Source organism: Nocardioides sp. NBC_00850 (genome assembly GCF_045207335.1).
Taxonomy (GTDB): Bacteria; Actinomycetota; Actinomycetes; order Propionibacteriales; family Nocardioidaceae; genus Nocardioides.
In genome coordinates, this window is the sequence record NZ_CP108845.1 from 2,988,856 (window position 1) to 3,045,928 (window position 57,073).

The following is a 57,073-nucleotide window of genomic DNA, read 5'->3' on the forward strand; positions in this document are numbered from 1 at the left end:
TGCTCTCGAGCAGGTCGGCGACCCCGGTGGGGTCCTCGACGGTGGTGAGGTTCCAGGAGAAGGCGACCAGGTCGCGCCAGAAGCTCTTCGTGGCGAAGAGGCCGGCGGCCCGGGGGATGTCGCGTTCCTTCAGGGCGGCCTCGAGGTCGGCGAGCCAGGTCTGCGCCGGGCCGCTCTGGACGGCCGGGGGAGTGGGTTCGAGTGTCTGGGTCATGCCCCCAGCACACCGCCGCGCGGGCGTAGGAGAAAGGGTTGCAGCCGATTGCATGTGGCGCCGGTCACAGCGAGGACCTACCCTCGGAGTCGGAGGTGGACGCCAGATGACAGTGACCGGAGCAGTCCCGGCGGGAGCAGACCTGCCGCGCCTCGCCCGTGATCTCGTACGCGTCCACGACGCCGTCCTGTCCGGCACCCGCCCACCGAGCACACCCCGGATCCTGGTCGAGCGCTCCTGGCGCCGCGTGATGAGCATGGGTCTGGAGCCCGGAAGCAGCAACGGCAGGCGTACGCCGTCGGCAGCCGAGTGCGCGACAAGAAGAGCACGCTCGCCGCTGGCGATGGTGATCGACGACCTGCGGGCGGTGCTGACCTCGGCCGCGGATGCGGCGACGTACCTGATGGTGGTCACCGACGACGAGGGCGTGGTGCTGTGGCGGGCGGGCTCGGCGCGGGTCCTCAAGATCGCCGACCAGCTCGGTTTCGTCGAGGGCGCGCTGTGGACCGAGCGCGCCGTCGGCACCAACGCGATCGGCACCGCGCTGGCCGAGGCGGCACCGGTCGAGCTCTTCTCCGCGGAGCACTTCGAGCAGGCCCAGCATCCCTGGTACTGCACGGCGGCGCCGATCCACGACCCCCGCACCGGAGCTCTGCTCGGTGTCGTCGACGTCAGCGGTCCCGCGCTGACCCTGCACCCGGCGATCGGCGCCCTGGTCGAGAGCGCGGTGCGCCTGGCCGAGATGTCGCTGTGGCGCCGCCACCAGGAGTGGCTCGAGCGGCTGCGCCGCGAGACCGACCACGTCGTCTCCGGCGTCGAGGGTCCGCTCCTGGTCGTCGACGACGACGGCTGGGTCGCCCACCACGCCGGGATGGCAGCTCGCGACCGGATCGCGGCGCCCCGACACGACAAGATGCTGACCGTCCCGGGCCTGGGGCTGTGCCTGCCCGAGCGGGTCGGCGAGCGCGGCTGGCTGGTCCGCCCGACCTCCTCCGGCGCCTCAGGAACCCTGACCGCGCGGCTCGATCCCGACGGCACTCTCGAGGTCGTCTCGGAGTCGGGTCGATGGCGCACCACCCTGACCCGGCGCCATGTCGAGATCCTCACCCTCGTCGACCGAGCCGGCCCCGCCGGGCTCACCGCCCGCGGGCTCAGCGAGGCCGTCTTCGGCGACGCCGAGCACATCGTCACCGTGCGCGCCGAGGTCTCCCGGCTGCGCCGCTCGATCGGCGCCCTGGTCGCGACCAACCCCTACCGGCTGGCCGACGGAGTCACGCTCACCCGGGGATGACCCTGAGCCGACCCTTGCCGATCCACCCCAGGTCGTACGCCGGGATCAGCCTCCAGCCCGATGCGGGCTGACGCCTCGCGACGAGAGGGTCGGTGGCATGACACAGACCTCTGTTCCCACGATGACGGCCGCCGCCCGAGCGGTGGGCCTGACCAAGACCTACGGCAAGGGTGCGACCGAGGTGCACGCCCTGCGCGGGGTCGACCTGGAGATCCGCAGCGGCGCGTTCACCGCGATCATGGGCCCGAGCGGCTCGGGCAAGTCGACGCTGATGCACTGCCTGGCCGGCCTCGACCGTCCGACCAGCGGTGAGGTGACGGTGGCGGGCCAGCCGCTGCAGAACCTCAACGACGACCAGCTGACCATCTTCCGCCGGGAGAACATCGGCTTCGTCTTCCAGGCCTTCAACCTGCTGCCGATGCTCACCGCCGGGCAGAACATCCAGCTGCCGCTGGAGCTGGCCGGCAAGCGGGTGACCGACGAGACCCGCGCCCGCGCGCAGATGATCGCCGACACCCTCGGCATCGGCCAGCGCCTGGGCCACAAGCCCTCCGAGCTCTCCGGCGGCCAGCAGCAGCGCGTGGCCATCGCCCGTGCGCTGGTCACCCAGCCGGCGATCCTCTTCGCCGACGAGCCCACCGGAAACCTCGACTCCGAGACCTCGGCCGAGGTGCTCGACCACCTCCGTCGCAGCGTCCGCGAGCTCGGTCAGACCGTGGTCATGGTGACCCACGAGGCCTCCGCCGCGGCGTACGCCGACGAGATCGTCACCGTGATGGATGGTCACATCGAAGGGGTGACGCGCTGATGCGGACGGTGCTGTTCGCATCCCTGCGGACATACGCCCGCCGGTACGCCGCGGCAGTCGTGGCGGTCGTCGCCGCGGTCGCGCTGATCGTGGTGACCAACGCCCTCACCTCGGCGACGAAGTCGGGCCTGTTCGCGGGCATCGACGCGCCGTTCCAGAACGCGGTGGGCGCGGTCGACCTCCCGTCAGACGAGGTCACCGACAAGTACGTCGAGAAGGGCGGCTGGGCGCTGGCCGTCTCGACGCAGCCGGTCCGCACCGACGAGACCATGCTCGGCCAGGACATCATGGTCGGCGCGGTCTCCACCGAGAAGCGCTGGCAGTGGCAGGACCTCGAGGAGGGCCGGTTCCCGACCCGTGCCGGGGAGGCCGTGGTCGACGCCAACGCCGCCAAGACCAACAAGGTCGCCATCGGCGACACGCTGAAGGTCGGCAGCGGCAAGACCGCGGTCGAGACCACCGTCGTCGGCCTGGTCGACGCCCCGTCGATGTGGTCCTCGCCGATCTACGTCACCGGGCCCGAGCTACAGGGCTGGGGGGACCAGTACGTCCAGGCCGTCATGACCGCCGGGACCGGCGACACGGACGACGGCTGGCTGAACACCGACGACTACCTCACCGAGCTGCAGACCCAGCTCAACAAAGAGGTCAACATCGTCGCGTACATGGTCCTGATCTTCGCCTTCATCGCGCTCTTCGTCTCCGTGCTGGTCATCACCAACACCTTCTCGATCCTGTTCGCCCAGCGGATGCGCGACTTCGCGCTGCTGCGTGCGATGGGCGCGACGAAGCGTCAGGTCCTGCGATCGGTACGCCGCGAGGCGCTCGTGCTCGGGCTCCTGGCCTCGTTGCTCGGCCTGGTGGTCGGCGTCCTGCTCGGCTGGGGGATCGTCGCGCTGGTGCGCCAGCTCGCCGAGACCGCGCCGCTGGGTGACGTCGCCTTCGAGTGGCCCTGGCTCGTGGGCGCGTTCGTCCTCGGCGTGCTCACCACGCTGGTCGCCTCGTGGCTGCCGACGCGCCGGCTGATGCGGCTGAGCCCGCTGGCCGCGCTGCGCCCGCAGGAGGGCTTCGACGTACGCGGCGCCGGGCTGTTCCGGATCGGCCTCGGCCTGGTCGTGGCACTGGCCGGCATCGCGACGATCTTCGTGGCCGTCGGTTGGGACGACGCGCAGACCGGGATGCTGATCGTGCTGCTCGGCTGCGGGGTCACCTTCACCGGCGTGATGCTCCTCGGCCCCGCGCTCGTGCCCGGCCTGGTGCGGCTGGCCGGGTCGGCGCTGGCAGTGGTCGCCGGCTCCCCGGCGAAGCTCGCCGCGGCCAACGCCGGCCGCAACCCGAAGCGCACCGCCGCCACCGCGGCCTCCCTGCTCGTCGGCGTCACCCTCACCACCGGTGTGCTGACCGGGATGGCGACCATCCGCGGCGCCACTCTGGACGAGATGGCGAAGCAGCACCCGATCGACATCGCGCTCCAGGCCGAGTCGAAGCCGCTGGAGGACTCGGTGGCCGGGGACGCGAAGGCGGTCCCGGGCGTCGCGGACGCGGTCGCCGTACCGGGGGCGATGGCATCGGTGCGCACCGACGGCAAGCCCGTCCCGCTGCCGGTCATCGCACCGCCGGGCGGAGACATCGCCCTGCAGGACATGACCGTGAAGCCCGGCACGATGGTCATCTCCCCGGTGGCCGCCTCGGCCTTCGTGGAGGACGAGTTCGAGGCTTCGGGCGAGAAGGTCACGCTGGTCGTCGGCGACCGGACCGCGACGGTGACCCTGGACGTACGCGAGATCGACGGGGCCCCGCAGATCTCCGCGGCCACGCTGCGGACGCTGACCGAGGACCCGAAGACGTACGCCGCCTGGGTCCGTGCCGACGCAGGCGCCGATCCGGAGGACCTGGCGGGCGCGATCGGGGTGATCGCACCCGACGCGGAGCTCACCAACGGCAAGGGTCAGCGTGCCTGGGTCGAGCTGCAGCTCGACGTGTTCACCTGGGCGGTGATCGGGCTGCTGGCGATCTCGGTGCTGATCGCGCTGGCCGGCATCGCCAACACCCTGGGCCTCTCGGTGCTCGAGCGCGGTCGTGAGCACGCGCTGCTGCGGGCGCTGGGCCTGACCCGGCGTCAGCTGCGGCGGACGCTGGCCGCCGAAGCAGTGCTGCTCTCGGCCGTGGCGGCTCTCGTCGGCACCGCGCTGGGCGTCTTCTTCGCCTGGGGCGGCAGCGAGATCCTGGTCGGCGACATCATGCCCGACGCCACCTTCCAGCTGCCGGTGCTGCAGCTGGTGGCGGTGGTCGCGGCCGCAGGTCTGGCCGGCCTGGTCTCCTGCGTGGCGCCGTCCAAGCGGGCCACCAAGGTCAGCCCCGCCGAGGGACTCGCGCTGGACTGACCGCGGGTAGGAACGTGTTGGTCTCGACACGGACTCGTTCGTTCCTCACGAGTCCGGCTCGACCGACGGGGTGGCCCGTCGGTCGAGCCGCCGGAGCCGCTAGGCGGAGGCGTGTCGAGACCAACACAGTCGCCTAGGCGTTCGTCTCCTCCAGGGCCTCGTTCTCCTCACGAGCCTGCGTGCGCGCGGAGGCGATCAGGCTGGTGGTGACGGTGACGGCGAGGATGCCGACGATGATCACCAGGGAGAGCCAGGTCGGGACGACGGGGACGCTGTCCCAGTGGCCGTGGGCCCAGTGCAGGCCGAGCTTGACGCCGATGAAGGCGAGGATCGCGGCCAGACCGTAGGAGAGGTGGACCAGCTTGGACAGGGCACCCTCGAGCACGAAGTAGAGGGCCCGCAGGCCGAGCAGGGCGAACGCGTTGGTGGCGAAGACGAGGTAGGGGTCGCCGGTGATGCCGTAGACCGCCGGCACCGAGTCGACCGCGAAGACGATGTCGGTGGCGAAGATGGCGAGCACCACGATGGCCATCGGCTTCAGGCCGATCTTGCGGCCGATGCGTACGGCGAGCATCTCCTCGGGGTCGACCTTCTGGTCGTGGCCCTGGAGCGCCTCGGTGAAGATCTTCGCGGCGGTGATCAGCAGGATCGCACCGAAGATCAGGAAGACGATGTCCCACTGGGAGAGCGCCGCTGCGCCCAGCGCGATGAAGATGCCGCGCAGCACGAGCGCGCCGACGATGCCGAAGAGCAGGACCTTCTGCTGCAGGTGCCGTGGCACCGCGAAGGCCGCGAGCAGCAGCATGAACACGAACAGGTTGTCGACGCTGAGCGACTTCTCGACGATGTAGCCGGTGTAGTACTCGAAGCCGGTCTGGCTTCCGTGGGCGTTCCAGACCCAGACGCCGAAGGCGAGCGGAAGCGCGATGTAGAAGGCCGACCAGCCGATGGCCTCCTTCATGGAGACTTCGTGGGGCTTGCGGGTCAGGACGAAGTCGAGGGCGATCAGCACCACGACGGCGGCGATGGTCACGGCCCACAGAGTGGGCGTGGCGATGGTATCGAGCATGCGGGTTCCTCAGGCGTGTCGATGAACGTCTGAGGTCTCCCTCACCCCGAGATCGAGGTGTCATTCCGGGACGGTGTCGGCACCGACGTACTGACCGGAATGAGCTTGGTGAGGTACTCCCCTCGAGGTGAAGCGTATCGGTTGGGCGGAAGGGGTTTGCAATCGACCGTCTCAAGACACAATGGGGGGATGACGACGGCGGCACAGATCTCCCTGGTCAACGACCTCGCCTCCCAGGTCTCCGAGGTGGTGACCGATGAGATCTCGCTGCTGGCGGCCTCGACCGACCGGTCCGGATCGGTCGCCGCCGGCCTGCCGCTGGCGGTGGTGAGGGCTCACAGCATCGCGGACGTCCAGGCGGCGATGCGGGTCGCCTCGGCGCACCGGGTGCCGGTGGTCCCGCGCGGTGCGGGCACCGGGCTGGCCGGGGGAGCGGTGGCCGGCACCGGCCACCTCGTCGTCGATCTCTCCGCGATGGACCGGATCCTCGAGCTCGACCCGGTCGACGAGATCGCGGTCGTCGAGCCGGGCGTGCTGAACGCACGCCTGGACGCGGCGGCGGCCGAGGTGGGGCTGAGGTACGCACCCGACCCGGCCTCGGCGGCGATCTGCTCGATCGGCGGCAACGTCGCGACCAACGCCGGCGGGCTGCGGTGCGTGAAGTACGGCGTCACCCGGGAGGCGGTCCTCGGCCTCGACGTCGTCCTCGCCGACGGCACCCTGATCCACACCGGCCGCCGCACCATGAAGGGCGTCGCGGGCCTCGACCTCACCGCGCTCTTCGTCGGCTCCGAGGGCACCCTCGGCATCGTCGTCGGCGCGACCCTGCGGCTCAAGCCACGGCCGGTCTCCACGTTGACTGCGTCGGCTGCGTACGCCTCGGTCGCCGCGGCCGCTCGCGCCTGCGCCGAGATCGCCGCCGCCCGGCGGCTGCCCTCCATGCTGGAGTTCATCGACCGGCGCTGTCTCGAGGCGGTCGACCGGTTCGCAGGCACCAGGTACGCCGAACGGGGCGATGCGTTGGTCATCGCCCAGGCCGACGGGCCCGCGGCGGCGACGGAGATCGAGGCCATCGCGGCGATCCTCGGCAAGGAGGCGACCTGGATCGAGCAGGGCGTCGACGAGGAGTCCTCCGACCGGCTGGTCGAGACGCGTCGCCAGGTCCTGCCCGCGATCGAGGCGGAGGGATCCTGGTTCATCGAGGACATCTGCGTGCCCCGGTCCCGGCTCGCCGAGGCGGTCGACCGGATCTCGGAGATCTCCGAGCGGCACGGCGTACGCACCTACACGCTCGCGCACGCCGGCGACGGCAACCTCCACCCGGTCATCGGCTGGGACCCGTCGCCGGACGACGTCCCGGGCGTGATGCCGCCGGCCGAGACCCTCGCCGGTGACGAGATCTTCGCCCTCGCCATCGAGCTCGGTGGCACCACCACCGGCGAGCACGGTGTCGGCCGGCTCAAGCGCAAGTGGCTCGAGCCCGAGATCGGCGCCGACTCCATCGACCTGCAGCATCGGATCAAGGCGGCCCTGGACCCGCTGGGGATTCTCAATCCGGGTGTCGGGTTCTGAACAGGGTCGTGACACCCTTGGCCCCGTGCGTGTCGGAATTGCTGCTGTCGTCCTGACCCTCGGCCTCGCGATCACCCTGATCGCCTGCGGCGGCGAACCGGAGGCCGCCGACCCCACCTCGCCCAGCGGGTCGGCCAACGTGGCGACGGTTGTCACCGCCATCAAGGGTGCCGACGGCACCTCCGCGACCGCGGGCGGCTACACGCTCGGCGACGTCAGCCTGCCCACCGAGGCGGGCACCCCGGGCAAGGTGAGCTTCACGATCACCAAGGATGCCGGCGATCAAGGGCACAGTCCGGTCACCGACTACATCGAGGAGCAGACCAAGGACCTCCACCTCTACGTCGTACGCGACGACCTGGAGGTCTTCCGCCACCTGCACCCGACCCAGGGCGAGCCCGGGGAATGGTCGGGCGACCTGACGCTGCCCGCGGGCGGCACCTACCGGGTGGTCGTCGAGTTCGCGGCCCGGACTCCCGACGGCAAGGGGGAGCAGGCGATGCTCGGCACGACGGCGAAGGTCGCGGGGGCATCCGAGGTGGACGTACCCGGCTCCGACGACGGCACCGTGATCGCTGCCCTGGAGGAGACCCCGAAGCCCGGGATCGACCAGGAGATCGGCGTCCTGATCTCCGACCCGGCCGGCAAGCCGGTCAACCTCGGCACCTATCTCGGGGTCTACGCGCACGTGACCGCGTTCAGCCGCGAGACGGGCGAGGTGATCCACCTGCACCCGCTCGGCGGCCCCGAGAACGGCGAGGACGGCACCCGCCTCGGCATCCACGTGAAGCCGCCGAAGGCGGGTGACTACGTCTTCTTCGTGCAGGTACGCGTCGACGGCATGATCCACACGCTCCGGCTCCCGGTCACCGTCTGACAGTCACTGCCTGACGGTCACTGTCCGACGGTGAACTTCACCAGCCCCAGCGGGCTCTCGAACTCACCCAGTCGCAGTCCGACGGTCGCCTCCCAGACGCCGCCCTTGGGCAGTACGACGTCTGCCTCCCAGGTGCCGGCAGCGACCGTCTTCAGAGCCAGACTGCCCAGGTCGACATCGCCGGACCTCAGCTTGGCGGTCGGGACCGCTGCCGCCTCGACGGGCTCGCCGGCCGCGTCCTGGATCTGCAGCCGGAGCACGTTCGGACCCGGACCCGACGGGGTCAGCGTCGCGTAGACCCGGTGGTCGTCGCCGAGCTCCGCTGCCTGGGTGTTGGTCTGCGCGACCGTGGCCGATCCGGTCCCGGTCGAGCCGGCCCCGGCCTGCGGCGGCTGGTCGACCAGGAAGCCCGTGACGCCGAGGACGACGACGAGCACGCCCGCCTCCATCAGCACGGCCCGTCGCAGCATCGAGCCGGCCTCGACGGTGTCGTCGTGGCCGGCCGCCTGACGGACGCGGGGGAGGACCAGCAGCCGGTTGCCGGCCGCCATCACCGCCACCGCGACGACCAGGGCGATCTTGGTCATCAGCAGGGTGCCGTACGTGCTGTTGAGCAGGTTGTCCCAGGAGCCGAGGATCCGCCAGCCCATCAGCACGCCCGAGACCGCGAGGGCGGCCAGGGACGCGGCGGCTAGGGCGGAGAACCGGGTGACGATCTCGGCCGCGACCGTGCCGCGCCGGGTGATCAGCGGCAGGGTCAGCGCGAGACCGACGAGGCCGCCGAGCCAGAGCGCGCCGGCGACGAGGTGGATGACGTCGGTGGCGGTGACCAGCCAGGCGGGTACGACCGCCCGGGAGTGGCCCACCAGCGCCGGGGAGCAGATCGCGACCAGTCCCGCGGCCGCGGCCAGGCGGGGCCGTTCGCGCAGCGCGAGCGCGGCCGCGATGCCCACGATCCCCACTAGCGCGCTGAGCCACTCCTTGCCGACCGAGGCAGGCGACCAGGCGTCGAAGGTGAGGATCGCCCCGGGTCCGCTCTCGCTCTGCAGCGCGCCGCTGGCCGGGGCCAGTGCAACCAGCGCGATCACCGCGACCATGCCGGCGAGGACCTCGACACGCTGCACCCGGGCGATCGCCCGGTCCGGGATGCGGCGCTCACCCACACTGTTCCCACCCAAGATGGCTGCGCGGAACCAGACCAGACCCACGACCAGCAGCAGTGCGGCGTACTGGAGGAACTGGAGCGCCCCGTGGATCACCGCCGTCGCCCTGGACGGCTCCGTCGACGGAGGCGGGGCGACGCTGAGGCTCGGGGCGCCGACCGCGAAGGTCAGCGAGCCCGAGATCGGGTGACCGTCGGCCGACACCGCGCGCCAGGCGACGACGTAGGTGCCGTCGCCGAGGCTGCTCGCCTCCGCGAGCGCGACCTGCATCTCGGTGCCGCTCGCGGTCGCCTCGGAGGTGACCTCCTCGCCCTTCGCGTCGTAGACAGTCACGCCCGCCGGAGGCAGCGTCACCGCCTCGTCGAAGGTGAAGGTGATCGTCTCCGGCGCTTGTTCCAGAACCGCCCCCTCCTCGGGGTCGGTGCCGATGAGCGTCGCATGCGCCTGGGCGGGAGAGGTGCTGAGCAGGACGGCGTACGCAGCGGCAGCAAGCACCACCAGCAGCCGCCCCACGGCGCGCCGGCCCGGGCCCCGGTAGTCGAGGCCGGGCCGGCGCGTCAGGGGAGCACTCACGCCTTACGACGCCCCAGCGCGAGGGCGGTCGTGCCCGCGATCAGGCCGAGGATGCCGGCGCCGGCACCGACAGCACCCCACAGGTTGCCGTCGTCGCCGTCCTCGATCTCCGCCGCGGCCGGCTCGGCCTTCTCGGCGGACTCCTCGGCACCGTGGCCGTGACCGTCCTCGGACTCGGCCGCGGTGACCTCGAAGGACGGAGCCGGGTTCTCCGGCTCCTCGGTGGCGCCCTCGGGTGCCTCCTCGACCCAGGCGGTCTCGCCCTTCACGCAGGTCTGGATGACCGGGAAGGCGAGCGTGCCCTCCTCCTCGGGCAGCTGCAGGGAGACCTCGAAGGCGTCGCGCTGACCGTCGGGCAGCGGCGTCTTGGCGGTGTAGACGACGGTGGCGTCGCGCTCGGTGAGCTTGTTGCCGTGGGCGTCCTCGATCGGCTCGGCGAGCTTCTCGGAGACGACCTTGACGTCGTAGAACGGCTGCCGCGTGGGAGTCACGTCGTTGATCCCCTCCGGGACCTGGATCGTGACCTGCTTGGTCGGCGATCCTTCGCAGCCGTGGCCGTTGCTGAAGGTCAGCACGGTGTAGGCGCCGGCCGCCGTCTCGGTCGGGGTGACCGTGACGTGCGCGGAGGCCGGAGCGGCGACGAGGAAGATGACGGCCGCGGCAGCGGCGGCGGGCGCGCCGAGGCGCGTGAGGGTACGTCGAGACATGGGTTGTTGCTTTCTGTGGAGTGTCTGCTGATGGGCGATGCCCAGTTGTCGGGGTCGGGTCCTCAGGCGAGGACCGGCGGACCCCGGCCGGCAGCGACGTACGTCCACAGCCCGGTGCGCGGCACGACCGGCTGCGCCTGGACCGGCAGGCGGAACGGGATCGGGTTCCGGGTCGTCGTGAGCGCCCGGGAGATGACCCGCCAGGCCCGGCGGTGCAGCAGCCACACGGCGACGGTGAGCACCGCGGCCGCGGTGTGCGCGACCAGCATCGAGGTGTCGCCCGAGCCGGCGTTGTGCATGTGGGCAGCCGGCGCCGCGTACGCCTCGAAGGCCTCGTGCATCCCCAGCTGCGCCGCTCCGGCGAGCAGCGCGCCCAAGACGATCCCGATCCGTCGTTGCAGCACGACGACCCCGGCGCCGAAGGCGGCGAACCCGGTTGCCACCAGCCACAACGCGTCCGGCAGCTCCCCGCCGCCGGCCAGGTGGGCCAAGCTGGACCCGGTGGTGATCTCCACCGCCGTGAGCAGCGCCAGCCACACGCTCCCACGCGTCGGCCGCACCACCCTCAAATCCACGCCGCACATTGTCGCAGATGCCGAGAAGGCCCGCGCGTCGACCGACGCGCGGGCCTTCTCGGGCGGTCAGCGGAGGATCGGAGGCTCGGTCTTCTCCTCGACCTCGCCGAACGTGACGCCGGGGGCGAGCTCGACGAGGCGCAGGCCCTCCGGGGTGATGTCGAGGACGCAGAGGTCGGTGATGATGCGCTGTACGACGCCGAGGCCGGTGTAGGGCAGCGAGCACTCGTTGACGATCTTGTAGGAGCCGTCGCGGGCGACGTGCTCCATCAGCACGACGACCTTCTTGGCGCCGTGGACGAGGTCCATCGCGCCGCCCATGCCCTTGACCATCTTGCCGGGGATCATCCAGTTCGCCAGGTCGCCGGCCGCGGAGACCTGCATGGCACCGAGGATCGCGGCGTCGATCTTGCCGGAGCGGATCATCCCGAAGCTGGTGGCGGAGTCGAAGAAGCTCGCCCCCTTGCGTACGGTGACCGTCTCCTTGCCGGCATTGATCAGGTCCGGGTCGACGGCGTCCTCGGTGGGGTACGCGCCGGTGCCGAGGATGCCGTTCTCGCTCTGCAGCACCAGCTCGACGTCGTCGGGGACGTAGTTGGGCACCAGCGTCGGCAGCCCGATGCCGAGGTTGACGTAGTCGCCGTCGGACAGCTCCGCGGCGGCGCGGGCGGCCATCTCTTCACGTGTCCATGCCATGTCAGCGGACCGTCCTCTTCTCGATGCGCTTGTCGGCGGCCTGTTCGGGGGTCAGGGGGACCACGCGGTGGACGTAGACCCCGGGGAGGTGGACGTCGTTCGGCGGGATCTCGCCGGGCTCGACGAGCTCCTCGACCTCCGCGATCGTGATCTGCCCGGCCATCGCGGCCAGCGGGTTGAAGTTGCGGGCGGAGTCCTTGAAGAGCAGGTTGCCGTGGCGGTCGCCCTTCCACGCGCGGACGATGCCGAAGTCGGCGACGATGGCCTCCTCCAGGACGAACTCCTTCTCGCCGTCAGGCGTCTCGAAGGTCATCACCGGCTTCTCGGGCGAGGTCTTGATGACGTTGCCGGCGTCGTCGTACTTCCACGGCAGCCCACCCTGCGCAACCTGTGTGCCGACACCGGTACGTGTGTAGAACGCGGCGATGCCGGAGCCGCCGGCGCGCATCCGCTCGGCCAGCGTGCCCTGCGGGGTCAGCTCGACCTCGAGGTCGCCGGAGAGGTACTGCCGCGCGAACTCCTTGTTCTCACCGACGTACGAGGCGACGACCCGCCGCAGGCGTCCGGCGCCGAGCAGCAGGCCGAGTCCCCAGTCGTCGACGCCGGCGTTGTTGGAGACGACCTCGAGGTCGGTCACACCGGCTTCGAGCAGAGCATTGATGAGCACCGAGGGGATGCCGCACAGCCCGAAACCGCCGACCGTGAGGGTCGCTCCGTTCGGGATGTCCGCGACCGCCTCGGCAGCGGAGGAGATGACCTTGTCCATGATGATCAGTCAAGGGTGGGCAGGCCGTTCGGTCAATAGATGAGCGCGAGTTCACGCTCGATCTTTCGTTGACCGACCCCGCTGCCGCAGATGCGTTCACTGAGTGGACGTCGCCTATCGTACGTCCCATGGAACCCGGTCCCGGCGCGACCCAGCCCAGCGTGATCCGCCGCAGCGCGCACCTGCTGCGGCTGCTCGCCGCCCGCGAGCCGGAGGGCGCGACGACCACCCATCTCGCGACGACCGCCGCGATCCCGCGCCCGACCGCCCACCGGCTGCTGAGCGCCCTCCAGGAGGAGGGGCTGGTCGAGCGCGACAACGACACCGGCACCTGGCACCTCGGCCCGGAGTGTTTCCTGCTCGGTGCCGCCGCGACCACCCGCCACGACATCACCCCGGCGGCCCGGGCGGCGGTGCTGCGCATCGCCCGGGAGACGGGGGAGAGCGCCTTCTTCTCGATCCGGCGCGGTGACGAGACGGTCTGCGTACTGCGTGAGGACGGCAGCTTCCCGATCCGCTCCCACGTGCTCCACGAAGGCATCCGGTTCCCGCTCGGCGTCGCCTCGGCCGGCCTGGTGATCCTCGCCTTCCTCCCGGAGTCGCGGCGCGAGGCCTACCTGGCCCGCACCGACCTCGTCGGCGCCTACGGCGAGCATCACTCCGCCGACGCCCTGCGCGAACGCGTCGCCGCGACCCGCGAGCGCGGCTTCGCGGTCAACCCGGGCCTCATCGTGGTCGGCAGCTGGGGCCTCGGCGCCGCCGTCTTCGACGCCCACGGCCAGCCCTACGGAGCGCTCAGCATCACCGGCATCGAGGCCCGCCTCGCACCCCCGCGCCAGGCCGAGCTCGGCCGCCTCCTCCTCGACGCCGCGCATGCGCTGACGGCCAAGGAGTGAACGGTCGAACAACGATCCGAATCGTGTGCAACCTTCCGGGACCGCCAGGCATCCACCGTGCGCCCGGCCGCTCATCGGGGGTTGCCGGAACGAAAGGATCCTAGAGATGAAGTCACCCCTGCTGTCCCTCGCCTGCGCCGTGCTCATCGTCACCTCGGCGACCGCGTGCGGCTCGACCGCGGCGACACCGTCCGCCGAGGAGACCGAGTCCGCGGCGGCGGCCTCGCCCTCGGCGTCGGCCTCGCCCTCGGTCGCTCCGGCGACCCCGTCGCCGTCGGCCGCTGCGACCGACACGGCGAAACCCGCGGACGAGGGCCAGAACGTGACCAGCCCGTGCCGTACGGACGACCTGAGCTTCAAGGTCACCGAGCAGTCCCAGGCGGGCGGCTACTACCTGATCACCGCGACCGCGAAGCCAGGTGTCTCGTGCACATTGAGGGGCGAGACCGCCGCGGTCGCCTTCGGCTCGGCGGAGGACGCCCACGCCGGCCCGGCCGAGCAGGCTGTGGGGCCGTCGGTCGAGGTCTCGGGGGACAAGAAGGCGTACGCCGGGGTGAGCCCGAAGTCCGGCAACGTCGAGGGCGGGGTGCTCTACCCGCAGATCATCGTCTCGGCGACCAACGACGACCCGAACCCCGTCTCGATCAAGCTCCCGACCGACGCAGAGGTCGCCGGTCCGGTCGCCACCAACTGGGTCGCGAAAGCCGGCGACGCCGTGCCGTTCTGAGGGAACCCCCGAAGGCCGGAAGGCTAGACCCGAACCTGGGCCCGAACCTGGGCCCGTCCGGTCATGATCCCGGCGAGCGCGGCGTCGGAGGCGAGCTGGGCGTCGCGGTCGTAGGTGGAGGTGAAGGCGAGGAGCTCGTCGGCTCCGGTGGCCTCGGCGAGCTGGTCGAGACGACGCCGGACGGTCTCGGCAGATCCCGCGGTCGTACGCGCCAGATGCGCCTCGACCCGTTCGCGAACCTGGTTCGACCAGGCCTGGTCACGGATCGTCGCGACCGGCTCGAGCGGACCGAACTCGCCGGTCTGCCGCGACCTGGCCATCGCCCACGCCTCCGGCAGAGCGAGCTCGGCGGCCTCGGCGTCGGTGTCGGCGACGAGCACGTCGACCGAGATCGTCACCGAAGGCTCGGAAGCCCGCGACGAAGGTCGGAATCCGGTGCGGTACGCCCCCAGCAGCTCGTCCAGCCGCGGGCTGTCCAGCACCGGACCGCCCACGACGACCGGCAGACCGAGGCGAGCAGCGAGGGCGACGCCCTTCCCGGTCGCCAGCACGAACATCGGGATCTGATGGGCGGCGGCCGGCCGGGCGGTGACGGCCGCGGTGCGGTCGAGATAGCCCCGGAGCTCCTCGATGTCCTCGGCGAACGTGTCCGGGTCGTCGAGATCCTGCCGCAGGGCGCGGCGTACGGGTGCGGTGAAGCCCAACGTGCGTCCCAGACCGAGATCGATGCGGCCGGGATAGAGCGCGTCGAGCATGAGGAACTGCTCGGCGACGACCAGCGGCTGGTGGTGCGGCAGCATCACCCCGCCCGACCCGAGCCGGATCGTGGACGTGTGCGCGCCGAGCGCACCGAGCAGCACCGGCGGCGACCCCGACGCGATCCCCGGCACCGCATGGTGCTCGGCGACCCAGAACCGGTGGTAGCCGAGCCGCTCGGCAGCCACCGCCCGCTCGATCGTGTGGGTCAGCGCAGCGCCCTCGGCGTACCCCACCCGCGTGCGGGACCGGTCCAGCATGGAGAGCTTCACAACAGCCTCAACCACGCCGGACCTCCGACACTTCCCGGCCCGTATCAAGCAATCAGGTCGGTGTCTCGCCGCTGAGGAACCACACGGTCGTGTTCGGCGGCAGCAGGTGAGCGTCGATCGGTGCGCTGGCGAAGAGGATCGTTCCTTCGGGCAGCGGCACCGGCTGTGAACCGAAGTTGGTGATGCAGTCCCAGCCTTCGGGTCGGACGAAGTGGAGCACCTGAGGTCGGGTCTCGTCGTGCCACGCGAAGCCACGACCTCGCAGCTTCGACCGGAGCGCCAACGCGCGTCGGTATATCTCGAGGGTGGAGTGCGGGTCGGCCTCCTCGGCGGCGACGGAGTAGTCGGCGAACCACTCGGGCTGTGGCAGATGTGGAGTCCCGCGCGAGAACCCGAACGACGGCCCGTTGCTGGTCCAAGGGATCGGCACTCGGCAGCCGTCCCGACCCTTCCGTGTGCCACCTGACCTGCGGAACTCGGGATCGTGGATGAGCTCCGTCGGGAGGTCCCCGACCTCGTGGAGGCCGAGCTCTTCGCCCTGGTAGAGGTAGACGGAGCCGGGCAGAGCCAAGGTGAGCAGGGTGGCAGCCCTGGCGCGCCGGAGCCCGAGATCACGGTCGAGCGGAGGCTCGGTGCCGTCGCTGAGCAACCAAGCGGCGGCCGTCTCCCGCGGGTTGTCCTCGGCCCCGGGCAGCCCGTATCGAGTCGCGTGCCGTACGACGTCATGGTTGGACAGGACCCAGGTGGCGGAGGCGCCGGCGCTCTCCGTGTCGGCGACCTGCCGGTCGATGCGGGCGCGGAACTCCTCGGCGTCCCAGGCGGCCTCGAGGAGATCGAAGTTGAAGGCCTGGTGGAGCCCGTCGACGCCTACGTACCGGTGCCTACGCGACGGCGCCACGCAGGCCTCGGCCACAGCCATCCGCGGCGGGTCGTACTCGTCGAAGACGCGGCGCCACTCGGCGTAGATGTCGTGGACCTCGTCGCGGTCCCACAGCGGGTGGGTGCCGTCAGCATCGGCCAGGTCGGGGAGCTCCGCCGTGGGCGTGAACGGCTCGGTCAGGTCTTTCGTGAGGCCATGAGCGACGTCGATACGGAACCCGTCGACACCACGGTCGGCCCAGAACCGCAGCGTGGTGAGGAAGTCGGCACGGACCTCGGGGTTGTCCCAGTTCAGGTCGGGCTGTTCGGGCGCGAACATGTGCAGGTACCACTGCCCGTCCGGGGCCTGAGCCCAGGCGGACCCGCCGAAGATGGACTGCCAGTCCGACGGCGGGCCGGCCCCGTCCGGGCCCGTGCCGTCGCGGAAGACGTACCGGTCACGAGCCGGCGAGTCCTTGGGCGCGGCCAGGGCCTCGGTGAACCAGGCATGCCTGTCGGAGGTGTGGTTGGGGACGAGGTCGACGATCACCCTGATGCCCGCGCTGTGGAGCGCGGCCACCATCTCGTCGAAGTCGTCCAGGGTGCCCAGTCGCGGATCCACGTCCCGGTAGTCGTCCACGTCGTAGCCGCCGTCGGCAAGAGCCGAGGGGTAGAACGGGCTCAGCCAGACCGCGTCGATGCCGAGCGAGCTCAGGTAGGGGACGCGGGACGTGACGCCACGGAGGTCGCCGAGGCCGTCGTCGCCGGAGTCGGCGAAGCTGCGGGGATAGATCTGGTACACGGCGGCATCAGCCCACCAGTCGGAGGTCATGGCAGTGGTCCTTGCGTGGTTGAGGTGGTGGAACGTCATCCCTTGGTGGCTCCCTGGAGGAGGGCCTTGGTGAACTGGCCCTGGAGCAGCAGGAAGACGATGATCGTGGGCGCCATCAGGAGCAGGGCGCCCGCGTTGAGCAGCACGATGTCGGTGCTGTACTTCGACTGGAACGCCTGCAGGGCGCCGGCCATCGTGCGCTTGTCGGGGTCGTTGACCAGGACCAGGGCGAGCAGGAAGGTGTTCCAGGTCGACAGGAACATCAGCAGCACCAGTGAGGTCACGGCCGGCGTGGCCAGCGGCAGGTGGACATGCGTCAGTGCTCGCCACGGTCCGGCGCCGTCGAGCGAGGCGGCCTCGGTCAGCTCCGCCGGGGCGTTCAGGAAGTGTGCTCGCATCCAGAACACGGCGAACGGCATGTTGAGACCTACCAGAGGCAGGATGAGGCCGAGCTGACTGTCGAGCAGGCCCAGCTGGTTGACCTGTTGGTAGAGCGGCACGATCACGATCTCGTAGGGGAGGGTGAGCGTGAGCAGCAGGAGGAGGTAGAACGCCCGGCCCAACGGGATCCTGAGCACGGTGATGGCGTACGCCGCCATGGTGGCGATGAGCACGGAGAGAGGCACCACGCCGAGCACGATGAGAACACTGGACTTCAGCAGCGTGGTGACGTTGGCGACGGTCCAGGCGTCGATGAAGTTGTGCCACTGCGGATCGGTCGGCCAGGACAGACCGTCGGGGATCGTTCCCTGCGGCGCCAGGGCCGCCGAGAGCATGCTGACCAGCGGGACGATGGAGTAGACGCCTGCGATGAGGATCAGTGCGATTCCGGGTCCCCGGCGGCGCAGGGCAGGTGCGCGGACTACGGACGGCGATACGACGGCCACGGGTCAGTCCTCTCGGAAGAGGCGTTGGAGCGGCAGGATGATGGCGATGATGAGCAGCGCCAGGACCACGGCGAGGGCGGAGGCGTCACCGAGCCGGCTCTCGCTGAAGGCGAGGTCGTAGACCTTGACCCCCGGGACCATGGTGGTGCCGCCGGGGCCGCCATGGGTCGCCAGGTAGACCACGTCGAAGCTGGCGAGCGCGCTGATGATCGTCACCGTCGTGCACACCCCGATCTCCTGCTTGAGACCGGGCACGGTGATGTAGCGGAAGCGTGCGACCGCACCGGCTCCGTCCAGACGTGCTGCTTCGTACAGGTGGGATCCGATCTTGCCCACGCCCGACATCAGCAGCAGCGTGCAGAAACCGGTCGACAGCCAGGTGCCGATGAACCCGACCGCCACCAGCGCCCAGTCGAAGTCGCCCAGCCAGGCACGGGTGAATCCGCCGAGGCCGATCAGGCGCAGGACCTGGTTGACGACGCCGTTGTCGGCGTACATCCAGGTCCAGGCCACGCCCGCCGCGGCACCGGGGATGATCTGGGGGAGGAACAACACGGTGCGCGCCAACGCCCCGGTGAACCGGCCCTGGATCGACTGCATCGTCGCGGCCGCCACCAGGCCGAAGCACACCGGGAGGACCGTGAAGAACAGGATCAGCACGAGCGCGTGGAGCAACGGTTCGAGCAGCTCGGGGTCGGTGAGGATGGCGACGTAGTTGTCCAGGCCGACCCAGGTGGACGGACCGATGCCGTTCCAGTCGTAGAGCGAGTACCAGACCGACTGGGCGACCGCGCGGAGATTGAAGAAGCCGTAGAAGGCCAGGGCGGGCAGCGCGAAGAGCCAGCCGCTCCAGCGCCGGGCCGCTGAACGGATCCGCCGGCGGGGGAGGGGCCGTCGTCCTGGCTCGGAGATCCTCGGCGACGGCGTTGTCGGGATGGATGTGCTGACGTCGGTCATCATCATTCCTACAAGCCGCTCTGGTAGGACTTCTGAAGGTGCTCGACCACGTCCTCGGGCTCGGCCTTGCCGCTGATCAGCAGCTGTAGCTGCGCCGGCAGGTCGGTGTTCACCGCAGGGACGGAGTTCTGGATCCAGGTGAAGAACCCGTCGGACGCCGTGACGGCGGCGTACCCAGCCTGGATCTGGCTCTTGGCGTCGGCGTCCAGCGTCAGCGGGTCCTGGTCGGTCGCGTTCGCCGCCGGGTAACCGTTGTCGGTTGCGACCGCGGCGGCCTCGGGCGAGGTGAGGAAGTCCAGGAACAGGGCGGCCGAGTCCTTGTGGTCCGAGCGAGCCGCGATGGAGAACGCCAGCGTGTTGGCGGTCATGCTGATGGGCGGACCGCCGGCCTCGACGGGCGGGATCGGGAAGACGCCGTACTCGCCATCGAAGGATTTCGGCAGGGACTGCGTCATCCAGGTGCCCTGGACCATGAACAGTCCCTCACCAGCGGCGAACCGGCCGTAGGAGGCGTCCTGGTTGATCGCGTTGGCGTCGGTGTTGAAGTAGCCGGCGTCCGCCCACTTCTGCAGGCGGGTGGTGGCCTCGGTCGCCTCCGTGGTGTCGAGAGCGGCACCGGGCTTGCGCCACGCTACGTCGAGAACCGACTGCGCCCCCATGTAGTCGCCCAGCAGCAGGTTGTACAGGTGCCCGATGAGACCGTCGGCGTTGGACGCGACGATCGGCGTGATTCCCATCGACTTGGCCGTCGCCATCACGGCCTCCCACTCGTCGAGGGTCTGCGGGATCTTCGTCATCCCCACCTTCTCGGCAAGGTCCCGGTTGTAGAACACCCCGGCCAGCGGACCGGCAGCACCGCCACCGACATAGAGGGAGCCGGAGCCGATCTCGCCACCCTTGACGCGTCCGGCGTCCAGGACGCTGGCCGGCACCTTCTCGCTCCACCCGTAGGCGGCGTCGTAGGCATCCAGGTTGGTGACGAGCCCGTCACGGACCGCGCCGCTGAGGTCGCCGACGAGAGCGAGGTCCGGCGGGCTGTCCGACGCGAGCAGTCTGGGCAGCACGGTGTTGTAGTTGTTGTCGGCTTCGACCTGGAGCTTGACCGTGATGGCCGGATGCTTCTTCATGAAGGCGTCGGCCAGCGCCTGCTGGTAGTCCTCGAGCCCGGCCGCGGTGAAGAGCGTGACTGTCGCTTCCTGCTCGCCGACGTCGGTTCGTACGTTCGTCGGACTCGCATCCGTCGCAGGCGCCTCGCCACCTGGCCCAGCGCACGCCGACACCGACGCCATCGCGACGATCGCAGCTGTCACCCCCAGGGCTCTAAGTCTGCGCATCAGCCTCATGTCTACTCCTGTCTGGATGGCCTGGAATCGTTTCCAGTCACAACTGTGATCCCGGTCACCAGGACTTGTCAAGGCCCGAGGGCGGAGCGTGAACACAGCCGCCCAGTTGGGTGGAAACGTTGCCAGCGGATCACGTACCATGCTCGACATGGACTCTGAGTTGCCGCGCGAGCTGACGTTGGCCGACATCGCCCGGATAGCGGGGGTGGGCCTCGGGACCGCCTCACGAGCACTCAGCGGCATGCCCAATGTCTCTCCTGCGACGCGGCAGAAGGTGCTGGACGTCGCGAAGAAGCATGCCTACGTCGTTTCACCCGACGCCTCGAGGCTCAAGAAGGGCTCCACGGGTCGGGTCGCGGTCGTGGCGCCGCATCTCTCGCGCTGGTTCTTCGGTGCGATCCTCGAAGGCATCGAGTCAGTGCTGCGCGAGTCCCAGTTCGATGTGCTGCTCTATCACGTCGGCAACCTGGAGGACCGCACGTCCTTCTTCGAGCGCCTGCCCGCCCGGCGGAAGGTCGACGCCGTCATCGTCGTGGGCTTCCCCGTCGAGGAGGCTGAGCGCCGAAGCCTCGAGCTGATGCTCGGCGTCCAGGTCGTCGCCGCAGGCGGCCAGCACGAGGTCTATCCGCACGTCTGCATCGACGACCTCAGAGCCGGCGGGCAGGCGATGGGACATCTCCTCGGGCTCGGCCACAAGCGGGTCGCGATGATCGAGGCGATAGACCCCGACCAGCCGCGCCAACCCTCCGGGCGAAGCCGCGCCTACCATCTCGCTCTGGCCGACGCGGGGATCAAGCCCGACCCATCGCTCGTGGTCACCACCGATTGGGGTGGCGAGGAGGGCGCTTCGGCAATGGCCCAGCTGCTCTCGGCGTCCGAGCTCCCGACCGCCGTCTATGCTCACTCCGACGAAGTCGCCTTCGGTGCCATGCGCACCATCCGGGACGCCGGTCTGCGGATTCCCGAAGACATATCCATCATCGGCATCGACGACCATCCACACGCCGCCCTCCTGCACCTGACCACGATCAGGCAGGACGCACGTCTGCAGGGCGTGCTGACCGCCCAGATGCTCCTCGGCCTGCTTCGCCACGAGGAAGACACCGCACTGTCTGTCACGGTGGACACCCAGCTGGTGGTGCGTCGAACCACCGCCGCTCCGCGGCCCGCCTGATCGCATGCTCATGTGTGGGGGAGCCGAGTGTGGCGAAGAACGCACTCCAAGCGCCTGCGATGCGGGACACACATCCGCTGTCGAAGGCCCGGATCTGGCTAGGCTGATGTCTTCGGTAAAAGGATGACAGGAGCGGCTGGGTAATGGATCAAGACGTGCTTCGGCACGCACCGCTTTTCAGCGAGCTGGACGACGAGTCGATGACGGCGATGCTCGCGATGATGGGTCAGACACGCCTCCGGCGCGGCGAGGTGTTGTTCCACGAGGGCGACGCCGCCGACCGGCTCTACGCGGTCGTGGACGGCAAGGTGAAGCTGAGCCGTGCTGCGGCCAACGGACAGGACAGCCTGCTGGCGATCCTGGGGCCGGGCCAGGTGTTCGGCGAGCTGTCGCTCTTCGACCCCGGTCGGCGCTCGTCCACCGTCACGGCCGTCACCGACCAGGTCGAGCTCGCCTCGCTGTCGCACGACGACCTGCTGCGCCTGCTCGACGGGCGCCCGAGCGTGACCCGTGGGCTGCTCGCCCTGCTGTCGGGTCGCCTGCGCCGGGCCAACGACGTGATCGGTGACCTGGTCTTCGCTGACGCACCCCGCCGGGTGGCGAAGGCTCTGCTCGACCTCGCCGAGAGGTTCGGGGAGCAGACCGAGGAGGGCCTCCACGTACGCCACGACCTGACCCAGGAGGAGCTCGCGCAGCTCGTGGGGGCGGCCCGGGAGACGGTCAACAAGGCGCTCGCCGACTTCGCGGCCAAGGGCTGGGTCCGGCTGGAGTCGCGCTCGGTGATCATCACCGACATGGAACGGATCGTGCGCAGGGCGGGTTGATCCCGCTGGTCAGAGGCTGACCCGCACCAGCTGGCGGAGCCGGCGTAGGCCCTCGGTGCTCGGCCGTTCGGCCGGGGCGAGGGCCTCCGCAAGGCGCTGCCGGACCGGGTCGGTCTCGAGCTCCAGGCCGATGGCCACGAGCTCGCTCGCCGGCTCGGGCATCCGCGTCGCCGCGGCGACATGGGCGCTGCGTCCGACCAGGTTCACCTGGTAGCTGCGCGGTCCCTGGCCGGTCGCGACGGCGACGGTCCCCTTGACCCGGTACGCCGTCGCCGGAGGCTCCTCGAGCAGGTCGACCAGTCGAGCCGGCTCGATGGTGCCCGGCGTGGTCACGGTGACCGCCCGGGCGTGCTGATGAGCGTCGTGCGAGGCGGCCGCCTCGCGCAACAGCGCGGCGATCGGCAGCTCGTCGGGCGGGTCCTCGGGCACGGCGGCGTCGTAGACGAGCCGCGGGTCGATCCGGCCACCCACGGCGTACGCCACATGGACCTCGGGATTGTGCTCCCGCACGCGCTGCTCGATGCGGGCCAGGACCTCGTCCCGGTCATCAGCCGGCACCAGGTCGGTCTTGTTGATCACGACCAGGGAGGCGGCCGCGAACCGGACCGGCGCCGGGCCTCGGCCGTCGTCGAGGGTGTCGAAGTACGCCGAGGCGTCGACGACCTCGATGAGCCCACCGCGGCGTACCCGCTCGACGCCGCTGAACCGGACCAGCCGGCCCAGCGTCCCGGGCTCGGCGATCCCGCTGGCCTCGACGATGACGACGTCGAGCGCGAGCCGCGGGTGGGTCAGCTTCTCGAGGGCATCGTCGAGACCGCCGGCGTCGGGCAGGCAGCACAGGCAGCCGCCGGCGATCGAGGCCGGCTCGTCGACCTGCCCCGTGACCAGGCCGGCGTCGACGTTGATGTCGCCGAAGTCGTTGACGACCACGCCCACGCGCGCGCCGGGCTGGCGCAGCAGATGGTTGAGCAGCGTGGTCTTGCCCGACCCGAGGTGGCCGGTGAGGATGACCACGGGAACCCGGTTGCTGGCGCTGGTCGGTGGCATCGGGCCATCGTAGGGCCCGATGAGAACAGTTCCTGTTAATAGGGTCACGTCTTGACGACCGAGGTGGCCAGACCTAGGTTGTGCCGCACAACTTCACATCCGCCACTTGAACCGCAGCGGGAGAGTCCTTGCCCATCCCGGGTGAGGCGCCGAAGGAGCAAACCTCCCCAGAATCTCTCAGGCCCAATGACCGCTGTGGTGAGGCGACCTCTGGAAAGACAGGATCCGCTGGATCCTGCACCCACGGTGCAAATCGCCCCTCCCGGGCGGTGAAGCTCTCAGGTAGCGATGACAGAGCGGGGAGGTCACCCGTCCACGGGTGCCGCGGCTGGCGGCACCCAACAGCAGGGAGCCTCCCGCACAATGACCTCACCCGTCCCTACCCCTCTGCATGAGATCCACCAGGCGCTCGGTGCCTCGTTCACCGACTTCGCCGGCTGGAGCATGCCGGTCCGCTACGGCTCGGAGACCGCCGAGCACAATGCCGTACGCACCACCGCGGGCCTCTTCGACCTGTCCCACATGGGCGAGGTCGAGGTGACCGGCCCCGAGGCGGGACGCGCCCTCGACCGTGCCCTGGTCGGTCGGCCGTCGAAGATCGGCCTCGGCCGCGCCCGCTATTCGATGATCTGCGCCGAGGACGGCGGCATCATCGACGACCTGGTCGTCTACCGGCTCGAGCAGGAGCGCTACCTGGTTGTCGCCAACGCGAGCAACGTCGGCGTGGTCGCTCCGGCTCTGGTCGAGCGGGCCGAGGGGTACGACGCCGTGGTCCATGACGCCTCGGCGGAGTGGGCGCTGATCGCGGTCCAAGGCCCTGCCTCGGCGGCGATCCTGGCCCCTGTGACCGACCTGGACGTCTCCTCCCTGACGTACTACGCCATCGACGCCGGCACGGTCGCCGGGGTCGAGGTCCTGCTCGCGCGCACCGGCTACACCGGCGAGGACGGCTTCGAGATCTACTGCGCGCCCTCGTCGGCCGCTGCGGTCTGGGAGGCGATCACCGAGGCCGGTACGCCGCACGGGCTGGTGCCCGCCGGGCTCGCCTGCCGCGACACGCTCCGGCTCGAGGCCGGCATGCCGCTCTACGGTCACGAGCTGAGCCGCGAGACGACTCCCTTCGAGGCCGGTCTCGGCCGGGTCGTCTCCTTCGACAAGCCCGACGGCTTCGTCGGCGATGCCGCCCTGGCCGTACGCCGCGAAGAGGGCCCGCGCAGCGTGCTCGTCGGCCTGGTGGCCGCCGGGCGCCGCTCCCCGCGCGCCGGCTACGCCATCGTGGATCCGGACACCGGCGACGAGATCGGCACCGTCACCAGCGGTTCCCCGTCGCCGACTCTCGGACGTCCCATCGCGATGGCGTACGTCAGGCCTGACCTCGCTGCCGCCGGCACCAAGGTCCACGTCGACGTGCGCGGCAGCCGCGAGGACGCCGAGATCGTCGTTCTTCCCTTCTACTCCAAGAAATGAGCACCGCCATGAGCAACCCGTCCCACCTGTCGTACACCGCCGAGCACGAGTGGATCGAGACCCGCGGCGATGTCGCGCGCGTCGGTGTCACGGCCTTCGCCACCGAGGCCCTGGGCGACATCGTCTTCGTCGAGCTGCCCGAGGTGGGCACCAAGATCACCGGGGGAGAGAGCTGCGGTGAGCTGGAGTCGACGAAGTCCGTCAGCGACCTCTTCGCGCCCGCCGACGGCGAGATCCTCGAGATCAACTCGGCCGTCGTCGAGGATCCTGCGCTGATCAACAGCGACCCGTTCGGCGCCGGCTGGCTCTTCGAGATGCGTGTCTCGGGTGCTCCCGACCTGCTCGACGCCGCGGCCTACGACGCTCTGATCGAGGAGTGAACCGTCGTGACCGCTGACCTCAGCGGCGTCGCGACTCCCGTCGTGGCGATGACCTTGAGCACCTTCGACCTGTACTCGATCGGCATCGGACCGTCCTCCTCCCACACCGTCGGACCGATGCGGGCGGCGAAGATCTTCGTCGACGGTCTCGTCGAGGACGGTCAGCTGGACGCGGTCACGCGAGTGAAGGCCGAGCTCTTCGGGTCGCTCGGCGCGACCGGGCACGGGCACGGCTCGGAGGGCGCGGTGCTGCTCGGCCTCGAGGGGGAGGAGCCGGCGACCGTCGACACCCGAGCCTCGTCCGGGCGGGTGGCGGCCATCCGCGAGCGCGGGGAACTGTCGCTGGGCGGTCACCGGCTGATCCGCTTCGATAGCCAGACCGACCTGGTGATGCATCGACGCAAGAGCCTGCCGGGCCACCCCAACGGCATGGTGTTCACCGCCTACGACGCCTCCGGGCAGGTGAGCCGAGAGCGGACCTACTACTCCGTCGGCGGCGGCTTCGTGGTCGACGAGCACGCGTCCGGCGCCGCCCGGATCGTGCCCGATCACTCGAGCGTCCGGTTTCCCTTCACCACCGGCGCCGAGCTGCTCGGCACCTGCGAGCGCGAGGGGTTCCGGGTCTCCGACCTCATGCGCGCCAACGAGCTGACCTGGCGTACGCACGACGAGATCCGCGCCGGTCTGCTGGAGATCTGGCGGGTGATGGCCGACTGCGTGCAGGCCGGCTGCGACCGTGATCCGGTCAGCGACGGCGTACTTCCTGGGGGTCTGCGGGTCCCGCGCCGGGCACCGCTGCTCTACCGCGATCTGGCGTCGGGAGCCGGCGCCCAGGACCCCTTCCGGGTCATGGACTGGGTCAACCTGTTCGCCCTGGCGGTGAACGAGGAGAACGCCTCGGGCGGGCGGGTCGTCACCGCTCCCACCAACGGCGCGGCCGGCATCGTGCCCGCTGTCCTGCACTACTGGGTACGTTTCGTGGCGCCGGCCGCCGGGCTGGACGAAGCCGAGATCGAGGACGGCATAGTCCGCTTCCTGCTCACCGCGGCCGCCATCGGGATCCTGTGCAAGACGAACGCCTCGATCTCCGGTGCCGAGGTCGGCTGCCAGGGCGAAGTCGGCTCGGCCTGCGCGATGGCCGCCGGCGCGCTCTGCGAGGTGCTGGGCGGCTCCCCGGAGCAGGTGGAGAACGCCGCCGAGGTCGGCATCGAGCACAACCTCGGCCTCACCTGCGACCCGGTCGGCGGGCTGGTGCAGATCCCGTGCATCGAACGCAACGCCATCGCCAGCGTGAAGGCCATCAACGCCGCCCGCCTCGCCCTCAACGGCAACGGCTCCCACAAGGTCAGCCTGGACAAGGCGCTGAAGACGATGCGCGAGACCGGGGCTGACATGAAGGTCAAGTACAAGGAGACCTCCCGCGGCGGTCTCGCGGTCAACGTCATCGAGTGCTGACGGGGACCGGTCTCGCCTGGCGATCTGTCAGGCAGGCCGGAGCACCCGCGCGACGAACGAGTCGAGGTTGCCGACCAGCCGGTCGACCTTCTGCTCGGAGCTGAGGGTCTCGTGGATGACCGGGGAGTCGAGCTTGCGCTTGTTGCGTGCCTTGAGTGAGCAGTCGAGGTCGGCGCAGATGTAGGTGCCGACGGAGTTGCCGTCCTGTCCGGAGCGACCGGCGCGGGAGGCGACCAGCAGCGCGACGTCACTGACCGACGCACACAGCGCGCACATCGTCTTGCGGGGCCCTCGCGACTCGCGCGAGGCGCGGAGGGCGACCCCGCAGAGCCGGCCGTCGTGCTCGGTGACGAGGTAGTGGTTCTGCGGTGCCTTCGGGTCCTGCCAGCCGAGGTAGTCGAGGTCGTCCCACGGCCGTTCGGCCAGGTCAGCAGGGAGGTTGAGGCGCTTGGTCGCGCCCTTGGTGAGGTTGACGAACGATGCGCGTACGTCGGTCTCGGTCAGCGGCTTCATGCCAACCATGCTAGGTTTCCTACAACTGTTAGGCAACTCGTTATTCGGAGGGTGTTGATGGGTCGCCCGGGGCTGAACCGGAGCGCCGTGATCGCGGCCGCCGCCGATCTGGCCGACGAGCTGGGCTTCGACGCCGTCACGATCTCGGTCCTCGCGCGGCATCTCGGAGTCAGGTCGCCGACCCTCTACTCCCACATCTCGGGAGCCACCGACCTCCGCACCGCCGTCACCGCGTACGTCCTCGACGAGCTCGCGGACGCCACGAGCACCGCGATGGCCGCGGGGGAGGGCCGCGACCTCCTCGTCGCGTACGCCGACGCCATCCGCGACTTCGCCCGCCGCTCACCCGGCCGCTACGACGCCACCACCCGCCAGCGCGTCCCACCCGCCTCCGATCCGACTGCGGAGATCACGGACTCGGTCGCGGCCGCCGTCACCGCCGGCCGCCGCAACGCCGACCTGGCCCTCACCGTCATCCGCAGCTACGGCATCGCCGAGACCAACGAGACGTACGCCGTCCGGCTGATGTCCAGCCTCATCCACGGCTACATCACCCTCGAGATCGCCGGCACCTTCGCCCACAGCGACCCACCGAGCGAGACCACCTGGCCCGAGGTCCTCGAGGACCTGGACCGCAGCCTGACGCAGACAGCGTCCGACCGGCCACGACCCACTCAGGTTCGATGAATCCCGTGGGGCAGGTCGGCACGTATACCTGGTATGAGACCTCCGACTTCGTACCTGGCAAGGGTCGTGATCGTGGCTGCTGCCACAGCGCTCGTCGCCGCGGGTTGCGGCAGCGACGACGGCGCGGACGGATCGGACGCCGGTGGGGGCGGATCGGGGCTCGTCTCGTCGGCCGAGGTCGACGGGACCAAGGTGCTTGCCGATGCCGAGGGGCACACGCTCTACACCGCTGAGGTCGAGAAGGATGGGCAGATCCACTGCGTCGACGCCTGCACGAAATTCTGGGCGCCGATCGTCGCCTCCGACGCGGACGTCGAAGCGGCGAACTCCACGCTGGGTGACGACTTCGGGACGGTGGACCGTCCGGACGGAAAGTCGCAGCTGACGCACGACGGCCTGCCACTGTACACCTTCGCCGAGGAGGGCGCCGGGGAGCTCAAGGGTGACGGCTTCACGGATGACTTCCAGGGCACCCAGTTCGTGTGGGCGGCAGCGCGGACCGATGGGTCCTCGACCCCCTCGGAATCGTCCAAGCCAGACGACAACGGAGGTGGCTTTGGCTACTGACGGCACGGTCTCGCTCCCGGCCGGCGGCGTACGGTCTTGTCGTATGACTCCCCGTCGCCCGACCGGATCCTAGGACCGCGCGGTGGCCGTGTCGGACGAGTCGCTGCTGGCCTCGATGGCCAGTGGCGACCAGGACGCGGCGGCGGCCTTCGTCCGCCGCCATCAGGCTCGCGTCTACGGCCTTGCCGTCACCATCGTCCAGCAGCCCGCCCTCGCCGAAGACGTCGCCCAGGACACCTTCGTCAAGGCGTGGCGACACGCTTCCACGTACGACCCGCGACGCGGGTGTGCCTCCACCTGGCTGCTGGCCATCACCCGGAACGCAGCGATCGATGCCATCCGCTACCGCCACGACGATCCGATGGACCCGGACCTGCTGGTGGCGCTGTTGACGGTACGAGACGAGAGTGACGCGAGCGATAACCTGGACACCAACCTCGCGCTGCGGCAGGCGTTGGCGGAGCTCCCCTCCGAGATGGCCGCTCCGATCGTGTTGATGACCTACTTCGGTCTGACCGCGCGGGAGATCGCCACGCGCGACGACGTACCGGCCGGCACGGTGAAGACCAGGGTCCGCCGAGGCCTGCAGAGGCTACGGCAACGAATGGGGGTTCGCGATGCCTGAGTCCGAACGCTGCCGGGAGGTGCGAGAGCTGATCCCGGAGCTGGCGATGGGGGTGGCGTCCGGCGAGTCGCGGGCCCGTGGGGTGGCACACCTTGCCGACTGCGCGAGCTGTCGACGCGAGCTCGAGGAAGTCTCAGGCACCGTCGATGCCCTGCTGCAGCTCGTGCCGGAGCGCGAACCGCCAACCGGGTTCGACGTCAGAGTGCTGGCGGCGCTGGATCAGCGCGCCCCCCGGCACAGGATCCGCACCGGCCTGCTCGCCGCGGCGGCGATGGTGCTGGTCGCGACCCTCGCCGCCGGACTCACCTGGTGGCGTGGCGCGGACGACCGCGACGTGGCCGACCACTACCGCGGCGTACTCTCCACCGCCGACGGGAGCTACCTTTGGGCAGCGGACCTTCAGATCGACGATGCCAGTGTCGGAAGCGTCTTCGCCTACCAAGGACGGCCATCCTGGCTGTTCATGTCCGTCGAAGACGCCCCGAACGGCACCTACCACGTACGCCTGGTCGACACCGACGGGCGCCTCCAGTGGCTCGGGACGTGCACCGTCCGAGACGGCACGGGTTCCTGGGGTACGTCCGTCGACCTGCCGATCCGATCCGTCGACCGGGTCGAGATGTTCGGCACCCGGCTCCCGACCATCGTCGCGAGTCTCGGCCGGACAGGCGAACCTACCCCGGAACGGTGATTCGCATCGTGGGTAGCCAGGCGCAGACTTCGGAGTGACTGTCCGGTCGATCTCGGTGCCAGAGTCTTCGGCCGCAGCTCACCAGGAGGCGTCATGAAGATGTCCAGACCCGCGCCGCGGCGAGCCCTTGGCGCGATGCGCCGGCTGCTCATGGCTCTGACTCTCTGCGTCGGACTGCTGGCTGCCGGCGCCTCCCATGCCTCGGCGGTCCCCACCGACCTGGACTCGTGCCCGACCGACAGGCCGACGTTGTACGACGTGACCATCGGCAACACGAACGTGGCAGACATAGCCAGCGACGGCCACGTCTGGGCCCTCGACTCGTATCTCCAGCATGTGCAGGTGTGGAAGATCGGTCAGAAACACTACTGCTTCCGCATCGAGTACGACGGCACCTGGACCAGCTTCGCGGGCGTGAGCCCGGGCGGCACCGGAACGATCAGCGAGGGCGTCACCGGCACCTTCCACGGCATGCGAATCCTCCGGCTGACCGGCGAGTTCAACCCGCAGTATCCGCTCAGCGGCCACGTCGCAGACTTCGACTGGCAGTGCGACGCAGACGGCACCTGCACCGGGCCCCGGCCATCGCCCGGCATGTACTTCTCGCCCATCACCAACGTCAACAGCACGTGGTACGAGTTCCACGCCACCAGCGCATCCAACGGCACCTGGCACGACACGACGTACGGCGATTCCGGCGACATCACCGACTGACCTCGCCAGTCTCTCGAGCAGTTGCCCGATCGAGCCGTCGCCCCCGGTGCAGGAGTTCATGTCTCTCCTGTCGCCTGCTCAGGCGCCCTTCCGGTCAACTCTCGTTGAGGGTCGCAATCCATGTAGGCAGCTCGGTGAGTGAGGAGATCCGGAGCGTCGAGATCTCGTCCGCAGTCGGGTCATGTTCCTGGATGACACCCCATGGCCCTCGGCGGATCAGCGCCGTTGCCATCCCGGACTCAGCGGCCGGCCGGATGTCGTTGTCGATTCGGCCACCGACGTAGAGGATCTCCTCCGCCGCGTACGGAACTGCCTCGATGACGTGCTCGAAGAAACCCAGATCCGGCTTGCTCACACCCCAATCGTCGGAGGTCGCGACCATGTCCACCGGAAAGTCCAGCTCCCGCAGGATCCGCCCCGCGCTCACGGTCTGGTTCCCGGCCAATCCCAACCACGACCCGTCCTCGCGCAGCGCCTTCAGAGCAGGACGTACGTCGGGATAGATGTCATCCTCCCCGAACCGCTCCGCCTGCCCGGCCTGCTCTCGCTTCCGCCGCTCCTCGGTCAGATCGAACCCAGGCTGGAACACCTGAAACGCCTCGCGATAGTCCATCCCACGAGCGATGACCGCCCCGAACACAGCCGAGAACGTATGCCGCGGCACCCCCAGCCAGTCCGCCCAGGTCCCGTACTCGCGGGTCTCGTCAACCAGGCACTCGCCGACGTCGAACACCACAGCCCGAATCATGGATTGGGATCCCTCCACACCATCTGTGTCATAGGCGGCGAAGTGACGCGCGTCGGGCGCGTGCGCTGATCGCGGCGGATCCGCGCTCCTACCTTCTCGGACGGTTGGCCCACTGCAGCAGAGAAGCGAACCATCCCGGACGCCGAGTGCGTCCGTCGAACACTGCTTGCTCGTCCTTGAAGCAGTTAATCACCGGATGTGGGAAATGGAAGAACTGCGATCGATAGGGGATGCCTTCCTCATGCCATTCGTATCGGACTCCGATGGAGCCCACGTAGGCGGCCATGATCCAAGTGGTGATGCGGTTCATCTCCCGGTCTGTTGCTGCGAAGTCTGGACTGATGGAGAGCCCGGACCCGAAACGCTTGTGGACCGCGTCGGTGGTTATCAACGCCATGTGCGCGTCGGGCATGTCGTTCGCGCCATCGAGGAACGCACGCAGAGATGCTGGTACTGGCAAACCGGCGCGGACTATGCGACAGCCGAAGTGCTTGGCGTAGTAGCGAGCCAAATTGAGCGTTGACTCCTCCCAGTCGCCAGCGAAGATCTCCTGGAAGTCGACTCCGGGCATGATGCGCAACGATGTCTGGCTGACGTGGGCGGAATAGGTCTCATACGCGGTGTCGAACGGCTTGGACCGCTTGTTGTTGCAGGTTTCGCAGAGCGACTTCGGAAACTTGATCACGCCGTAGCGGTCGCGGGTCATTCCGCTGGTTCCGCGGATCTCTCGTGTGTTCTTCCCTCGTTCACCCCAGATCAGCGACTCGCCGTCACTCATGAGGCGGGCGAGGTCGGTGCGCTTGAACTTGTGCTCACCCGTCGTGGCGGGTCGCTCTCGGCACCACCAGCACATCCCGTCCGCAGGGACGCGCAGATGTACGAGGTCATCCGGGCCAAGAATTGTGGGGTCATCGGGGAGTTGATCGGGCACAAGCGCATTTCACCACCCGGCGCCGACAATTGCGGCCGTTCTCGGTGGGCTACCAGGTCATCGAAAGTCTGCCGACTCCCCGAGCTGCCGCTCCGGGAGCAGACCCTTACGTCGTCGAGACCCATCCGATGGGGTCGTGAGGCTTCGGTGGGCAGCCGCTGTTCCACGTCGAGGTGTGCTAACTGAGCGTCGCCGTCGATGGCTCGTGGCGGTGTGATGCTGGCCGTGTCTCGACGGTATGACTTGCGTAGGTAGTGGTCGACTGGATGTCTCCGGCAGGGGAGAATCGTCGGATGCACTCGGCCAGCCAGAACATCTTCGAGGCTATCTTCCGTGCTGCTGGCATCGAGCCAGGAGAAGACAGTGCGGAACTGTCTCCGCCGGTGGACGTGGATCTCGATGCTTTCGTTGACCTGACGACCCCAGTGGTTCCACCCATTCACCACGGGTTTCCACAACTCGTCGACGAAGCACGCACGAGAATCTGTTCTGTCGACGCGGACGAGCCTGGCGGTCATCCGCTTCCCGACAGCGCTCGCTTGGTGCAGGGCGGGGTGATGATGCAGCTCGCGCGATACCCCGAGCCAAGGCCGGGGAGACCAGATCGCCTCTACGTTCTAGAGTTCCAAGGGCATCGGCGGCAGTACGTGATGTTCGGGCACACGACGAACCTCTCCCGTCGGCTCGCCCATCATCTGCTCGCGGCCAACCCGCACGGCTTTGCTCTCCTCCAAGGTTGGGTGTCGCCGGGACTAGCGAAGGCTCAGCAGCTCGAGCAGCTGGTCGTGGAGGTTGCTGGTTGGTGCCACGGCCCTAACCACTTCCACGAGAGGTTCTATGACATGCCCTTCGAGAAGGGTCTGAGCATCGGGAGAGCCTCATTCGAGCTTCATACCAATTGGCGCGGGCTCGCAGGTACGCCAGCGAGCATCAGATTGTAGGGAGGGTTGCGCCTCGCTCGGCGCGCGAGAACGACGGCGTGATTGGAGAGCTCACTGGCGGCGGATAGACGCATCCCTCGTCGGGTCGATCCGTGCAAACCAACGCGATCTCATCGCGGGGCGCTCCTCCCGTACAATCGTAGTCTCGCCTCACCCCTGGGGCGGACGGGCCACGGCAGGTTCCGACCCTGTGTGGCGACCGTGATCCGTAATCAGTGGTTCGACCACATCGGCAGGGGTTGCGGCGGGCCTCGGCCGGCGATCGTCGGCCGAGGCCCAGCCAACCGTGCGCTCGTTGTCTCGTGGCCGTGGAAGCTGCGAAGGCGCGCAGGTCGCCAGCGATAAAGCCATCCTCCTGCGCTTCGGGCCCCAACGCGTTAACGTGGCGAACAACCTCGGCGTCGGTCGGCCATTGGAGGCAGAGTGTGAGCGGGAACCTCTCGAGTCGAACATGCTATGCACTTCTCGGTGGCATGGAGTCCGACGTCCGAGACCTAATCGACTCGACGGCAGAAGAGGATGAGGCTGAGGCAGTCCTGGGCACGGAGTTGCTCGCGATCTGCACTGATCGGAGTGCCAAAGAGCGACGGGGGTCGGCGTCAACGCGCCTTTCAGCCTTGTTGCCCTACATCGACTTCGGCGACGCGATCCAGGTACTGAACAGGGTGAGCAGTCGACTGCCGTCAGAATTACGCGAAGGAATCCTCGGCCTGACCGCAAGATGGGAGCGGCTGGGTCAGATTCGCAATCGTGTTGCTCACAGTCGACCGCTAGAGATCGACGACCTTCCAATCGTCGTGGACTTTTCGCACGATCTCACCCAGGTTCCCGGCTGGTCGTGGGACCGGACATTGAGCGTGATCGCCGAACTCGACCGTGATCCGTCCTCGGTGTTTGGAATGAACGATATGAGCCTGCGTGCATCGAAATCTTTCATCCAGAATAACCTTCCGCCAGCGGATTTCGATGAAACCGGTTTTCTTGGTCGCCGCAAGCAGAGGGCCGACGTGACTAAGGCGTTGCTCGGGCCGTGGCCTGTCGTCTCCATCCTCGGCGATGGCGGCATGGGTAAGACGTCCTTGGCTCTCCAGGTTGCATACGACCTTCTAGATCGAGAAGATGTTCCGTTTGACGTGATTGTTTGGACAACCGCTAAGAACGCAACTCTAACGACAGCTGAGATCGTTAGGGTTGAAGGGGCGATCCAGGACTCGCTTGGCTTATTCTCTGGTGCCGCGAGCGAACTCGCTGGGGAGCTCTCAGGGCGAGATCCTATTGCTGAGGTTCTTGAATACTTGGAAACGTTTCGGGTTCTACTTATCCTTGACAACCTGGAGACGGTGCTGGATGACAATGTATCGGAGTTTCTAAGAGGGCTGCCGTTTGGCAGTAGAGTCCTCATCACGAGTCGAATCGGTGTTGGTACAGAGAACCCCATCAAACTGCAGCCGCTATCTGTATCTGAGGGCGGCCACCTGATGAGGACGCTCGCGAAAGTCCGAGGAGTGCAGGCTCTGGCCGCGTTGTCGGGCAGTGAGATGGATCGTCTCGTCGAGCAGATGAACTGTCATCCGGGGCAGATCAAGTGGTTTGTCTCTGGCGTGCAAGCGGGAGTTGAGCCCGACAGTCTGATCCACAACAATGAACTCTTACTTGACTACTGTATGGAAAATGTCTTCGATTATCTCAACCCAGATGCCCGGACCGTACTCACGTCGATGCAGGTGATACCCGGATCGCATACGCTTGCGGAACTTGCATACTTGAGCGACTTTCAAGCGCCGAGGCTGCAGAGTGCAATTTTGGAACTGACTCGGACGAACTTCGTAGCTCAAGTTGCTGGCTCCGGGTCGCTCTCGGGCTACGCGCTGACAGACTTTGCCAAGCGCTACCTGCAAAAACGTCACCCTGTAGAACCCGCCGAACGCGCCGTGGTTCAAGAAAGGCACAACGATCTCTACGTGGCGGGTGGCGATCTTCGAGACGCCCACGCGCGGGACCCATATGCAAGCGACACGATTGAGATCCGGAGTTCAGGTGACTTTTATGCCGCGCGTTGCCTTCGCTCTGCCTTAGAGGCCGTGGAACGCGGAGATGTTGATCGAGCGATCGACCAGTGCCGCGAGGCGGCTGACCTGGCCCCCGGGTACCACGAGCCTCACCGTGTGCTTGGATTCGTTTTTGAAACGACATCCAACTACGGCGAAGCTTACGAGGCATACGAACGCGCTAGGGATCTCGCCGCCGAGAGTCCTTATGTACACTACTTCTTTGGGCGATTCTTGTGCGCGACTCAGTACGGCCCTCGGGAGGGTCTACGCGAAATCCAAACGGCAGCGAATCTGGACCACAATAATCCTTCACTGAAACTTGAAGTTGCGCGCGCACACTTGATGCTTAATGCCGAGCAATCGGCGCTGGATATTTGCTGCTCAGTGCTGGACAGTACCGAGTCTTCGGATTTGTCCACGCATGAAGCCATCGACGTTATGCTTAGCGGACTCGTGGAGGGCAGTCATGCGAAGGTCGAGAAGACTGACTGGGCTGGCCTAGCTGAACTTGTCGAAAGCGTGCTCAGCACACTTGAGTCCCATTCGGGTGCATTGGACGGTCATGATCTAGATCGCCTGCTGTTGGTTGAGCGGGACTTGCGGCATGCGAGAGGAAGAAACGTAGTCGACTATATTTCCGAATCGTGCATAGGTTTCGCGAGTCGCATCCAGGCGCTACGGATTTCAGCCGACCCATTCCATGCTCGTCGCGTACTTGGAACGGTATCAAAGGTGAACCCTGACCGAGGTTTCGCCTTCGCGGTTGTCGATGGTGAGAGCTACTTTGTCCACGCCTCTGAGTTTTGGCAGCGGGAGTATTTTGACGATGTTCGTAAGGGTGCGGTCGTGGCGCTCACGCCTGGGATCCCTGTTCCGGACAAGAATGTACCGGCACTCGCCGTGAATTGGCTTCGTTAGTGCATCGACTTCCTAGGTCAGCGCGCGGTCTGGTTGTCTGGCGTGCCTATCTCTTGTCACGACCCGTCTTCCGACGTGTGTGGAGAGGTAGTCTCGACTGGGTGGGGTTGCGCCGTTTGGCGCTGCTATCTGGGCGGAGTGCGTGTCTTCCGAATCGCAGAAGTCGGCACCAGCCGCGACGGGGACGGTGTCACCACCGCCATCTCGCAGTGCCTCCGCGACGCCCAGCCGGCCTGATCTGGCCAGTGGCCGCCAGCGTGAGCTGAGGCGAGGGGGACATGTTGACCAGCAATCGTCCATGAACTGGGATTGTCAGCTCTGGTTCGGCCCGGTTGGCTGTGTCCGTGACTCATGCATCAACCGGGCCTGCGCATTCGGATGGGGGTCCTCCCGCGTGGCCGAACGGTCCCTGGCTCCATCTTCCGGCTTTTGTCGATGGTGTTGATCTCGCGGCTATCAAGGTCGAGCTGGATCGGGCTGCTCTCGAGGCGGCCCGCCGAGATCTTGTGGTCCCCGAGATGGGGAGTACGCCGCGGCACATGTCGAATCTCTCGGCACTCGCCGTAGAGCGCACCTGCCCGACAACATGGCAGATCTATCAGGACCGTCGTGTGATCCGGGCTATCGAGTCGCACACCGCGGAGGCGCCAACGCCGCTCGTGGATGACATCGAGGCCGTTGTCGTCAACTACCTTCACCGATCCGGTGACACTCATGGAGCCCACGTCGATGACCACGAGGTTGCGTTCGTGTTGATTGTGGAGGCACCACCGCCAGGAGGTGGCGGCGAGCTTCTCTTACAGATGCCGAGCGGCGGCCCAAGGTCGGTGACTCTTGTGGCGGGTGATGCCTACATCCTGCACGCGGGTGCGGTGCGGCACGCGGTTGCGCCTGTGACGGCTGGGCGACGGATCGCCGTAGTCTGCGCCTACGACCTTGCTGGCCGTCCTCAGCCGCATCTGACTCGTTCAGCGGCGCTTCTGTATGGCTAGAGCCACCACCTCAACAGACGAGATGAGAATGAAGAGGTCAAATGCAATCCCACAACGTTGACATCCACACCTATGACGGCCTCGACCTGGAGGCCATCGCCACGGTGCCCGAGGGTGAGACGCGAGGCATGCTCGTCATGGCCCACGGCATCACGGTTGACCTCCATGAAGGTGGCATGTTCGACCGACTTGCAGAAAGTGTCAGCCAGCACGGATGGGCGACGCTTCGGTTCTCCTTCCGTGGACACGGGAGGAGTAGTGGCACGCAGAGAGGTGTCACGATCGCCGGCGAGGTCATCGACCTGGAATGCGCCATCAGTGAGGCGCAGCGCCGAGCGAACGGCGCCAGTCGCGTCGTGCTCTTGGCCTCGAGCTTCGGTGCGGTCTCGACCGGCATTCTGCTGCCCGCGCTGCTGCGACGCGAGGTTCTTGACGGTCTGTGTCTGTGGAATCCGGTCCTCGACGTCGCAGGCACGTTCGTTGCCGGCCGAATGCCGTGGGCGGCCGACAACTTCACACCGGAGACTCAAGACCGGCTGCTCGCTGACGGCTACATGGAACTGGACGGCACGTTCCAGGTTGGCTACGCGCTGGCGCAGGAGATGGGGGTCACTGACGCACGTGATGCGCTGGCCAAGTCCCCACTTCGTGGTCTGATCGTGCACGGGGATCGGGACGAGTCTGTCTCCTACGGCGAATCCGCGGCCTTGGCGTCGGCCAACGAGCACTTCCGTCTTGTCACGATCGAAGGGTCAGATCATGGATTCAGTGGCTCCGACTACGAAGCCCAAGCCATCAAAGCCACCGTCGACTGGCTTGCGGCGCCGTAAGCTGATTCCGCCGATCATCCAAGGCAACGTGACCGTCGGCGAGCACTGCGTGCTCGGGTCCCAGGCGGAGGTCCGGCTGAATTCGACCACGGAGTCGGTAGGCCTGATCGGAGATGGCTCGCTCCTGGGTAACTTCGTGAGTCTGTACGAAGGCGTCCAGCTTCAAGGAGACGTCGTTGTCGAAGACAACGTCCACATCGGCTACGACACAGTCGTTGGGGTCGGCACGAGGATCATGTACGGCGCCTACATCTGTGATCGCGTGCAGATCGGCGACGGATCCAGGATCGCGGGCTTCGTATGTGACACGAGCGTTATCGGCGATGGCTGTACCTCGATGGGCAACCTTGTGCACGCCTACAGCGACCCGGCAGGGGACTGGTGGGGACCGGATGAAGCCTCGCCCGTTCTACAAGACGGAGCTTGCATTGGCATGGGCGCGGTCGTGGTCGGCGGCGTCACGATCGGTGCAGGTGCCTACGTGGCCGCCGGGGCCATCGTGACGAAGGACGTGCCTGCCAACACCCTCGTGACCGGGACTAACCAGCATCAGCCGCGACCGCGGCCGAATGAGGCGTGACGAATCCGCTCAGCTCGGTGTCGCTACCCATGACATCCTTGGGATCCTGCAGGACGATGTCCGGCTTGCACGCGATTGCCTGCACATCGGAACCGAAGCGCGTAGCGACGTCGCGGCGCGGATGCTGGGTGTAGGTGGCGGGCAGAAACTCATCGACCGGGATGAGGTCGCGCCACGGTTCCATGGCGAGAAGTTTTCGGGCGCCTGACGCACTCAGTACGTAGCTGTAGGTGCAGTGGCTGTAGCCGGGATCGACCAGCCTGCCGTGGTCAGCGCGATCTGGGGCCTGCGGAACCCGGCCAAGATAGATCAGGTCGAACCGATGGCGCCGAGCCTCGGCGAGGATCTGTTGTAGGTCGTTAGCGAAGCTTGGGATCGGCTGAGCGTCGTCCTCCAGGAAGATCGCCTCCTGCTCACCCGATCGTACGAAGTCCTCCCAGCACGCGATGTGAGCAAGTGAGCAGCCGACCTCGCCCCACTTGAGAGGACGGGAGAACCACGGGTTCGTGGACGTCAGGTCCTGCCAGGGCGACAGGCTGACGCGCGGGTTCTCGGCGAGCAGGGCAGTCTGGCGCTGACCGTCGAAGTCCGGTGCCCAGTCTGAGGTGAAGACGACCGTGCTGAACTGGGCCAGGCGGGCGGCCATCCGCTCGCGCCGGTCAGCGCGTCGGGGCAGGTTGACGACGTAGGTTGGGGTCTCGATCGTCACAAGGTGAGCTTGTCGAAGGAAGCTGCGCCGGGCTGCTTGGCGTAGAGGATCCGCAGGCCCGCCTCGGCGAGAAGCGGTGGGTCGAGGAAGCTGCCAAGGCGGGGCGTGCGGAAGGCGAGCGAGAAGTCGGCCGTACCAACCTGATCGATCACCCATCGAATGTTGGGGCCGGCGATCGCTTGGTCGAGGAAGCATCGAGCCGCACCAAGCACGCCAGCGGTCAGGCAGCCACCGAGCATCTTGATCTGCTGTCCTGAGCGAAGGGTGATCCGCGAGAAGAGCGAGATGTCGGACTGCAGAGTCCCATCGGGGAGCCACTCTGGGTAGTGCAACGCGTCGCCATCGATCAGCGGATCGTCCTGCCCGAGCGGGTTGGCCTGAAAGCCGAGCGGTAGGGCGTGCTGGAGCTCGCGATACTTCGAGTTCCAGGGCGGGCCGCCGATGACGATGAGCTCGTCGGCTTGACTGTCGTAGTACTCACTCGGCGAGAAGTCACGGATATTGGACTCGGGCAGGTATCGCGCGAGCTGCGACCTCAGATAGATCAACGTATCCAGATCAGCGAACTTGGCGTACCGGAGATAGTTGCGGTCGCTCGGATGAGCAAAGTAGGGACGCTCGGACTCAGGTATCTCCGAGCACAAGATGTCGATGCGCAAAGCCTGTGGCCAACCCCAGAAGGTCCTCAGATCGGTTGGCGGATCGTGGGGCGCCTGAATGGAGTTCTCCTCAGGCATGAGTCGGCCCTCGAGCAATCGGGCCTCGGCCTCTCCGCTGCGAATGAAATGCGCCATCAACGCGACCGCTTCGGCGCCCCGTCGCCTGATCGTCTTGGCCGAGCACTTCAAGTCTCGAGCCAGGTCCTCTTCTCGATCTGACAATGTCCGACCGAGGTCTCTGCTGGACAGGTTGAACTGCGCGGTTGCGACCTGTCGCAGGTCATCTGGCATCAGCAGCAGAGTTGCTCGGATCAGGTCGACGCCGATACGGACTTCGTCTTCCGGTCTCGCCGTTGGCGACTTTCCGTTGGCTCGTGCGACGGTCTGTTTGAGAGTCTCGGCAAGTCCGAGGACTGCCGTCGGCTCCGCAAGACCGCGACCCTGTCGGATCCGCGCGAGCCGATCAACGACAACGTCAGTGCTCACTCTTTCGGACTCCTGGACAAGTCCCGGACAGAAGCCGGTCGGGTCTGGTCACCCTGTCCGGCGACCGTCGTGCTCGGAGGCTACCACGGTGCCCAGTGCTCGTGAGGTCATTGAACCAGGGCGCACCGCAGCGTCCCATCGATCTCACGAAGGCAAACGGAGGCAGCGGAGTGGTGACCGATCAGGCGACCAGCAAGACCAAGGAGCTCGTGCTGGAGGTCCTCGCCGATGGCGAATGGCACGGTCATCGCAAACTCGTCGGAGACCTCACCAGGACAACCCTGAGCGAATATGCGATCAGGAGAGCTCTCCGATCGCTTCGAAGCGCCCCGGAGATCGAGGCCGAGAGTCGCCGAGCGTCGTATCGGCACAGTCCATCCTGGTGGTATCGGCTCAGGGAAGTGAGTAATGGCGTAATCCTGCATCACCCAAATCTCAACTCGGAGGACTGATCTACGTGTGGGCCGAATATGACGTAGTCGATGCCGATAGCCACATCATGGAACCGCTCTGGCTATGGCAGGAATACCTCGATCCCGCTTTTCGTGAGCAGGGTCTTACAGTTCGGCGCGACGTGCTGGACGGCGACAAGTTGATCATCGACGGAATCCCGTCGAGGCTCGTCCGGAGACTAGGCGGGGTGCGCCCGGTCGCGGGTGAAGAGATCCGAGACTGGAACCACCTTCCCGCTGAGGGCGAATACGCGAGCTATCGCGAATCTTGCCTGCCGGAATCCTGGGACCCGATCACACGACTGGCGTGGATGGACGACAAAGGAATCGATCGAACGTGGCTCTTCCCCTCTCTCGGTCTTATCTGGCCTCGGGAAGTCGATCCCTTGTCGGCCTACGCGAAAGCCCACCACCGCGCCTACAACAGGTGGGTAGCCGAGATGGCGTCCGCCACGCACGGGCGCCTCGTCCCCGTGGCCCAGATGTCCCTTGGCACAGTGGAAGAGATCACGAGCGACCTCCAGGCCATCGCAGCCGCCGGCTTTCGACATGTCGCACTCCCATGGGGGTTGCGCCCGGGCCTGCGCCGCGAGTTCGTGACGTTCTGCGCTCAAGCGGAACGCAGGGGCCTCGCGATACACGTCCACAAGGTCGCAGTGCCACACTTCCTGCCCCTGGAGGACACGTGCGGAGTCAGTTCCGCTGACATGGGCAGGTTCTTCAACCATGTGAACGAGACTCTCCCGGGCCAGCTCTGCCTCGCCGGCCTGTTCGACCTGGGAATCCCAGATGCCTGCCCAGAGCTCCGGTGGGTATTTCACGAATGCAATGCCGGATGGGTGCCAGCTTGGTTGGACCGAGCGAACGAGTCATATGCAACGACTCGGGGTCAAGGCGCGAGCCCGCTGAAACACGAGCCGTCCCACTACATCCTCGAGAAGAAGGCGTTCTTCTTCTCGACGGGAACGGGTGAGCGGCTGGCGAACATCCCGGACGAGTTTCACGGGAACATCCTCATGGCGACCGACTTCCCGCATCCAGGCACACCCCTGGACCCGCGCAGCGACTGGATGGCAGCAATCGAAGAGCTGCCGGAGACATCGAGGGCCGACATCGTGGGAAGGACCGCGGTGGCGATCATGGGAGGCGAGTCGCGATGAGTGCACCACGGAAGCGCACCTGCGATCCCATCACCTTGCGCAATATCGACATGGTCCCGATCAGCGAGGTATTCCGGCTGGGTGCACTGCGCGACGGCATCAGGCTCGCAACGACGACGATCCAGTTTCCCATTCTGGGACAGGTCGTGCCTCGCATCGAGCTGGAGATCGGCACCGGAGAGGCCACGAAGAAGATCACCGTGCGCATCAACCAGGAATCTCCCTTCGTCTTCACAGGCAAGGAGCTATACGCCGAGATCAACGGAAGCCGCCACGAGATTCCAAGCATCCAGTACGTCGATCCGGAGCGAGCGCCGACCGGGATGTACAACTTCGGACTCCTCCGCGAAAACGGGATCCGCAGCTTCGTCTTCGACTACCACACCTACTGCGCCTACTCCTGCGACTTCTGCTTCAAAGAGAGCGAATGGGAGATCCTGGCGGTCGAGGGAAGACCCGCAGCATCCTACTCGGCCAACTTCGACACCTGCATGGAATATGTGTCAACGCACGCCGCGGACTTTCGCACCAAGTACGACATCGTCTGGCTGTGCACGGGAAGCATCCGCTCCGAAAGCCTCGAACTGGAGCGCCACTGCAAGATCGCCTCGGCGCTTCGAGATGTGGGCTACACCGGGGGAATCTATGTCTCCCAGGTGATTCCCCCAGGGATCCGATCCGATCGTGAGAAGAGGCTGGACTATCTCGAAACGTTGCGCGCTTCAGGAGTATCACGCTTCAACAGCGGGGTAGAGATCGTCAATGCTGAGTATCGGCGGAAGTACATTCGGGGATACAAGGGCGACCTGACCTTCGACGACTACGTAGGCATCTTCCAGGATGCTGTTGAAGTCTTCGGCCACCAGAACGTCGGCAGCTGCCTGCTTGCGGGAATCGAACCTGCGACCGACACGATTCACGGACTCGACACCATCGCCAAACTTGGAGTTGTGCCGTCCCCAACGGTGCTGACGCCCTTCATCGTCAAGCAGTCGGGGATCCCCTTCGAATACGATCTCGACACGCTCATCGAGGTCCACATCGACTTCAACGAAATCATCGACAAGTACGGGCTCCCCGTCTTCTCGGGCGTCTTCAGCCTCGCTTAAGGGGCTTATCGCAGTCAGGGTGTCGTCCCCGCCGACCATCGGCCCGGGAACGACACCCTCGCTGCGTGGAGCGCCTCCTCGCCCCCCGGGCCGGCTGCTCGGAGGAGACCTTGGAGGGTCCGGACCCGCTGACTGGTACGGACCCTCCACTCAGCCTACGGCGCGAGTCTGTGAAGGTCGCGCGGGAAGAGCGTCACCTCGCGGATGTTGGCCGCCTCGACAAGCCGTGCGACCCACCGCTCGAGACCGAGCGCGAAGCCGCCATGTGGAGGCATGCCGTGCGCGAAGGCCTGGAGGTAGGAGGCGTACGCCGAGGGCGATTCCCCTTGAGCCTCGATCGCGGCCACGTAGTCGGCATGACGATGCAGCCGTTGACCACCCGTGACCAGCTCGAGACCACGGAAGATGAGGTCGAAGCTGTTGCTCCAGCGAGAGTCGTCCGGCTGAGGATGCGTGTAGAACGGGCGCTTGCGCATCGGGTAGCCCTCCACCGCGAGAACATCGCTGTCGTACGTCTCCTTCGCCCACACGCCCAGAGCCCGCTCGTGCTCCGGGGCCAGGTCCGGCTCGTCGCTGGGCGCCCCGACCTTCGCGAGGGCGTCCCGGAAGTGGATCACCGGGAGCTCCTTCGGAATGACCGGGAGTTGGACACCGAGTCGCTCGACCGCAGCACCTGCGTGGTTCTCGATCTGCTCGACCATGCCAGCAAGTACGTCGCGGAGGACCTCAAGGACATCGTGGTGGTCGCGGATAAAGCCCAACTCGACGTCGAGGGAGACGTACTCGGCGAGGTGACGAACCGTGTCGTGCGGCTCGGCCCGGAAGACCGGCCCGACCTCGTAGACCCGCTCGAAGATACCGACCAGTTGCTGCTTGAAGAACTGCGGGCTCTGCGCCAGGTAAGCGGGGCGGCCGAAGTAGTCGACACCGAAAACGTTCGCTCCGGACTCAGTCGCGGACTCGACCATCTTGGGCGACTGCACCTCGGTGAACCCGAGACTGTCCAGGGTGTCGCGGAACCCGCGCAGGCTGGCCGCCGCCAGCTCCCACTTCGCCCGCTGCGCCGGGTGTCGCCACAGCACAGGCGCGTGGTCGAGCAGCGTGGGCAGTCCGGCACTGAGCGAGGGTCTCCACAGCTCGGCCGGCGGGGTGCGCGCAGGCTCCGTCAGCGGCGTCACCGTGGCTGCCGTGACTTCGATGCCTCCCGGTGCCTGCCGGTTCGCCGTGGCCATGCCTGTAACCTGCACTGCGGTCTCCTCGGGCGGAAGACCTTCGATCGGCAGTTCGTCCGGCCGCAGGACGACCTGGGCCAAGCCAGATCGGTCGCGGATCACCAAAAAGGTGACGGCCGCAAGCTCTCGGCGACGGTGGACGTGGCCCATCAGGGTCACAGCCGTGCCAGGCTCGACCCCGGCAAGCTCAGCGGTCAGGGTGCGTGGAAATTCAGGTGGTCTCATCGTTCCTCCAGGTAGCGGAAGCCCTGGAGGTGTGGGCGAGGGCCAAACCGCGGTGCCACCACACCTTCGCCGACATCACGTCGACCTCTCGTCGGAACGCCGGAACGCGCGGGCGGCGCTTGCCATCGACTGACGCCGAAGCCGAGGGTCGTCACTCCTCGCGCTGCCGCAACCTAGGTTAGCCGAACGAATGCTCGTCCACGAAGTACGAAAGTGACTGAAATCGCGGTCTCGACCGGGGCGCGGTGTCGAGGGATAGGAAGGCGTACCCCTTCGATGTCCGCGGGTCGGCTGACGGATGAAGCACGGTAAGGACCACCGGATGTTCGGGGAGTTCGTCGAGTCGCGCGGCGAGCTGGCTTCGTACGCCTTCGGGTGGACGTCGGAAGCGGATGAGGGGCGGATCTCGATTGGTAGCGGGGCCGGAAACGAAGGCGGCGGCACGTTTCATGCGGCTGTTGTCGAGCGTGACGGTCGCATCGGGTATGCGCTGATCGATAAGCCGTTCGAAGACGTGCCTCCCGGGATCCTGATGGCCTGCCGGATCGCCGTAGGAATGGCAGCATGGGCACCCCGTCACCAGGAGGCCCCATGCCCACCACAGCCACATTCGTCTCGCCGACCGATGGCACGGCGCTTGCGATCCAGACTTGGGGAGCGGAGCTGTCCGCGCCGCGGGGCGTCGTCCAGATCGCCCACGGCATCGCCGAGCACGGGCAGCGTTACGACCGGCTCGCTCGGGCTCTCGTCGCGGCTGGGTACGTCGTGCGGGCGGTCGACCACCGCGGTCACGGCGGGTCCGTCGCGTCGGCCGACCAGCTCGGTCACTTCGACTTCGAGGCGCTGGTGGCCGACGTCGCGGCCATGGGTGCCTCGCTGCGCGATGACTTCTCCGGGATCCCGGTGTTCCTGGTTGCGCACTCGATGGGGTCCTTTGCGGCGCAGACGGTGATCTTGGACCGGTCCGACCTGTACGACGCTGTGGTGCTGTCAGGCTCGACCGCCCTCGACGTACTCGCTGGTGCGCTCTCGAGCGCCGAGGGTCCTGTTGGGCTGGAGGCGTTCAACGCCGGGTTCGAGCACCGGACCGGGTATGAGTGGCTCTCGCGCGATGAGGCCGAGGTCGATGCGTACGTCGCAGACCCGTTGTCCGGGTTCGATCTGCCCGACACCGCCGTGCCTCAGCTGTTCGTCGGCGCCGAGCGTCTGGCCGACCCGGCAGCCATCGGTGGGATCCGCTCCGATCTGCCGATTCTCGTCGTCTCCGGCGACGCCGACCCGCTTGCCGGAGGCGGCGCCCTGGTCGAGCTGCTGGGGGAGCGTTATCGCGAAGCCGGATTGAAGGATGTGACGGTGACGCTCTACCCCGAGGCGCGCCACGAGATCTTCAACGAGACCAACCGCGATGCGATTACCGCCGACGTGATCGACTGGCTCACGGCTCATTCCTGACTGCTGCGCGGTCGGGGACAGATGGTTTCGCATATGCGAGACCATCCGTCCCGGCACAGCTCACCTCAGACGTACGGCGGGAGCGGGCCCAGGTGTAGTGGCCTGGACGGCGCGGGGGAGGTCGACGTCGATGCCGGCTGCCTCGCTGGCCTCGATGAGGTGGTCAGGTTGGGAGCCGCCAACCCGCCACCGTCTGCTGCCCATCGACGGCCTTCCTCGTTGCGCGCGCATGGTGGGCGTGTACGAGGCGCGCCACTTTGACGGCGGCGACGAGAGGGTCTCCAGAACAGTCACGGCGACGTCTTCAGGGCTCCTGTTGATGAACGGAAAGGTGAGGAAGACTTGGAACGCGGTGTCGTCGGCCATGAGGGACACGAGGAATCGGTCGGGCTCCCGGAAGTGGCGGGCGGCCCAGGAGAATCGCAGGTGATGCTCGGCCAGCCAGGCATGATCGAGTTGCTGGAGGATCAGCCTCGTGGCGGTGTCTGCGGGGCGCTCCCAGGAGCGATCGGTGATGAGCCGCTCGACCTCGGCGTCGTACTGCTCTGCGACGAAGCTCGCACCGCTCGAGGCCGGTTTCTCGAGCAGCCAATCCCAGTGAACGACGTCGCCGTCACGACGGATGAGGACATCGGTCGAGCCGCAGCCGTATGTCCCACACTCACATCGAGCGATCGGAACCTGCCGAGGCGTGGTTTCGGCACGGAGCTTGTTGACCGGAACGATCAGGTCGAAGGGGTCCATGCCCATTCCTGCACCTTTGGACGTCATCTCGACCTCGTTGACGAAGACCTGGAGTTCGAACCCGTCCGTTAGGTCCTTCGGAGCCGGGGAGATGGCGAACCTGATCACGTCGGTCGGCAGTCGGTCGTACACCTCCGAGGAGTGATCTCGTGCGGGGCTGTCTGCTTGCCCGGGGCGGGGGAGATCAAGCTCGTCGAGCGCGTCGACCAAGACCGCTTCTATCTCGTCACGGCGTAGGTCCGCAGTAAGCCCAGCAAGTGTGCGAAGAGCGGGAGAATCGAGATCGTCGACAAGCGCTTGTGTGGCTGCGTCGATGATGACCTTGTGCTCCTCTCCCTCATCCCAGCGCGCCGCCGCGTCGTAGAAGCGGGAACGGGGGCTGGGACCTAGCGCGAACACGCCGTCATTCTGGGCTCTGCCGGTGTTGCGGCGCCATCGGGTATTTCGCGACCTTCCGGTCAGGTCGGATGAATCGAGCGCGATGCTCGTATTCGGGTGGCTCGTGCTCGGAGGCTTACGTGACGATGACTATTCCTGGTTCACCTGACTGAAAGGGCGTGAAGTGAGTCGGACCTCGTTCGTGAGCAAGCTTCGGGACCAGGTCGTTCGGCCGCTGATTCACAGCGCGCTGGTGGAGCAGGAGATCCCCGAGGTCACCGTCGCGGTCGTGGTCGGCACCGAGTTCTACAACTCGCTTGGAGAGCCTTGGGACCAGTCTTGGACGTATCCCGAGGACGGGTATGAGTACGTATGGGCGTACGTCACCTATCTGCCCACGAACGAGCGTGCTGGCTGGCGGTTGGGGCGCTCGGAGGACCTTCACGATCCAGCCGAGTTGGTGAATGCGCTCTGGCGGCTGGGCTCCGATTTCGAGGACTGGGTGTGCGAGACGTCGTTCGCGTGGGGCGAGGAGCGCCATGCCCGGGTTCCGAAGATTCGAGATCTGCCCGAATGGTTGATCACCGGCGCCTGAAGTCGCTCAGGCGCCGGCGATCACCTCAGACGTACGGCCGGATGGCGTCAATGATGCGGGACCAGTTCTCCCCGCCGTGGCCGCGGGAGCGGGCCCAGGTGTAGTGGGCCTGGACGGCGCGGGGGAGGTCGACGTCGATGCCGGCTGCCTCGCTGGCCTCGACGAGGTGGTCGGCGGTGGCGCCCATCATCGTGATGGTGCTCAGGTGCCCGGGGTGCTGGCCGGCCTCCAGCTGGGCGCCGAGGTCCTCGCCGGCGGCGAGCATCGGCGGGATGCCGGCGAGGGTCTGCATCAGCTCCGGGATAGCGGCGGACGGCTTGATGCCACCCGTCTCGAGCAGCGCCACGGCGTGGAGCAGCGATGAGAGGGAGGTCAGGAAGATGTCCAGGTTGGCCTGGTACATCAGCTGCGCCAGCCCCGGATCCTCGCCCAGGTAGCGGACGGACCCGATCCGACCCAGCGCATCCTCGTGCCGCGACAGCACGTGGGCAGGACCGCTGACATAGACGTACGCATCGGGCGTGGCGACCATCGGGGCCGGGACCATCACGCCTCCGGTCAGGAAGTCGGCGCCGTGCTCGGCGGCCCACGCCGCACCCCGACGCGTCCCGTCCGGGGACTCCGAGCTGAGGTTGACGACCGTACGGCCCTTCAGCTCGTCGGTGGCTGAGCCGAGCACGTCGTACATCGCCTGGTAGTCGGTCAGGCTGAGGACGACCAGGTCGCTCGCCGCGACGGCCTTCGCCGGCGAGTCGGCCAGCTGGGCGCCCGCGGCGACGACCTCATCGGCTCGCGAAGCGGTGCGGTTCCATACGGTCACGGGATGCCCGGCGGCGAGCAGGCTGTGGACCATCGCCTGGCCCATGGGGCCGAGGCCGATGACAGTGACTGCGGTGAGAGGTTGATTCATGAAGACAATCCTCGGCGCTTACGTACGATGGCGGGAGTACCCACTATTTACTGGGGTACTTACCAAAAGGTTCGTGAGGAGCATTCCTGTGACGAAGTCGGCCCGAAGCGGTCCCTACATCTGCGGCATCGACGCCGCGCTCGACGTGGTCAGCGGCAAGTGGAAGGGGCTGATCCTGTGGGAGCTCGACAACTACGGCGTACGCCGCTTCGCCGAGCTGCGCCGCGGACTGCCCGGGGTCAGCGAGAAGATGCTGACCCAGCACCTGCGTGAGATGGAGCAGGACGGGCTGGTGCACCGGGAGGTCTATGCCGAGGTGCCGCCGCGGGTGGAGTACTCGCTGACCGAGCACGGGCGCACCCTCAACACCGCGCTCGGGCCGCTCGGCCGCTGGGGCATGGATCGCATCGCCCGCGAGCGAACCGAGCTCGTCGAGCATCGCGACGCCGGTTTGCTGCCCCGACCGTCATAGCCGGTCAGGCCAGTCGAGCCTCCGACGCAACGGGCCGTGTAGGCAGTCCCGCGGACGCCAGCAGAGCCAGGTTGTCCGCGTCCGATGAACCGGCGTCGGGGTGGTAGACGACGAGCATCAGGTCGTCGGTGCCGCTGATCGCCAACCGCTCGCGGTTGAGGGTGAGCTCGCCGACCTGCGGGTGGAGCATCTTGATCGGGGCGCCGGTCTGGGCGCGTACGTCATGGCGTCCCCACAGCTGCCGAAACCGTGGACTGGCCAGGGAGAGCTCGCCGATGAGCTCGATGAACCGCGGGTCATCGATGTCGGTGCCCACCGCCTGGCGAAGGTTGCCGACGAAGCACTCCGTCATCGACTCCCACTCCGGGTGGAACGACTGCTGGTCCGGGTCGAGGAACTGGTCCCTCAGCTGGTTGCCGCCGGCGGCGAGCCGTGGCGAGAGCGCACGAGCAAGAGCGTTGGCCGCCAGGATGTCGAAGTAGCGCCCCTCGATGAACGCGGGCTGCACCATCGAGTCGAGCAGCTTCAGCGCCCCCGGCGGGACGGTCTCCTTGCGCCGGCGCCGACGCCGGCGGCGCGGAGCCTCCGCGACCAGCGACATCATGTGGGCGGTGTGGTCGTCGTCGAGCTGGAGCACACGCGCGATCGACCCGAGCACCTGCGCCGACGGGTTGCGGTCGCGGCCGCGCTCCAGGCGCAGGTAGTAGTCCGCGCTGATCCCGGCCAGCATCGCGACCTCCTCGCGGCGCAGCCCGGGGACGCGACGTACGCCCGCAGCCGGGATGCCCGCCGCCTCCGGCGTCACCAGCGCTCGCCTGGCCTGCAGGAACGCGCCCAGCGGGTTCGTCACCTCACTCATGTGTGCAGCCTCATGTCTCCAGCCTAGGTCGGCCCCGAGCGGACAGCCGGGGCCCTGTCAGACCCCGGTCTGACCAGGACTCTGGGCGGTGGTCGCCGGGGTGCCTAGCGTCGAAGGCGGCCCGATCGGGCCGTCCTACGAAAGGAACAACGGGAATGACCGTCGCACTCATCACCGGCGCCAACAAGGGCATCGGCTTCGAGACCGCCCGCCAGCTCACCGACGCCGGCTATGACGTCTACGTCGGCGCACGAGACGCCGAGCGAGGCGAGAAGGCGGCCGCCGAGATCGGCGCGCGCTTCGTACAGCTCGATGTCACCGACGACGCGTCGGTCGCCGCCGCGCTGGCCACGATCGAGGCGGCCGAGGGGCGCCTCGACGTACTCGTGAACAACGCCGGGGTCCTCGTCGCCGACCCGCTCGACGGCCCGACCGCACTGCGGGTCTTCGACATCAACGCGGTCGGGATCGTCCGGGTCACCGAGGCCGCCCTGCCGCTGCTGCGCCGCTCGGAGAACCCGCGGGTGGTCAACGTGTCCAGCAGCATGGGCTCGTTCTGGGCCAACACCACCCCCGGCCGAGTCGAGCAAGGGATGTTCCTGCCGCTGTACGCCGCGTCCAAGGCCGCCGCGACCATGCTGACCGTCCAGTACGCCAAGGCGAACACCGACATCAGGTTCAACGCCGTCGAACCCGGTCCCACGGCCACCGACATGACCGCCGGCTTCGGCATCGAGGACATCGCCAAGTCGCCCGCGGAGAGCGCCAAGACAGTCGTACGCCTCGCCACCATGGATCTCGACGTCCCCACAGGAACGCTCCAGGACAAGGACGGGCAGCTCGCGTGGTAGTGGTCACATCCGGCGGTTATCGGCCGTTCGCGATTTGGGCGGGGAAGCGGAGACTTGTGAACCTGAAGTAATGAGTCAAGCTAAAAGTGAGACCGTCGCGAGCGATCCCGGCGACCGGTCTTTCCTGGGCCAGCCACGCGTACTGGCCAACCTGTTCGGCGTCGAGCTGTGGGAGCGGTTCAGCTTCTACGGCATGCAGGGCATCCTGGCGATCTACCTCTACTACTCCGCGGCCGAGGGCGGCCTCGGGATCAGCGAGCCGGTCGCGCTCGGCATTGTCGGTGCGTACGGCGGCGCGGTCTACCTCTCGACGATCATCGCGGCCTGGATCGCCGACCGCCTGCTCGGCGCGGAGCGTACGCTCTTCGCCTCTGCCTGGCTGGTCGTCTTCGGCCACCTCGGGCTCGCCCTGATCCCCGGCATCGCCGGGGTCGGGGTCGGGCTGGTGCTGATCGCGCTCGGCTCGGGCGGGGTGAAGGCGAACGCCTCGTCCCTGGTCGGCACGTTGTACGCCGCCGATGACGAGCGCCGCGACGCCGGGTTCTCCCTCTTCTACCTGGGCATCAACCTGGGCGCCCTGGTCGGTCCGCTGCTGACCGGACTGCTGCAGAAGCAGTGGGGCTTCCACGTCGGCTTCGGGCTGGCCGCGATCGGCATGATCTTCGGTCTGGTGCAGTACGCCATGGGCCGCAGCGCGCTTCCCGCCGAGAGCCGCGTCGTCCCCAACCCGCTTCCCGCCGCCGAGCGTGGTCGCTGGATCGCCATCGCCGTCGCCGCCGTGGCGGCGATCGTGGTGCTCTGCGTGACCGGTGTCATCACCGCGCCTCGACTGGCCAACATCGTGATCGGCATCAGCGCGGTCGCCGCGGTGGCGCTCTTCGCCGTCATCCTGCTGAGCAGCCAGGTCACCGCCATCGAGCGGAGCCGGGTGTGGGCGATGGTGCCCCTCTTCGTCGCCTCCGCGGTCTTCTGGTCGCTCTACCAGCAGCAGTTCACCGTCATGGTGGTCTACTCCGACCAGCGCCTGGACCGCGACATCTTCGGCTGGGAGATGCCGGTCTCGTGGGTCAACTCGATCAACCCGGTCTTCATCATCCTGCTCTCCGGGGTGTTCGCGGCTCTGTGGACCAAGCTCGGGTCCCGTCAGCCCTCGACGCCGGTGAAATTCGCGATCGGCACGATCCTGATGGGTATCGCGTTCTGGGTCTTCCTGCTGATGCCGAGCGGTGAGCACACCGTGCCGCTGATCGGCCTCGCGTTCATCCTGCTGCTCTTCACCCTCGCCGAGCTGCTGCTCTCCCCGGTCGGTCTCTCCCTGGCCACCAAGCTCGCCCCCGAGCGCTTCCGCACCCAGATGATGGCGCTGTTCTTCCTCTCCGTCGCCCTCGGCACCGCGATGTCCGGCCGGCTCGCAGAGTTCTACGACGTCAGCGACGACAGCGGCTTCTTCTGGTGGGTCGGCCTCGCCTCGGTCGTGGTCGGTGTCCTGCTGCTCATCGGCAACCGGCCCATCCGCCGGTTGATGGCCGGCGTGCACTGATCACTGCGGCGTACGCGTCCTAAGGGGTGTCTCCGGGCGAACGAAAATTCGTTCGCCCGGGACAGCGGCCAAAGGGCCGTGTGGGTCCTCACCACGCCTGGAAGTGTGGGTCAGGCGTTCTTCCTGCGACGGGTGAGGAAGGCCCCGATGCCCCCGATGCCGGCGAGCAGCCCGCCGACGGCGAGGAGCACTCCGTTCGGACCGCCCGTGTTCGGCAGGTTCCCAGCCAGACCGGCATCGATCCGGGTCGGGACCTCGGAGTCGGCCTTGGTGCTGGCGGCGTTGGTGCTGGCGGCCTTGGTGCTGGCGTCCTTGACGACCGCCGCGCACTTCTCCGACTTGTTGGTCTTGGTCTCGTAGACGGCCGGGATGACGACCGTGACCGAAGAGGCAGGCGAGTCCACCACGGTGACGTCCGATGCCGGGCTGTCCTCCACCGTGCGGGTGTCGACCAGGTCCCAACCCTCAGGCTCGTCGGCGGTCCAGGATGCGTCGGCCAGGTTCGTGGTCGGCTCACCGTCCTCGATGAAGTAGAGCGTGACGTCGGGGTCGGTGTAGGCCTCCTTCGTGATCACGGTCTGCTCGTACTGCTCGCCGATCTGGGACAGGTTCAACGGGTTGTCCTCGCCGTCCTGACCGTCCTCATCGGCCGGGGTGCCCGACGTGGTGGTCCAGGTGGTGAAGTGGTCCCACTGCCACGGGCCGAAGACGGCAGGAGTGGCCTCTTGGACCACGATGGTCTCGGTCCAGGCCTCCTTGTCCACTACGGTCTCGGTCCAGGCCTCCTTGTCCACTACGGTCTCGGTCCAGGCCTCCTTGTCCACGACCGTCTCGTCCCACGCCTCCTCGTCCACGACGGTGACGGTCTCGGTCAGGTCGCCCCCGGCGAAGCGGACCCAGCCCTTGTCGCCGTGCTCGTCCTCGCCGTTCCAGTCCGGCGTGTTCAGGTAGCGAACCTTGCCGGTCTCCTTCTGCCTGTAGGCGTAGCCGCGGTCCATGACGCGAGTCTCCTCGTGGGTGACCGCCTCGTGGTGGACGAGGTGCGTCTCGGCCGGGTGCTCGACCGTGTGGGTCTCGGCCGGGTGCTCGACCGTGTGGGTCTCAGCCGGGTGCTCGATGGTGTCGGTCACCGCGTCGGTGCCGGGCGTGTAGGTCCGGGTGTAGACCGAGTTGCGGAACTGGTCCTCGGTGACAGCCTCGTGGCTCTCACCCTTGACCACCTTCGAGAAGCGGGACTCCTCGTGGGACACCGCGTCGGCGTGCTCCACGTGCGTGACCGCAGGCGTGACCTCGGTGGTCTGCTTCTCGTCGGCGACCTTGACCTGAGAGGTCACGGTGGTCGTCTTGCAGTCCTGCGCGGCCTGAGCCCCAGGGGCTGCGACGACCGTGGCGACTCCGGCGACGGCTACAGCCGCGAGGCCGATCTTGGTGGAGTTGTGCATGTTCATGGGTCGGTTCCTTCATGGGTTGTTGCGGTCCGTGCCTGTGGTGAGCAGGCAGGGCTGAGGTACCCGAGACCGGGCGGGCGGACAGGGATGCCCGTCGCGGTCGGCCTGGGCCGATCTCGGGTGGATCGTGGGGACCTCTTGAAACCGAGGAGCAAGTGCGGCGCGTGGCCGCCTCGGCGAGGCCTGTGAGAGGAGCGTCTCCCGGCGCTGTCTCAGCGGGTTGAGGGACTTATCTTTACCTACCCAATATTGGGGTGGACGGGACCTTCGACCCTTGCATTCCCGACCCGGCTTGGGACCAGCGTCCTTCTTTCCGTACGTTCGGTCGCGCCTTCCGCCGCCAGTACGGCCAGACCCCGAGCTCCTGGGCGCGAGCCGCCGGGTGGTCACGGCATGGCAACACCCGGACCGGCCTCGAACCGGATTGGGGACGGAAACGGGCCGGCCGCCGGACGATCGAGATCGTCCGGCGGCCGGCTGTCGTCGCTCCGAGGACCTACTCGAACGGGTCGAAGTAGGCGACCGTGGCAGCGTCGAGGTTGCTGTCGAGGCCGGCGGGGTCGAACGAGGCGGTGCTCACCCCGGTGACGTACACGCGTCGCTTGCCGTCGGGCCCGCGGTCGATCGCCACGCCGTTCGCGCCGTCCGGTGCGGCGGTCGCGTCGTAGCTCGCCGACCACACCTTCTCGCCGTCGGTCATGTCATAGGCGATGGTGGTGTAGTCGTTCTTCGTCTCCGAGTCCGTCGTCTCGCCGGTGACGACCGCGTGGGTGCCGTCCTCGGAGATCGTCACGTCCCAGGGGACGTCGGTTCCGTGGGCAGTGCCGTCGTGGTGCGCCGCCCAGACCTCGTCGCCGGTCGTGACGTCGTACGCGACGGTGGCGTAGTCCATGTCGGTGGTGCCCTCGACGTTGCCGGTCACGAGGACGGTGCTCCCATCGGGGGAGACCGCGGTGGCCTGGGGTGTGTCGGTGCCGGCCCCGCCGTTATCCGCCGACCATCGCTCCTCGCCGGTGGCGAGGTCGTAGGCAACCGTGCTCCAGTCACCCTGGCGGTCCGTGTTGCTGACCACGCCGGACACGATCACGGTGTCCCCGGCGATCTGGACCTGGCCGGAGATGTCGATCTGCCCCTCGGATCCGTTGCGTAGGACGTCCCACAGCTGGTCGCCGGTCGCCGCGTCGTAGGCCACGGTGCCCCAGTCGGTGAGACCGGTGCCCTCGCCCCGGCTCTGACCGGTGACGACGATCGTGCTCCCGTCCTCGCTGACCGCGATGGCGCGGGCGTCGTCGGTGCCCTGCACCGGGTCGTCGTACCGAGAGGTCCACAGCTGCTCGCCGGTGGCGGCGTCATAGGCGACCGTGGCGTAGTCCAGCTGTGCCTCGCTCACGGTCTGGTAACCGGTGACGTAGATCCGCTTGCCGTCGGGGCTGACCACCAGATCGTTGACCGTGTCCCCGGCCTGGCCGGGGCCGTCGAGCCGGGTGTTCCACTTCTCGGTGCCGGTGGCGCCGTCGTAGGCGATGGTGACGAAGTCTCCGCCGCTCGTCCCTGCCACGTAGACCGTGTCGCCGTCAGGGCTCATCCCGAAGCCGCCCGGCTCGTCCGACCCACCGTTCGAGCCGTCCCACTGGACCTCCCAGAGCGGGTCACCGGACTCGGGGTCGTAGGCCGCGGTGAGGAAGTCGGTCACCAGGGTGCCCGGCACCGGCGGGGAGCTCAGGCCGCTCATGTAGAGCCGCGTCCCGTCGGGGTGCAGGAGCAGGTCGCTTCCGACGTCGGCGGAGGTGCCGAAAGCACCACGCGCACCGTCGTACCGGGTGGCCCAGTCCTCCTCGCCCGGGCGCTTGGCGCGCAGCACGATGGGGGAGCGGACCGTGTGTGACCCGTCGGTCCAGGACAGCTGGCCGCCGAGATAGCGGAACAGAGCGGCGTCCTCGAGGGTGAAGGTCGCGGTGAAGGTCGCGCTCTCGCCCGGCTCGATCGTGAGCGTGCTCGGCTCGATCGCGACATCGACACCTTCGAGCCCGGTCACCGATGCCTTGTAGGTCGCCTTCTTGCGGCCCACGTTGGTCACCGTGCGGGTCACGGTCTCGGCCTCGTCGAGCAGCCCGATCCCGATGGACGGCGTGTTCAGGTCGCTCGGGTCGAGGGAGCGGCCGGAGGCCTCGAGGTCGTCACAGGTGCTGTCGAGTACGCCGCTGGTGGATCCGCAGAGGAAGGCCATCCAGTCGTTCGTGCCGCTGTCGTAGACGAGGCCGGGGTCGGCGGCGGAGTTGGGCTGAACGTGTCCCGCGCCCTGCTTGAAGATCACCTTGGGGTCCGTGGCCGCACCGTCGCGTACGTCGGATCCGGTGGTCATCAGCGCGGACTTGATCGCCATCGGTGACCAGGAGGGGTGCAGGTCCTGCAGCAGTGCCGCCAGACCGGCGACGTGTGGTGCGGACATGGAGGTGCCGCTCATCAGGTTGAAGTCCATGCCGCCCTGTCCCGGGGGAGCGACCGCGGCCAGGATGTCCTGACCGGGCGCGATCACGTCCGGCTTGAGGAGGTCGCCGTTGCCCGCCACGAGCGGGCCGCGGGAGGAGAACTCAGCGGTGTAGGGCGCGTCTCCGCCACGCTGGATGGTGGCGGCCTCGATCGTCGCGGTGGCGCCCGATGTGGCGGCGTACGCGTTCACCGCACTCCACTCGGTGTCTGCCAGGTGCACGGTGGGGACCGAGTGGAAGTCGGAGTTGAGCGAGTTCTCGTAGGCGTTGACGAAGATCATTCCGACCCCGCCTGCCTCGGCGACCGCGCGGCTGGAGTTGACGCGCGCGATGTCACCGCCGCGCTGGCACAGGACGATCTTGCCGGCCACCTTGGCCGGGTCGAGCGCCGGCTTGCCGTTGTTGTCGCTGGCCGGATAGCAGCGCGAGCCCGCGCCGATCGACACTCCCGGCAGCCGGGCCGCGGCGCCGGCGACGAGAGGGGCCGGACCGACACTCTTGGTGGCGACCGAGGCACCGGTGTGGCGGCTGCCGTCGCCCAGCGTGACCGCTCCGGTGGTGGTGCGGTCGTGGGTGCCCGCGGCGACGGTGGTCAGCCACGGTCCCGGGTGCGCGACGGTGGACTCCGTCGGACCGGAGTTGCCGGCCGAGGCCGACACGAAGATCCCGGCCGCGGCCGCGTTGAGGAACGCGACCTCGGTCGGCTCGAGGAAGTCGGTGCTGGAACCGGAGACGGAGTAGTTGATGACGTCCACGCCATCAGCCACGGCCTGGTCGATGGCGGCGACCATGTCGGAGGTGTAGCCGTTCGCGGTGCTGCCGTCCTCGGCGGACCACAGGGCCTTGTACGACGCGATCCGCGCCCGGGGTGCGATGCCGGTGATCTCACCGAACGATGCCGCGGGGCCGGTGACGTCGACACCGTGGTTGCCGCCGGAGGTAGAG

At 67.7% G+C, this 57,073-nt stretch carries 52 protein-coding genes and 1 riboswitch (2 of these 53 running past the window's edge); of the genes, 28 read left to right on the plus strand and 24 right to left on the minus strand.

What is annotated here, in order from left to right:
- Positions 1–214 carry the 5' portion of a flavin-containing monooxygenase gene (locus tag OH802_RS14525; protein ID WP_406029068.1) on the minus strand. It extends 1,613 nt beyond the left edge of the window, so 214 of the gene's 1,827 nt are visible here — the first part of the coding sequence; the start codon lies at positions 212–214; its stop codon lies off the left edge, out of view.
- Positions 215–320: 106 nt separating this feature from the next.
- Here OH802_RS14525 and OH802_RS14530 point away from each other — a divergent pair, with 106 nt between their 5' ends.
- The 3 genes from OH802_RS14530 to OH802_RS14540 all read left to right on the plus strand — a co-directional run bounded on the left by OH802_RS14530 (position 321) and on the right by OH802_RS14540 (position 4,697).
- Positions 321–1,505: a GAF domain-containing protein gene (locus tag OH802_RS14530; RefSeq protein ID WP_406029070.1), complete on the plus strand. Its 1,185-nt coding sequence runs from the start codon at positions 321–323 to the stop codon at positions 1,503–1,505.
- A gap of 97 nt (positions 1,506–1,602) precedes the next feature.
- Positions 1,603–2,313: an ABC transporter ATP-binding protein gene (locus OH802_RS14535; RefSeq protein ID WP_406029072.1), complete on the plus strand. Its 711-nt coding sequence runs from the start codon at positions 1,603–1,605 to the stop codon at positions 2,311–2,313.
- The gene (locus tag OH802_RS14540; RefSeq protein WP_406029074.1) at positions 2,313–4,697 is read left to right on the plus strand and encodes an ABC transporter permease; all 2,385 of its coding nucleotides are present in this window, start codon (positions 2,313–2,315) and stop codon (positions 4,695–4,697) included. The genes OH802_RS14535 and OH802_RS14540 overlap by 1 nt, the downstream gene beginning before the upstream one ends.
- 133 nt (positions 4,698–4,830) lie before the next feature.
- Here OH802_RS14540 and OH802_RS14545 read toward each other — a convergent pair whose 3' ends face one another.
- Entirely contained in the window at positions 4,831–5,766 is a 936-nt protein-coding gene (locus tag OH802_RS14545; protein ID WP_406029076.1) for a TerC family protein, read from the minus strand.
- A gap of 189 nt (positions 5,767–5,955) precedes the next feature.
- Between OH802_RS14545 and OH802_RS14550 the strand changes: the two genes are divergently transcribed.
- Together OH802_RS14550 and OH802_RS14555 are read left to right on the plus strand one after the other, a co-directional pair.
- Positions 5,956–7,338: an FAD-binding oxidoreductase gene (locus OH802_RS14550; protein ID WP_406029078.1), complete on the plus strand. Its 1,383-nt coding sequence runs from the start codon at positions 5,956–5,958 to the stop codon at positions 7,336–7,338.
- A 25-nt stretch (positions 7,339–7,363) separates the two neighbouring features.
- Positions 7,364–8,215 (plus strand): hypothetical protein, encoded by an 852-nt coding sequence (locus OH802_RS14555; protein WP_406029080.1) that lies wholly within the window; start codon positions 7,364–7,366, stop codon positions 8,213–8,215.
- A gap of 17 nt (positions 8,216–8,232) precedes the next feature.
- Here OH802_RS14555 and OH802_RS14560 read toward each other — a convergent pair whose 3' ends face one another.
- The 5 genes from OH802_RS14560 to OH802_RS14580 all read right to left on the minus strand — a co-directional run bounded on the left by OH802_RS14560 (position 8,233) and on the right by OH802_RS14580 (position 12,695).
- The gene (locus OH802_RS14560; RefSeq protein ID WP_406029082.1) at positions 8,233–9,951 is read right to left on the minus strand and encodes a copper resistance CopC/CopD family protein; all 1,719 of its coding nucleotides are present in this window, start codon (positions 9,949–9,951) and stop codon (positions 8,233–8,235) included.
- Positions 9,948–10,658, minus strand: coding sequence for a YcnI family protein (locus OH802_RS14565; RefSeq protein ID WP_406029084.1), 711 nt, complete (start codon positions 10,656–10,658; stop codon positions 9,948–9,950). The genes OH802_RS14560 and OH802_RS14565 overlap by 4 nt, the downstream gene beginning before the upstream one ends.
- A 62-nt stretch (positions 10,659–10,720) precedes the next feature.
- The gene (locus tag OH802_RS14570; RefSeq protein ID WP_406029086.1) at positions 10,721–11,242 is read right to left on the minus strand and encodes a cell division protein FtsQ; all 522 of its coding nucleotides are present in this window, start codon (positions 11,240–11,242) and stop codon (positions 10,721–10,723) included.
- 57 nt (positions 11,243–11,299) lie between these two features.
- Positions 11,300–11,929 carry a 3-oxoacid CoA-transferase subunit B gene (locus OH802_RS14575; protein WP_406029088.1) on the minus strand — a complete coding sequence of 210 codons (630 nt, stop codon included), beginning with the start codon at positions 11,927–11,929 and terminating at the stop codon, positions 11,300–11,302.
- 1 nt (position 11,930) lies between these two features.
- Positions 11,931–12,695 (minus strand): CoA transferase subunit A, encoded by a 765-nt coding sequence (locus OH802_RS14580; RefSeq protein ID WP_406029090.1) that lies wholly within the window; start codon positions 12,693–12,695, stop codon positions 11,931–11,933.
- Positions 12,696–12,823: 128 nt separating this feature from the next.
- Between OH802_RS14580 and OH802_RS14585 the strand changes: the two genes are divergently transcribed.
- Together OH802_RS14585 and OH802_RS14590 are read left to right on the plus strand one after the other, a co-directional pair.
- Entirely contained in the window at positions 12,824–13,591 is a 768-nt protein-coding gene (locus tag OH802_RS14585) for an IclR family transcriptional regulator (RefSeq protein WP_406029092.1), read from the plus strand.
- 106 nt (positions 13,592–13,697) lie between these two features.
- Positions 13,698–14,318, plus strand: a complete 621-nt coding sequence (locus OH802_RS14590) for a DUF4232 domain-containing protein (protein WP_406029094.1) — start codon at positions 13,698–13,700, stop codon at positions 14,316–14,318.
- 23 nt (positions 14,319–14,341) lie between these two features.
- Here the strand turns inward: OH802_RS14590 and OH802_RS14595 are convergent, their stop codons facing one another.
- The 5 genes from OH802_RS14595 to OH802_RS14615 are packed head-to-tail and all read right to left on the minus strand — an operon-like array spanning position 14,342 to position 20,190.
- A complete protein-coding gene (locus tag OH802_RS14595) occupies positions 14,342–15,361 on the minus strand; it encodes an LLM class flavin-dependent oxidoreductase (RefSeq protein ID WP_406029096.1) in 1,020 nt (339 codons plus the stop codon).
- 37 nt (positions 15,362–15,398) lie between these two features.
- Positions 15,399–17,036 carry a glycoside hydrolase family 13 protein gene (locus OH802_RS14600; protein WP_406029098.1) on the minus strand — a complete coding sequence of 546 codons (1,638 nt, stop codon included), beginning with the start codon at positions 17,034–17,036 and terminating at the stop codon, positions 15,399–15,401.
- A 35-nt stretch (positions 17,037–17,071) separates the two neighbouring features.
- Complete coding sequence (locus OH802_RS14605) at positions 17,072–17,923, minus strand: carbohydrate ABC transporter permease (RefSeq protein WP_406029100.1); 852 nt, start codon at positions 17,921–17,923, stop codon at positions 17,072–17,074.
- Positions 17,924–17,926: 3 nt separating this feature from the next.
- Positions 17,927–18,880, minus strand: a complete 954-nt coding sequence (locus tag OH802_RS14610) for a carbohydrate ABC transporter permease (RefSeq protein ID WP_406029102.1) — start codon at positions 18,878–18,880, stop codon at positions 17,927–17,929.
- An 8-nt stretch (positions 18,881–18,888) separates the two neighbouring features.
- A complete protein-coding gene (locus OH802_RS14615; RefSeq protein WP_406029104.1) occupies positions 18,889–20,190 on the minus strand; it encodes an ABC transporter substrate-binding protein in 1,302 nt (433 codons plus the stop codon).
- Between the two features lie 181 nt (positions 20,191–20,371).
- On the opposite strand from OH802_RS14615, the gene OH802_RS14620 reads away from it, so the two are divergent.
- Together OH802_RS14620 and OH802_RS14625 are read left to right on the plus strand one after the other, a co-directional pair.
- On the plus strand, positions 20,372–21,397 hold the full coding sequence (locus OH802_RS14620) for a LacI family DNA-binding transcriptional regulator (protein ID WP_406029106.1): 1,026 nt from the start codon (positions 20,372–20,374) through the stop codon (positions 21,395–21,397).
- 143 nt (positions 21,398–21,540) lie between these two features.
- Positions 21,541–22,221 (plus strand): Crp/Fnr family transcriptional regulator, encoded by a 681-nt coding sequence (locus OH802_RS14625; RefSeq protein ID WP_378834519.1) that lies wholly within the window; start codon positions 21,541–21,543, stop codon positions 22,219–22,221.
- A gap of 9 nt (positions 22,222–22,230) precedes the next feature.
- Here OH802_RS14625 and OH802_RS14630 read toward each other — a convergent pair whose 3' ends face one another.
- Positions 22,231–23,268, minus strand: coding sequence for a CobW family GTP-binding protein (locus tag OH802_RS14630; RefSeq protein ID WP_406029109.1), 1,038 nt, complete (start codon positions 23,266–23,268; stop codon positions 22,231–22,233).
- A 107-nt stretch (positions 23,269–23,375) separates the two neighbouring features.
- A riboswitch (glycine riboswitch) is annotated at positions 23,376–23,471 on the plus strand.
- Between the two features lie 160 nt (positions 23,472–23,631).
- On the opposite strand from OH802_RS14630, the gene gcvT reads away from it, so the two are divergent.
- From gcvT to OH802_RS14645, 3 genes are read left to right on the plus strand one after another with little or no spacing between them, the layout of a single operon-like run.
- On the plus strand, positions 23,632–24,735 hold the full coding sequence (gene gcvT, locus OH802_RS14635) for a glycine cleavage system aminomethyltransferase GcvT (protein ID WP_406029111.1): 1,104 nt from the start codon (positions 23,632–23,634) through the stop codon (positions 24,733–24,735).
- 8 nt (positions 24,736–24,743) lie between these two features.
- Positions 24,744–25,115, plus strand: coding sequence for a glycine cleavage system protein GcvH (gene gcvH / locus OH802_RS14640; protein ID WP_406029293.1), 372 nt, complete (start codon positions 24,744–24,746; stop codon positions 25,113–25,115).
- A gap of 48 nt (positions 25,116–25,163) precedes the next feature.
- Positions 25,164–26,570: an L-serine ammonia-lyase gene (locus OH802_RS14645; RefSeq protein ID WP_406029295.1), complete on the plus strand. Its 1,407-nt coding sequence runs from the start codon at positions 25,164–25,166 to the stop codon at positions 26,568–26,570.
- A gap of 27 nt (positions 26,571–26,597) precedes the next feature.
- Here the strand turns inward: OH802_RS14645 and OH802_RS14650 are convergent, their stop codons facing one another.
- Complete coding sequence (locus OH802_RS14650; RefSeq protein ID WP_406029113.1) at positions 26,598–27,083, minus strand: FBP domain-containing protein; 486 nt, start codon at positions 27,081–27,083, stop codon at positions 26,598–26,600.
- Between the two features lie 57 nt (positions 27,084–27,140).
- On the opposite strand from OH802_RS14650, the gene OH802_RS14655 reads away from it, so the two are divergent.
- From OH802_RS14655 to OH802_RS14675, 5 genes are all read left to right on the plus strand, one after another.
- The gene (locus tag OH802_RS14655) at positions 27,141–27,770 is read left to right on the plus strand and encodes a WHG domain-containing protein (protein WP_406029115.1); all 630 of its coding nucleotides are present in this window, start codon (positions 27,141–27,143) and stop codon (positions 27,768–27,770) included.
- 72 nt (positions 27,771–27,842) lie between these two features.
- Positions 27,843–28,337, plus strand: coding sequence for a hypothetical protein (locus OH802_RS14660; protein WP_406029117.1), 495 nt, complete (start codon positions 27,843–27,845; stop codon positions 28,335–28,337).
- 82 nt (positions 28,338–28,419) lie between these two features.
- Entirely contained in the window at positions 28,420–28,962 is a 543-nt protein-coding gene (locus tag OH802_RS14665) for an RNA polymerase sigma factor (protein WP_406029119.1), read from the plus strand.
- Positions 28,955–29,653, plus strand: a complete 699-nt coding sequence (locus tag OH802_RS14670; protein ID WP_406029121.1) for an anti-sigma factor family protein — start codon at positions 28,955–28,957, stop codon at positions 29,651–29,653. Before OH802_RS14665 ends, OH802_RS14670 begins: the two co-directional genes overlap by 8 nt.
- 93 nt (positions 29,654–29,746) lie before the next feature.
- Positions 29,747–30,367: a hypothetical protein gene (locus OH802_RS14675; protein WP_406029123.1), complete on the plus strand. Its 621-nt coding sequence runs from the start codon at positions 29,747–29,749 to the stop codon at positions 30,365–30,367.
- 94 nt (positions 30,368–30,461) lie between these two features.
- Here OH802_RS14675 and OH802_RS14680 read toward each other — a convergent pair whose 3' ends face one another.
- Both OH802_RS14680 and OH802_RS14685 read right to left on the minus strand, forming a co-directional pair.
- Positions 30,462–31,115 (minus strand): HAD family hydrolase, encoded by a 654-nt coding sequence (locus OH802_RS14680; RefSeq protein WP_406029125.1) that lies wholly within the window; start codon positions 31,113–31,115, stop codon positions 30,462–30,464.
- Between the two features lie 88 nt (positions 31,116–31,203).
- The gene (locus OH802_RS14685) at positions 31,204–32,046 is read right to left on the minus strand and encodes a hypothetical protein (RefSeq protein WP_406029127.1); all 843 of its coding nucleotides are present in this window, start codon (positions 32,044–32,046) and stop codon (positions 31,204–31,206) included.
- A gap of 293 nt (positions 32,047–32,339) precedes the next feature.
- On the opposite strand from OH802_RS14685, the gene OH802_RS14690 reads away from it, so the two are divergent.
- The 4 genes from OH802_RS14690 (at position 32,340) to OH802_RS14705 (ending at position 38,358) form a co-directional block, all read left to right on the plus strand.
- Positions 32,340–32,987: a hypothetical protein gene (locus tag OH802_RS14690; protein WP_406029129.1), complete on the plus strand. Its 648-nt coding sequence runs from the start codon at positions 32,340–32,342 to the stop codon at positions 32,985–32,987.
- Positions 32,988–33,460: 473 nt separating this feature from the next.
- Positions 33,461–35,956: an NB-ARC domain-containing protein gene (locus OH802_RS14695; RefSeq protein ID WP_406029131.1), complete on the plus strand. Its 2,496-nt coding sequence runs from the start codon at positions 33,461–33,463 to the stop codon at positions 35,954–35,956.
- Between the two features lie 1,033 nt (positions 35,957–36,989).
- A complete protein-coding gene (locus OH802_RS14700) occupies positions 36,990–37,778 on the plus strand; it encodes an alpha/beta hydrolase (protein WP_406029133.1) in 789 nt (262 codons plus the stop codon).
- 28 nt (positions 37,779–37,806) lie between these two features.
- Positions 37,807–38,358: a DapH/DapD/GlmU-related protein gene (locus tag OH802_RS14705; RefSeq protein ID WP_406029135.1), complete on the plus strand. Its 552-nt coding sequence runs from the start codon at positions 37,807–37,809 to the stop codon at positions 38,356–38,358.
- Here the strand turns inward: OH802_RS14705 and OH802_RS14710 are convergent.
- Together OH802_RS14710 and OH802_RS14715 are read right to left on the minus strand one after the other, a co-directional pair.
- Entirely contained in the window at positions 38,318–39,067 is a 750-nt protein-coding gene (locus tag OH802_RS14710) for a glycosyltransferase family 25 protein (protein ID WP_406029137.1), read from the minus strand. The genes OH802_RS14705 and OH802_RS14710 overlap by 41 nt on opposite strands.
- Positions 39,064–40,212, minus strand: a complete 1,149-nt coding sequence (locus OH802_RS14715; RefSeq protein ID WP_406029139.1) for a hypothetical protein — start codon at positions 40,210–40,212, stop codon at positions 39,064–39,066. Before OH802_RS14715 ends, OH802_RS14710 begins: the two co-directional genes overlap by 4 nt.
- A 499-nt stretch (positions 40,213–40,711) precedes the next feature.
- Here OH802_RS14715 and OH802_RS14720 point away from each other — a divergent pair, with 499 nt between their 5' ends.
- Positions 40,712–41,824: an amidohydrolase family protein gene (locus tag OH802_RS14720; protein ID WP_406029141.1), complete on the plus strand. Its 1,113-nt coding sequence runs from the start codon at positions 40,712–40,714 to the stop codon at positions 41,822–41,824.
- A complete protein-coding gene (locus tag OH802_RS14725) occupies positions 41,821–42,933 on the plus strand; it encodes a radical SAM protein (RefSeq protein WP_406029143.1) in 1,113 nt (370 codons plus the stop codon). The genes OH802_RS14720 and OH802_RS14725 overlap by 4 nt, the downstream gene beginning before the upstream one ends.
- A gap of 155 nt (positions 42,934–43,088) precedes the next feature.
- On the opposite strand, the gene aspS is transcribed toward OH802_RS14725, so the two are convergent.
- Positions 43,089–44,390, minus strand: a complete 1,302-nt coding sequence (gene aspS, locus OH802_RS14730) for an aspartate--tRNA(Asn) ligase (RefSeq protein ID WP_406029145.1) — start codon at positions 44,388–44,390, stop codon at positions 43,089–43,091.
- 591 nt (positions 44,391–44,981) lie between these two features.
- Here aspS and OH802_RS14735 point away from each other — a divergent pair.
- On the plus strand, positions 44,982–45,842 hold the full coding sequence (locus OH802_RS14735; RefSeq protein WP_406029147.1) for an alpha/beta fold hydrolase: 861 nt from the start codon (positions 44,982–44,984) through the stop codon (positions 45,840–45,842).
- A gap of 60 nt (positions 45,843–45,902) precedes the next feature.
- Here OH802_RS14735 and OH802_RS14740 read toward each other — a convergent pair whose 3' ends face one another.
- Positions 45,903–46,985 carry a hypothetical protein gene (locus OH802_RS14740; protein ID WP_406029149.1) on the minus strand — a complete coding sequence of 361 codons (1,083 nt, stop codon included), beginning with the start codon at positions 46,983–46,985 and terminating at the stop codon, positions 45,903–45,905.
- A 181-nt stretch (positions 46,986–47,166) separates the two neighbouring features.
- Between OH802_RS14740 and OH802_RS14745 the strand changes: the two genes are divergently transcribed.
- A complete protein-coding gene (locus OH802_RS14745) occupies positions 47,167–47,559 on the plus strand; it encodes a hypothetical protein (protein ID WP_406029151.1) in 393 nt (130 codons plus the stop codon).
- Between the two features lie 25 nt (positions 47,560–47,584).
- On the opposite strand, the gene OH802_RS14750 is transcribed toward OH802_RS14745, so the two are convergent.
- On the minus strand, positions 47,585–48,469 hold the full coding sequence (locus tag OH802_RS14750; RefSeq protein ID WP_406029153.1) for an NAD(P)-dependent oxidoreductase: 885 nt from the start codon (positions 48,467–48,469) through the stop codon (positions 47,585–47,587).
- Between the two features lie 88 nt (positions 48,470–48,557).
- Here OH802_RS14750 and OH802_RS14755 point away from each other — a divergent pair, with 88 nt between their 5' ends.
- Positions 48,558–48,941 (plus strand): winged helix-turn-helix transcriptional regulator, encoded by a 384-nt coding sequence (locus OH802_RS14755; RefSeq protein ID WP_406029155.1) that lies wholly within the window; start codon positions 48,558–48,560, stop codon positions 48,939–48,941.
- Between the two features lie 4 nt (positions 48,942–48,945).
- Here OH802_RS14755 and OH802_RS14760 read toward each other — a convergent pair whose 3' ends face one another.
- Positions 48,946–49,800 carry a helix-turn-helix domain-containing protein gene (locus OH802_RS14760; protein ID WP_406029157.1) on the minus strand — a complete coding sequence of 285 codons (855 nt, stop codon included), beginning with the start codon at positions 49,798–49,800 and terminating at the stop codon, positions 48,946–48,948.
- Positions 49,801–49,955: 155 nt separating this feature from the next.
- On the opposite strand from OH802_RS14760, the gene OH802_RS14765 reads away from it, so the two are divergent.
- Together OH802_RS14765 and OH802_RS14770 are read left to right on the plus strand one after the other, a co-directional pair.
- Positions 49,956–50,651 (plus strand): SDR family NAD(P)-dependent oxidoreductase, encoded by a 696-nt coding sequence (locus OH802_RS14765; RefSeq protein WP_406029159.1) that lies wholly within the window; start codon positions 49,956–49,958, stop codon positions 50,649–50,651.
- Positions 50,652–50,721: 70 nt separating this feature from the next.
- A complete protein-coding gene (locus OH802_RS14770; RefSeq protein WP_406029161.1) occupies positions 50,722–52,191 on the plus strand; it encodes a peptide MFS transporter in 1,470 nt (489 codons plus the stop codon).
- Between the two features lie 110 nt (positions 52,192–52,301).
- Here OH802_RS14770 and OH802_RS14775 read toward each other — a convergent pair whose 3' ends face one another.
- Positions 52,302–53,639 carry an LPXTG cell wall anchor domain-containing protein gene (locus OH802_RS14775; RefSeq protein ID WP_406029162.1) on the minus strand — a complete coding sequence of 446 codons (1,338 nt, stop codon included), beginning with the start codon at positions 53,637–53,639 and terminating at the stop codon, positions 52,302–52,304.
- Between the two features lie 496 nt (positions 53,640–54,135).
- Positions 54,136–57,073 carry the 3' portion of a S8 family serine peptidase gene (locus OH802_RS14780; protein ID WP_406029164.1) on the minus strand. Its footprint extends 932 nt past the window's final position, so the window shows 2,938 of its 3,870 coding nt (coding positions 933–3,870); its start codon lies off the right edge, out of view; its stop codon occupies positions 54,136–54,138.

Bases quoted from the DNA above. Each gene is read 5' to 3' on its own strand.
- OH802_RS14735 (WP_406029147.1), top strand. From the start codon at position 44,982: ATGCCCACCACAGCCACATTCGTCTCGCCGACCGATGGCACGGCGCTT.
- OH802_RS14720 (WP_406029141.1), top strand. From the start codon at position 40,712: ATGGAACCGCTCTGGCTATGGCAGGAATACCTCGATCCCGCTTTTCGT.
- gcvH (WP_406029293.1), top strand. From the start codon at position 24,744: ATGAGCAACCCGTCCCACCTGTCGTACACCGCCGAGCACGAGTGGATC.
- OH802_RS14725 (WP_406029143.1), top strand. From the start codon at position 41,821: ATGAGTGCACCACGGAAGCGCACCTGCGATCCCATCACCTTGCGCAAT.
- OH802_RS14610 (WP_406029102.1), bottom strand. From the start codon at position 18,880: ATGACCGACGTCAGCACATCCATCCCGACAACGCCGTCGCCGAGGATC.
- OH802_RS14750 (WP_406029153.1), bottom strand. From the start codon at position 48,469: ATGAATCAACCTCTCACCGCAGTCACTGTCATCGGCCTCGGCCCCATG.
- OH802_RS14760 (WP_406029157.1), bottom strand. From the start codon at position 49,800: ATGAGTGAGGTGACGAACCCGCTGGGCGCGTTCCTGCAGGCCAGGCGA.
- OH802_RS14575 (WP_406029088.1), bottom strand. From the start codon at position 11,929: ATGGCATGGACACGTGAAGAGATGGCCGCCCGCGCCGCCGCGGAGCTG.
- OH802_RS14585 (WP_406029092.1), top strand. From the start codon at position 12,824: ATGGAACCCGGTCCCGGCGCGACCCAGCCCAGCGTGATCCGCCGCAGC.
- OH802_RS14530 (WP_406029070.1), top strand. From the start codon at position 321: ATGACAGTGACCGGAGCAGTCCCGGCGGGAGCAGACCTGCCGCGCCTC.
- aspS (WP_406029145.1), bottom strand. From the start codon at position 44,390: ATGAGACCACCTGAATTTCCACGCACCCTGACCGCTGAGCTTGCCGGG.
- OH802_RS14645 (WP_406029295.1), top strand. From the start codon at position 25,164: ATGACCTTGAGCACCTTCGACCTGTACTCGATCGGCATCGGACCGTCC.
- OH802_RS14690 (WP_406029129.1), top strand. From the start codon at position 32,340: ATGCACTCGGCCAGCCAGAACATCTTCGAGGCTATCTTCCGTGCTGCT.
- gcvT (WP_406029111.1), top strand. From the start codon at position 23,632: ATGACCTCACCCGTCCCTACCCCTCTGCATGAGATCCACCAGGCGCTC.
- OH802_RS14695 (WP_406029131.1), top strand. From the start codon at position 33,461: ATGGAGTCCGACGTCCGAGACCTAATCGACTCGACGGCAGAAGAGGAT.
- OH802_RS14670 (WP_406029121.1), top strand. From the start codon at position 28,955: ATGCCTGAGTCCGAACGCTGCCGGGAGGTGCGAGAGCTGATCCCGGAG.
- OH802_RS14630 (WP_406029109.1), bottom strand. From the start codon at position 23,268: ATGCCACCGACCAGCGCCAGCAACCGGGTTCCCGTGGTCATCCTCACC.
- OH802_RS14580 (WP_406029090.1), bottom strand. From the start codon at position 12,695: ATGGACAAGGTCATCTCCTCCGCTGCCGAGGCGGTCGCGGACATCCCG.
- OH802_RS14625 (WP_378834519.1), top strand. From the start codon at position 21,541: ATGGATCAAGACGTGCTTCGGCACGCACCGCTTTTCAGCGAGCTGGAC.
- OH802_RS14600 (WP_406029098.1), bottom strand. From the start codon at position 17,036: ATGACCTCCGACTGGTGGGCTGATGCCGCCGTGTACCAGATCTATCCC.
- OH802_RS14680 (WP_406029125.1), bottom strand. From the start codon at position 31,115: ATGATTCGGGCTGTGGTGTTCGACGTCGGCGAGTGCCTGGTTGACGAG.
- OH802_RS14770 (WP_406029161.1), top strand. From the start codon at position 50,722: ATGAGTCAAGCTAAAAGTGAGACCGTCGCGAGCGATCCCGGCGACCGG.
- OH802_RS14550 (WP_406029078.1), top strand. From the start codon at position 5,956: ATGACGACGGCGGCACAGATCTCCCTGGTCAACGACCTCGCCTCCCAG.
- OH802_RS14535 (WP_406029072.1), top strand. From the start codon at position 1,603: ATGACACAGACCTCTGTTCCCACGATGACGGCCGCCGCCCGAGCGGTG.
- OH802_RS14700 (WP_406029133.1), top strand. From the start codon at position 36,990: ATGCAATCCCACAACGTTGACATCCACACCTATGACGGCCTCGACCTG.
- OH802_RS14775 (WP_406029162.1), bottom strand. From the start codon at position 53,639: ATGAACATGCACAACTCCACCAAGATCGGCCTCGCGGCTGTAGCCGTC.
- OH802_RS14570 (WP_406029086.1), bottom strand. From the start codon at position 11,242: ATGTGCGGCGTGGATTTGAGGGTGGTGCGGCCGACGCGTGGGAGCGTG.
- OH802_RS14650 (WP_406029113.1), bottom strand. From the start codon at position 27,083: ATGAAGCCGCTGACCGAGACCGACGTACGCGCATCGTTCGTCAACCTC.
- OH802_RS14620 (WP_406029106.1), top strand. From the start codon at position 20,372: ATGGACTCTGAGTTGCCGCGCGAGCTGACGTTGGCCGACATCGCCCGG.
- OH802_RS14675 (WP_406029123.1), top strand. From the start codon at position 29,747: ATGAAGATGTCCAGACCCGCGCCGCGGCGAGCCCTTGGCGCGATGCGC.
- OH802_RS14765 (WP_406029159.1), top strand. From the start codon at position 49,956: ATGACCGTCGCACTCATCACCGGCGCCAACAAGGGCATCGGCTTCGAG.
- OH802_RS14540 (WP_406029074.1), top strand. From the start codon at position 2,313: ATGCGGACGGTGCTGTTCGCATCCCTGCGGACATACGCCCGCCGGTAC.
- OH802_RS14590 (WP_406029094.1), top strand. From the start codon at position 13,698: ATGAAGTCACCCCTGCTGTCCCTCGCCTGCGCCGTGCTCATCGTCACC.
- OH802_RS14545 (WP_406029076.1), bottom strand. From the start codon at position 5,766: ATGCTCGATACCATCGCCACGCCCACTCTGTGGGCCGTGACCATCGCC.
- OH802_RS14565 (WP_406029084.1), bottom strand. From the start codon at position 10,658: ATGTCTCGACGTACCCTCACGCGCCTCGGCGCGCCCGCCGCCGCTGCC.
- OH802_RS14655 (WP_406029115.1), top strand. From the start codon at position 27,141: ATGGGTCGCCCGGGGCTGAACCGGAGCGCCGTGATCGCGGCCGCCGCC.